Consider the following 57,671-nt stretch of genomic DNA (forward strand, 5'->3'; position numbering starts at 1 on the left):
GGCGGGGGGGGGGGGCGTTCGCCCCCCCCCCCCCCCGGGGGGGCGCGGGCCGCGGCGGGGCGCCCCCCGCCGCGGGGGGGGGGTGGGGGGGGGGGGCCCCCCCGTTCCGGGCGGAGCACTGCTTGGCAGCCCCTCTCCCCGACCCTCTCCCCGGAGGGGAGAGGGAGTTCGGTCGCCCTCATCGCGCCGCTCCTCACGCCAACGTCAGCCCACTGGTCCGCAGCGGCTCCGCACCCTGCAGGAAATACCGCCGCGCCAGCGCGTCCGACACCGCCCCCAAGCGCCGCTCGATATCTCCCAGCGTCTCCGCATCCAGCTCCGCGGCGGTCGCGGTCATCACGATCGCCTGCAACCCGGTCGCCTGCGCCTGTTGCGGCTCCGCCATCTCGTCGTCGCTCAGCACAGGCAGCTCCGCTAACCGCGCCGCGATCCGCTCCGCCGAAAACGCCAACGAACGCGGGTTGCCTGGATCGAGCGCCACGAGATCCATCACCGGCACGCGTGCGATCCCGGTCGGATAACGCTGCCGATAACTGATCTGGCTGTCGGCAAGGTCGAGCAGCACGGACAGGTCGTCCGGCGACGCCCCCGGCATTCCGAACAGCCGGATCGCTCGCGCCATCGCCATCGCCCGCTCGACCCGCCGCCCGAGATCATGAAACCGCCACGCCGCGGTCCGGCCCATATGCTCCGCCGACAGCCCCGCAATCGCAGCATAGCGCCGTTGCAGCGACCCGGCGCGCTCCAGCATCCCGCGGTGGGTCGGGAAGGGCGCTTCGAGCAATCGCACCATGTCCGCCGACAACCGATCGCGCGACCCTTCGCCGATCTCGCGTGCGTGGCGGTTGAGCGTCAGGATCGACTGCCACGCCCCGTCCTCCATCGCGGTGCGTGCGAACGCGGTCAGGTCGGCGCGGCGCAGCGACGGCGGATGCGGTGCGCTGCCGGCGCCGACGATCAGCCCGACCAGCTTGCCGACGGTGGTGGGCGACAGCACCGCGCCCCCATCGACGTCGATCGAGTTGCCGAGCATCACGCGGATCGCGCCGAGCAGAGCCTCGCCCCGCTCCAGATAGCGGCCGAGCCAGTAGAAATTGTCGGCCACCCGGCTCGGCAACGTCCCCGGATTGCGGCGTACGTGGAGAGAATCCGGCGCGGTCAGCAGCGAGACGGGCGCGACCGGCTCGGCGCCGTAGATGCACACGTCGGCGGACCAGATGCCTTCCCCCATCACCGCCGCGCGCGCGTCGGGGTGCTCGCCGATCCGCGCGAAACCGCCGGGAAGGACGGTCCATTCGCCGTCGCCGTTACGCGCCGCGAAGACGCGCAGGGTGAAGGGGCGGGGGACCAGCGCGTCGCCGACGACGACCGGCATCGTCGAGAGCTGGACGAGTTCCTGCCCGACATAATCCTGCGGCCTGTTCGCCATGTCGGCGAGCAGGCGCGTCCGGTCTTCGCCGGTGATGTCGACGCCAGCGACCGGCCCGCCGGTCATGCCGAGCGGTCGGGCATGGAACGCCGGGCCGATCAGCAGGCGATCGAAATTCGCCTCGACCTGCGCCCGTGCGCCGTTCTGCCCGCACCACCACGTCGCGATGTTGGGGAGGCGCAACTCCTCGCCGAGCAATGACCGCGCCAGCTGCGGCAGGAACGCCGAAAACGCAGGCGCCTCCAGCACCGCCGAGCCCGGCGCGTTCGACAGTACGACGTTGCCGGCGGCATAGGCGTCGATCAGCCCGGGCACGCCGATCTGCGAATGCGTATCGAACGCCAGCGGATCGAGCAGGCGCGGGTCGAGCCGCCGCCACAGCGCATCAATCCGCTTGAGGCCACCGATCGTGCGGACATACACCTTGTCCTCGAGCGCGGCGAGATCGGCGCCCTCGACGAGCAACAACCCCAGATAGCGCGCGAGGTGTGCCTGTTCGGGATAGCTTGGGTTGAACCGGCCGGGGGTAAGCAAGCCGATCCGCGGGTCGCTGCGCTTGCACAGCGCTGCGATTCCGGCGCGGAAGGCGGCAAAGAACGGCGCGTGCCGCTGGACGTTCAATCGATCCTGCAACCCGCCAAGGGTACGGCTGACCGCGATCCGGTTCTCCAGCGCGTAGCCGGCGCCGGCGGGTGCGCGCAGATGATCGGCGAGCACGCGCCACTCGCCGGTCGGCCCGCGGCCAAGGTCGATCGCGATGAAATCGAGATGGCGGCCGCCGGGCGGGGCGAGCCCGACCATCGGCCGCAGGAAGAACGGACTGCCGGTGACCAGCGCGGCGGGGATGTGGCCGTCGGCGACCAGCTTTCCCTCGCCGTACAGGTCGGCGATCACGGTCTCCATCAGCGTCGCGCGCTGGATCACGCCGCGCTCGATGTCCGCCCATTCGCCGGCTTCGATCAGCAAGGGCACGGGAGAGACGGGCCAGGGGCGCTCGTCGGGTTCGTCGGCGATGCGGAAGCCGGTGCCGATGTCGACCGCATGCCGCTGGACGCGTTCGCGCGCGTGGCCGAGGTCGTCGGACGCGACCGTCGCAAGCTCGGCGAACATCGCGGCCCAGGCGGGATCGGCACTGCCGTCCTCGGCCGGGCAGAGCACGTCGGCACTGGTGCTGCGCGCGCAATAGTCTGCGATCCAGCGCTCGGCATGGATCATCGCGTCGAAAAGGGGCGCGGTTTGCGTCGCCGTGTCCAATGCCTCAAGCCCCCGAATACAGGCCGCGGTGTTTCACCTTTCGACGCGGCGGTGCAACATAAATTGTCGTGTGTGCGCCGTGTTAGTGAGGGGGAACCGTCGCCTGCACAAAAAGCTCCACCCCGGCGAAGGCCGGGGCCCAATTGGGGGACGTTGCTGATTGAGGGCATCGCTACGTTACGACCACCTTTCCAATTGGGCCCCGGCCTTCGCCGGGGTGGTGGTGATTGGGGAGGGAGGGCAAGCTCACAAATCCGGCAGCACCTGATCCGCTACACCCCAACCCGCCAACGCTCGCGACCCGGCCCGCGCGATCAACTCGGGCCCGTCCTTCACACCCCAGCGCGCCGCCGTCTCGATATCCCGCAACTCGGTCCACGACACCGGTGCCGCCACCGGCGCCCCCGCTCTCGCGCGTGCCGAATACGGCATCACCGCGGTCGCGCCGCGCTGGTTGCGCAGCCAGTCGATGAAGATCCGCCCCTTGCGCTTGGCCTTCGCCATCGTCGCGACGAAGCGCTCGGGCTCCGCCCCCGCCATCGCCCGCGCGAACCGGTCCGCGAAGTCCTTCACCGCGGGCCATTCGGCGTCAGGCGTGAGCGGCACGACGACATGCACACCCTTGCCTCCCGACAGCATCGGGAAGCTGACCAGCCCGAGTTCGGCCAACTGGTTCTTCAGATGCTCGGCGGCCTTCTTGGTGTCGCTGAAGTCGAGCCCCTCGTCGGGGTCGAGATCGAACACCAGACGGTCGGGCTTTTCGAGCGTCGCGTTCGACGATCCCCAGCCGTGGAACTCGATCGTCCCCATCTGCACGCACGCGACCAGTCCGTCCGCGTCGTCGACATACAGATAGTCTTCGGTCGAGCCGTCCTTCTCGCGGATCGGCACCTGGTGGACCGCGTCGCCGAAGCTGCCGGCGTCGTGTTTCTGGAAGAAGCACGCGCGCGAGCGGCCCTGGGGGCAGCGGACGAGGCTGATCGGGCGGTCGGCGGCGAACGGCAACATGATGCCCGAGACCGCCACGTAATAATCGGCCAGATCGCCCTTGGTGACGTGCGATTTGTCGAAAATCACGCGGTCGCGGCTGCTGACCTTTATGCTTGTCGCGGGCGCTGCGCTCTCTTCCACGTCCGGCAGCGGGGCAGGGGTCTCGGCGACGACGTCCTTTGCCGCCTTGTCCTCGCGCAGGCCGATGAAGCTCGAATGGCGCAGCACGCCGTCGGGGGTGACTTCGGCGAACGCGACCTCGGCGACAAGTTTCGGCGTCACCCATTTCGCACCGCGGACCGCTGCCTTGGGCGCCTCGACCGTCGGCGTCTTGCGGTCGAGCGCGTCGAGTTTGTCGCGGATTTCGTCCATCAGCGCCTGGTCGAACCCGGTGCCGACTTTCCCCGCATACCTGAAGCCTTTGCCCTCGCGGACGCCGAGCAGCAGCGACTTGAACCCGCGCTTCTTGTCGGACGGCAGCCAGCCGACGATCACGAACTCCTGGCGGTGCGTGCATTTGACCTTGAGCCATGCCTTGGTCCGCTTGCCGGCATAGGGCGCGTCGGCGCGTTTCGAGACGATGCCTTCGAGGCCCTCGCGGCACATCGTCTCGAACAATTGCTCGCCCGCACCGATCACGTGGTCGGAATAGCGGAGGCGATCTTCGTCCTCGGGGATCAGCGGTTGCAGGCGTGCCTTGCGGTCGAGGTTGGAGAGTCCGGTCAGGTCTTCGCCGTCGAGGGCGAGCAGGTCGAACGCGAACAGCGTCATGTCGCCGCCAGTGGAGATGGCGTCCTTCAGGGTCGAAAAGTCGGGGTGGCCGTCCTTGAACGCGACGATCTCGCCGTCGATCAGCGCGGATTTTGCCGGGAGCTTGCCGGCGGCTTCGGCGATCCCGGCGAACTTGGTAGTCCAGTCGAGGCCGGTGCGGGTGAAGACTTTCGCCTTGCCGTTGGCGACGGAAATCAGCGCGCGGTAGCCGTCGTATTTTACTTCGTGGAGCCACGCGGAGCCGGTGGGTACGGCGTCGACGAGGGTGCAGAGTTGGAGGTCCGTGAATTCCTCCCCGGCACGGGGAGGGGGACCGCCGCGTGCTTGCGCGGTGGTGGAGGGGGGCTTGCCGCTGACGAGGCCTTTACGGCTAGCGGTACTTTTGCGGCCCGCCCCCTCCACCAGCTTCGCTGGTCCCCCTCCCCGTGCCGGGGAGGATTTTCCCTCTTCGATCTCGACCATCGTCCGACCCGTCGAGACGCTCGTCAGGGCTTTCTCGACCAGCGTATCCGTCCCGCCAGTCTCCGCATCGTCGATCTTGCGCAACAGCCAGTTTTCGCGCTTCTCCTTCGCGCGGGGTTTCAGGCGGATCAGCAGCCATTCGCCTTTCATCCGCTCGCCATCGAGGACGAAGTGGAGGTGGCCCTTGTCGAGATCCTTGGCGGACTTGCCCTTGATCGGCGACCATGTGCCACGGTCCCACAGCATCACCGTGCCGCCGCCATATTCTGACGGAGGGATCGTGCCTTCGAAGGTGGCGTAGCTGAGCGGGTGGTCCTCGGTGCGGACCGCGAGGCGTTTTTCGTTGGGGTCGAGGCTGGGGCCTCGGGTTACGGCCCAGCTTTTGAGGACGCCGTCGATCTCCAGGCGGAAGTCCCAGTGGAGGCGGGTGGCGTCATGCTTCTGAACCATGAACGAATTGCCGTTGCCCGGGGCTAAAGTGCCAGCGGGTTCGGCGGTCTTGGTGAAGTTCCGCTTGGAATTATAGAGGGCGAGGGGATCGTCGACCATCTTTCACCCCTCCCTGGAAGGGAGGGGCCGAGGGTGGGTCGGCCGGTTGGCGGGCGAGACGCTGGTCCGGTGGGCGACCCACCCCCAACCCCTCCCTTCCAGGAAGGGGAGTTTAGGCACGCTTCTTCGCCGGCGTGCGTTTCGCAGGCGCCTTCTTCGCCGGCGTTTTCTCCTCCGCAGCCTTGGCCGGCTCCTTCGCTGCCATCGACTTCTTCAACGCCGCCATCAGGTCGACGACGTTCGAGCCCGTCTTCGTCCCCGTGTCCTTGTCCTCGATGATCTTCTTCCCGTTCGCCTTGCGCTTGCGTTCGATCAGGTCCTTCAACGCATCGACGTAGCGATCGTGGAATTCCTGCGGGTGGAAGTCGGCGCTGCGCTTCTCGATCAGGGCTTCGGCGAGTTCGAGCAGTTCCTCCGACGGCTTGTCGTCGGGTATTTCGCGAAAATAGCCTTGCGCCTTGTGCACCTCGTCGGCGTAGCGGAGCGTCTCCAGCACCATGCCGCGCCCGCACGGCTTAAGGCTCACGACATATTCGCGGCCGCGCATCGCGAGCTGGCCCAAGCCGACCTTCTTCGTCCGCTTCAACGCCTCACGCAGCACGATGAACGCTTCCTCCGCGAGGTCGTCGGCGGGCACCACGAAGTATGGCTTCTCGTAATAGAGCACGTCGATCTCGCTCGCGTCGACGAACTGGGTCAGCTCCAGCGTCTTCTTCGATTCGAGCTTCACCGCATCGATCTCGTCCTGCTCCAGCAGCACGTATTCGCCCTTCGAGACCTCATAGCCCTTCATGATCTCGTCGGCATCGACCGGGCCCACGCCGGTGACGACCTTGTCGTAATGGATCGGCTGGCCGGACGGCTCGTGGATCTGTTTGAACGACACCGCCGCGCCGGACTTGGTCGCGGAATAAATCTCGACCGGGATCGAGACCAAGGCCAGCCGGATCTGCCCCTGCCAATACGCGCGCGCTGCCACCTTGCGTGTTCCTTCGTTGCGGAAACGATTCGATTACCTGGATCAATCCTCGGCGAGGTAGAGTCGTTCCAAAGTTTCGTTCCGGGCCAAATCCGGCTATGGCGCGCGGCATGTCAGACGATCCCTTCACGCTGTTCGATAGCTGGTACGCCGAAGCCAAGGAGTCCGAGCCGAACGACCCGAACGCGGTCGCGCTCGCGACGGCCGATGCCGAGGGGCGGCCTTCGGTTCGGATGGTGTTGTTGAAGGGCCATGGGCCGGACGGTTTCGTGATCTACACCAACCGCGAAAGCCGGAAGGCGGGCGATCTCGGCGCCAATCCGCACGGTGCGCTGCTGTTCCACTGGAAGTCGCTGCGTCGGCAGGTCCGGATCGAGGGTCCGGTGACGCTGGCCACCGATGCCGAGTCGGACGCCTATTTCGCCTCGCGCGGTCGTGATTCGCGGATCGGCGCCTGGGCGTCGGAACAGTCGCGCCCGCTCGACAGTCGAGAGACGTTCGAACGTCGCGTCGCAGAGATGACCGCGAAGTTCGAGGGTCAGGACGTGCCGCGCCCGCCGCATTGGGGTGGCTACCGGATCGTACCGACTCAAATCGAGTTCTGGCAGGATCGCGCGCATCGTCTCCACGAGCGTCGGCTGTTCACACGCCGGGACGGCGACTGGAGCGAGGGGCTGCTGTTCCCATGACGCAGGACGAACGCCGCAAGTTCATCCCGTTGGCGACGCGCGCGGCGCTCGCCAGCGTTGCGATGGCGTGTTTCCTGCTGTTGCTGAAGGGCTTTGCAGCATGGTCGACGGGTTCGGTGGCCATGCTCGGGTCGCTCGCCGATACCGCGCTCGACCTGCTCGCATCGCTGGTCACGCTGTACGGCGTGCGGCTGGCGGCGACGCCGGCGGATCACGACCACCGGTTCGGGCACGGCAAGGCGGAGGCGCTCGCCGCGTTGTTCCAGGTCATGCTCATCACCGCGTCGGCGGTGGGTATCGCTTGGCGCGCGATCCTGGCGTTCAGCGATCCGCAGCCGACCACCGGCGCGGAGTTCGGCATCGGCGTGTCGATCATCGCGATCGTCGCGACGGTGTTCCTGCTCGCCTATCAGCGCAATATCATCCGCCAGACGGGATCGGTCGCGATCCTCGCGGACAACGTCCATTATCAATCGGACGTGCTGCTCAACGGATCGGTGATCGTCGCGCTGGTGCTCGATCAATATGTCGGGTGGAGCGGCGCGGATCCGATCTTCGGCATCGTCATCGCGCTGTGGCTGGCATGGGGTGCCTTTCAGGCATCGTCGAACGCGATCGACCAGTTGATGGACAAGGAATGGCCGGAGGATCTGCGGTCGCAGTTCCTCGACGTCGCCGCGCGCCAGCCCGGCATCCGCGGCATCCACGATTTTCGCACGCGCCGTTCGGGCAGCCACGATTTTGCGCAGTTCCACATGGAGGTCGCGCGCGACCTGACGGTGGCCAACGCGCACGACATCGTCGAGGCGGTCGAGCGAAACTTGCGTACCGCGTTCCCCAAGGTCGAGGTGCTGATCCATCTCGATCCAGAAGGGCATGTCGACACCGACAATCCGCTGGTCGAGGCGGATGTGACGCCGCATTGGTTTGGGAAACGCATATGAGAATACCGTTCGCGCAGATCGATGCGTTCGCCGACACTCCGTTCGGCGGCAACCAGGCGGCGGTGATGCCGCTTTCGGCGTGGCTCGACGACGCGGTGCTGCTGAACATCGCCCAGGAGAACAACCTGAGCGAGACGGCGTTCATCGTCGCGTCCGATGAGGAAGGCGTGGATTTCGACCTGCGCTGGTTCACGCCGGGGGCGGAGGTTGCGCTGTGCGGCCATGCGACGCTGGCGAGCGGGCATTTCGTGCTGTCGTCGGACACCGCGCTCAACCGGGTGCGGTTCCGGACGCGGCAGGCGGGGATGCTGGAGGTCGCGCGGGCGGACAGCGGGTACACCCTCGAACTGCCGGCGTGGGGTCCGAGCCCGAAGGCGATGCCGGAGATCGTCGCGGCGTTGAACATCGCCGAGCCAGTCGAGACGTTGTGGCACGAGAAGGGCTATGCGCTGGTGGTCGTCGACGACGAGGCGATTGTCCGGGACCTGAAGCCAAACTTCGTCGCGCTGGCGAAATTCCCGATCGTGGCGATCGTCGCGGCGCGGGGGGCGGCTACGGATATCGTCAGCCGGGTGTTCACGCCCTATTATGCGATCGACGAGGATCCGGTGACGGGGTCGGCGCATGCTGTGATGGTGCCGTATTGGGCGCCGACCCTTGGGAGCAGCTTCACGGCGTATCAGGCGAGCGCGCGGGGCGGGAAACTGACGTGTCGTCTCGAGGGAGATCGAGTCGTGTTGGGGGGCGCGTGCGTGACGACAATCGAGGGGACTTTCCTGCTGCCTTGATTGGGAAGGGCAGCGCGCGGGGTGCTCGCGGGCCGATCCGTTACTCTCTTCACCCCTCCCTGGAAGGGAGGGGGGCTAAGAAGTGCTACCGCTTCCGCCCCTTGGTCATCGGATCGGGCTTTTTTGGCTTCACCCAGCCCGGTGGCGGGGTCATGCGTTGCTGGCTCGTCCCGAGGCCCATCGCGCCGGGCTGTTGCCGCGTTAATCCGGCTGTGTCCGCGACCTCGCCACCGCCTCGCAACACGCTGATTTGGTCGCGCAGTCGACCCGCGGTCTCGAAGTCCATCGCGGCGGCGGCGGCTTCCATCTGGCGGCGTAGGTCTTCGATATCCATGCCGCCCCAACGCACCAGACCCGCAAAGGGCACGCGTCAGGCGGCTACGAGTGCCGCCTCGGTGTCCGCGATCCAGCCGCCGCCGAGCACCCGCTCGCCCGCATACAGCACCGCCGCCTGGCCCGGCGCGACGCCATATTCGGGCGCATCGAACACCACGCGGTCGCCGACCAGACGGGCAGGGACTGGCTTGGCCATCGACCGAACCTTGGCCGTCAGCGGCCCGGTGAAATCGCCGCCGAGCCAGTTGATATCGGTCATCCGTGCCGCCTCGACCGCGAGCGCGCGGCGGGGGCCGACGACGACCCGCTTCGTCTCGGGTTCGACACGGACGACGTAGAGCGGCTCTGGGCTGCCCCCGATCTCCAGTCCGCGGCGCTGGCCGACGGTGAAGTGGATCAGTCCGCGGTGCTCGCCCAGCTTCGCGCCGCCGAGATCGACGATGTCGCCTGCCGTCTCCGCGGCCTCGGGGCGCAGTTTCTTGACGAGCCCTGCATAATCGCCATCGGGGACGAAACAGATGTCCTGGCTGTCCGGCTTGGCCGCGACGCCGAGCCCCAGTTCGGCGGCGATCTCCCGGACGCGGGCCTTCGGCAGGCCACCCAAGGGAAAGCGCAGGTAATCGAGTTGCGCCTGCGTGGTCGCGAACAGGAAATAGCTCTGGTCGCGTGCGGGATCGGCGCCGCGATGGAGTTCGGCACCGTTTGCACCCTCGACCCGGCGGACATAATGGCCGGTCGCGAGGCAATCCGCGCCGAGATCGCGCGCGAGCTTCAGCAGGTCGGTGAACTTCGGCCCCATGTTGCACTGGACGCAGGGGATCGGCGTGCGGCCGGCGAGATATTCGTCGGCGAACTTGTCGACGACCTGCTCGCGGAAGCTGGTCTCGTGGTCGAACACGTAATGCGCGATCCCGAGTCGGTCGCATACCGCGCGGGCGTCGCGGATGTCGCGACCGGCGCAGCACGAGCCTGCGCGGCCGACCGCCTCGCCGTGATCGTAGAGCTGCAACGTCACGCCGATCGTCTCGGCGCCGGTGGCATGCGCGAGCGCGGCGACGACCGAACTGTCGACTCCGCCCGACATCGCCACGACGATGCGCTTTCCGGCCATGCCCGTACCGGCGCTGGCCCCGAGCTGAAAATCGGTCTGATCCATGCGGCGCTACATAAGCGCGGAGGCACCACGTTGCAAAAAGATGCGTCGATTAACCTCGATCAGGCCAAAGCGAGTGAAAAACGCGACCGAGGCAGGCCGGAATGTCAGAAATCGGCTGCTTCGCGACGGTTGCTTTACGCGGTCTTCATCCCCTTGGCGTAGACGGGGGTTTCCGAGAACGAAGCGAGTATCCCGTTGGACCTGAGTTTTCCCCGTTTCGATCGCGACACAGAGGTCACCGTTCTGCCGGGGGACCTGGCCGTCCTGATCGTCGGTATCGCCGCCCGACAGGCGGCGAGCCCGACAGCGGCGGTGCAGGCGGGATTCGCGCGCAGCACGATCGATCCGAAGCTGTTCGCGCCGCTCCACGGTGCGTTCAACGGGACGATGGCCGCCGCGTTGACCCGTTGGAAGGAGGAATGAAGATGCTGTTTACCGCAGCGTTTCAGCCGATCTTCAGGACCTGCGATTATGGGTCGAACGCGCATATCGAGAGGGGGCCACTCGCCCCGATCAGAGGTTTCAAATGATCGAGAGCCAGAAAACGCATCCCGGCAAGGTCATCGGGCCCTTGGGCGAACAACTGACTCTGGACAGCCTACCACCGCCGAGCACCACGCGCTGGGTCGTGCGGCGCAAGGCCGAAGTCGTCGCCGCGGTGAATGGCGGATTGCTGAGCGTCGACGATGTCTGCGCACGCTATGGCCTGACGGTCGAGGAATTCGCCGGGTGGCAGCGCGCGATCGATCGGTCGGGCATGCCCGGACTGCGAGTTACGCGGATTCAGCACTACAAGTCGTTGTACGAGCGCCAACAAAAGTATTGATCGGCAAAACTCAAAACGCGAGCGGAACAAAAAACGTCGCTCGCACGTCTTTCCGCCATCGCCCGGATACGGGTTCAACGGAGGGAAAATATCATGGGTCTCATTCTTTGGCTGATCATCGGCGGCGTCATCGGCTGGATTGCTAGCATGATCATGCGCACCGACGCGCAGCAGGGCATCTTCCTGAACATCGTCGTCGGCATCATCGGCGCATTCATCGGTGGCCTGATCCTGTCGGGTGGCTCGATCAACAACGCACCGCTCACGTTGACCTCGTTCATCGTGTCGCTGCTGGGTGCGATCATCCTGCTCGCGATCGTGAACCTCGTGCGTCGCGGTAGCGTCCGCTAAGAGTTCGCTTCGTCACGCGAAGTCGAAGAAGGGCCGTCCGGGCAACCGGGCGGCCCTTTTTTTCGTGTGTAGGGTTTGAACGAAGCCCGAGGGTCCCCCCCTCCCTGGAAGGGAGGGGTCGGGGGTGGGTCGGGTTCCATGTGTTCAAACGGTCGCGGCATGAGCGAGCCTACCCACCCCCGGCCCCTCCCTTCCAGGGAGGGGAGCAGTCGGAGGTCAGTTCAGCAGGAAACGTACCGACAGCGTCACCGTCACGTCTTTCTCACCCGGTGCGATCTGCGTGCTGTCCTTGGCCATTGCCCCGCGCGCCATCATGAACATCGGCTGTGGCGAACCGCCCGCATCCTGGCCCGATTCGGCGATCGAGACGATCCGCGACACGCGCAGCCCCGCCGCCTTGGCGTAGAGATCCGCGCGACGCTTGGCCTGTGCGATCGCATCGGTCCGTGCCTCGTCGAGCGCCGCGTCGGGCTTGTCGAGCGACAGGTTCGGCCCGTCGATCTGGTTCGCACCCTGCGCCACCAGCGCATCCAGGATCGTCCCCGACTTCGCGACGTCGCGGAAGCGGATCGAGACGGTGTTGGTCGCCTGATAGCCGGTGATCACCGGTGGCTGGTTCTCGGCATAGCGATATTGCGGCGCAAGCTGGACGTTCGAGGTGGCGACGTCGCGCGGCGCGACGCCTGCACGCTTGAGCGCCGCGAGAACCTTCGCCATCCGCTGCGCATTTTCGGTGAGCGCGGCCGCGGCGGTCGGCGACTGCGACACGACACCAGCGCGAATCGTCGCGAGATCCGGAACGCGTGTCGTGCGCCCCTCCGCGGTCACGTCCAGTACGGTCCCGGCGGCGGGCACCATCGGCTCGACGGTCGTCGGCGCGGCCTGGGCGTTGGCAGCGACGGCGGGCAAGCCGATCGCCACGGTGGCGAGGGCGCTCAGGAACGATGCTGTCTTCATTGTTTGTCTCCGGTAGGTCACGGCCTGCCTTTCGTCCTGCACAGGTCAACGCAAGCTGAACGGCATTGCGGATAGATCGGAATCGAAGCATGTCTGCGCGCCGCAATGGCCAAAGGGCTTGAGCGCGGTGACCTATTCAGATAACACAGCGTGCGAATGGCGAAGCGGGTCGAGACAAGACCGGTCGGAATTGGGATTGTGACGCGCATGGATTACGAGACGAAGATGATCGGTAGCGAGAGCGAAGACCAGCTGGCGTTGCCGGACTATAGCGCGCCGTCACATCGCCGCCGCAATGTCATCATCGCCGTGATCCTGGTGCTGGCGATCGCGGTGGCGGTTTATGCCTTCCAGTCCGGCAAGAAGGACGTCGCGGCCGCGACGCCCGGCGCGCAATTGCCGACCGTGTCGGTGGTCGTGCCGGGCCGGCAGGCGGTCGACCGGACGATCTCCGCGACGGGCACGCTGGCGGCGCGACGCGAGATGCCGGTCGGCGTCGCGGGCGAGGGCGGGATGATCACGCGCGTGCTGGTCGAACCCGGCACTTGGGTTTCGGCGGGCCAGGTCCTCGCGACGGTCGATCGCTCGGTCCAGAACGAGACCGCGGCGTCGCTTGCCGCCTCGGTCAGCGTCGCGCGCTCGGACGAGACGATCGCGCAGGCCGAACTCGATCGTGCCAAGCAGCTCGTCGACCGCGGCTTCATCTCGAAGGCCGATCTGCAGCGCAAGGCGGCGACCCGCGATGCCGCGGCGGCGCGCGTGAAGGTGGCGCAGGCGACGCTCGGCGAGGCACGCGCACGCAACGGCCGGCTCGATATCCGCGCCCCTGCCGCCGGTCTGGTCCTGACCCGCGGCGTCGAGGCCGGACAGATCGTCGGGCCATCGGCGGGCGTGCTGTTCCGCATGGCGATGGGCGGCCAGATGGAGATGCGCGCGCAGTTGAGCGAAGCCGATCTCACCGGGCTTCACGTCGGCGCACGCGCGACCGTCGTGCCGGTCGGCACCACGCAGGGCTATCCCGGCGAAGTATGGCAGGTCTCGCCCGTGATCGATCCGCAGACCCGCCAGGGCATCGCGCGCATCGCGGTCAAATACGATCCCGCCCTGCGCCCCGGCGGGTTCGCCGCGGCGACCATCGTCGGCGGCGTGACGCAGGCGCCTTTGCTTCCCGACTCCGCGCTGCAGAGCGACGAGAAGGGCAATTACGTCTATATCGTCGGCCCGGGCGACAAGATCGTCCGGCGCAACGTGAAGATCGGCCAGGTCTCCGATGCAGGCGTGACGATCATCGGCGGCCTCGACGGTTCGGAGCGGGTCGTACAGTCCGCAGGCGGCTTCCTCGCCCCCGGGCAGACGGTCAAGCCGATCACCAAGAAGGCGAGCTGAGCCCATGAACTTCCGCAACATCTCGGCCTGGTCGATCCGCAACCCGGTTCCGCCGATCGTCCTGTTCCTGGCCCTGATGCTTGCGGGCGTCGTCAGCTTCATGCGGATGGACGTCAACCGCGATCCCGACATCGATTTCCCGATCGCGATCGTCGTCGTCAACCAGCCGGGCGCGGCGCCGACCGAGATGGAGACGCAGGTCACGCAGCGCGTCGAGGCGGCGGTGCGTTCGCTCCAGGGCATCGACGAGATCAACTCGACCGTCACCGAAGGCAATTCGGAAACGGTGATCCAGCTCACCATCGGTACCCCGATCGACCGCGCGGTGAACGACGTGCGCGATGCGATCGCGCAGATCCGCAGCGACCTGCCCGACGGCATCCTCGAGCCGCAGGTCTACCGCGCGAACACCAGCGGCAACGACGTCGCGAGCTTCGCGGCGATCACCACCGACATGACCGTCGAACAGCTTTCCTGGTACATCGACGACACCGTCACCAAGGAATTGCTGTCGATCCCCGGCATGGCGACGATCAGCCGCAACGGCGGCGTCAGCCGCGAGATTCGCGTCATCCTCGATCCGCTCAAGCTCCAGAGCCAGGGGCTGACCGCAAGCCAGGTCAATCTGCAGTTGCGTCAGGTCAATCTGAACGCGGCGGGCGGGCGCGCCGAAATCGCCGGGTCCGAGCAGTCGATCCGCGTGCTCGGCAACGCGCGCAACGCGAGCGATCTCGGCCAGACGCAGATCAACGTGGGCAATGGCCGCACCGTGCGCTTGGCGGACATCGCGCAGGTTCGCGATCTCTATGCCGAGCAGCGCAGCCGTGCGACGGTCGATGGTCGCCAGGCGATCACCTTCGATTTCCAGCGTGCCAAGGGCGCGTCCGACGTCACAGTCTATCATCAGGCCGTCGACAAGCTGCGCGCGCTCGAAAAGCGCAATCCGTCGGTCAAGTTCGTCCAGCGCTACACCACCACCGAGTATACCGAAGCGCAGTATGAAAGCGCGATCCATGCGATGATCGAGGGCGCGATCCTCGCCGTCATCGTCGTCTTCATCTTCCTGCGCGACTGGCGTGCGACCGCAATTTCCGCGCTGGCGATCCCGCTGTCGGCGATCCCCGCCTTCTGGTTCATGGACCTGCTCGGCTTCGACCTGAACGGTATGACTTTGCTCGCGCTCAGCCTGGTCGCGGGTGTGCTGGTCGATGACGCGATCGTCGAGATCGAGAACATCGTCCGACACATGCGCATGGGCAAGTCCGCCTATCAGGCATCGATCGACGCCGCGGACGAGATCGGTCTCGCCGTGCTGGCGACGACGATGGCGATCGTCGCGGTGTTCATGCCGGTCGCGCTGATGCCGGGTATCGCAGGGCAGTTCTTCAAGAACTTCGGCCTGACGGTGGTCGCGGCCGTGCTGATGAGCCTCGCGGTCGCGCGGCTCGTGACGCCGATGATCGCGGCGTATTTCCTCAAGTCGTTCGGTCATGCCAGCCACGGCGAGGGCAAGATCATGGACTGGTACGTCCGCACGCTCCACTGGACGCTCGACAGCCGCAAGGCCGCGGCATGGCGCGCGCGCGGCGGCATCCGCAAGATGTTCAACCGCGTGATGGATCACCGGATGTGGGCGATCGGCGCGGGCGTGGTCGCCTTCGCGCTGACGCTGTTCATGTTCACCGTCATCCCCTCGCAGTTCCAGCCGACCCGCGACGAGGATGATTCGACCGCACAGATCGAGATGGTGCCCGGCACCACGCTGGCGCAGACCGATGCGGTGGTGGCGCGGGTCGGCGAGATCCTCAGCCAGCAACCCGAAGTCGCCACCGTCTATGCCCGCACGCGGGTCGGCAGCGGGATCGTGACCGCGAACCTGCGTCCCGATCGCAAGGAGAAGTCGGTCGATTTCGAGCGCCGGCTCGCACCGCAGATGACCGCGATCCCCGATGCCCGCGTGTCGTTCCGCTCGCAGTCGGGCTGGGGCGGCAGCGGGCGCGACGTGACGATCGTCCTCGGCGGCAGCGATCCCGCCAAGCTGCAAGAGGCGGCGGACAAGATCGTCGCCGAGATGGGTTCGCTCAAGTCGCTGACGGCACCGCGCGTTTCGGGCGGCATGCAGCGCCCGGAAATCGTCATCCGTCCCCGCTTCGATCTCGCCGCCAATCTCGGCGTGACCACCCAAGCGCTGTCGTCGGCGATCCGGATCGCGACGCTTGGCGATATCGACCAGAACTCGGCGCGCTTCTCGCTGTCCGATCGCCAGATCCCAATCCGCGTCGCGCTCGATCAGTCGGCGCGGACCAGCCTGTCGACGATCCAGAACCTGCCCGTGTCGACCGCGTCGGGCGGCTCGGTGCCGCTCAATCTGGTCGCGGATATCGGTCTCGGCTCGGGTCCGACCAAGATCGACCGGGTCAACCAGCAGCGCCAGATCACGCTCGGCGCCGATCTCGCGCCCGGCGTCGTGATCTCGAACGCGATGAAGCAGGTCCACGCGCTGCCCGCGATGAAAAACCTGCCGGTCGGCGTCAGCGAACTCACGCTCGGCCAGAGCAAGTGGCAGGCGGAGATGATCACCAACTTCATCACCGCGGTGATCGCGGGCACGTTCCTCGTGTTCGCGGTGCTGGTGCTGCTGTACCGCCGCGTGCTGCCGCCGTTCGTCAACATGGGGTCGTTGCTGCTCGCGCCGCTCGGCGGTCTGCTCGCGTTGTGGGCGACCGGACAGCCGCTGTCGCTGCCGGTGTATATCGGCCTGCTGATGCTGCTCGGCATCGTCGCCAAGAACTCGATCCTACTGATCGACTTTGCGCTGGACGAGATGAGCAAGGGCGTCGACGCCTTCACCGCGATCATCGATGCCGGGCACAAGCGCGCGCAGCCGATCGTGATGACCACGGTCGCGATGGTCGCCGGCATGGTGCCGACCGCGATGTCGCTCAGCGGCGATTCGTCGTCGCGCGCGCCGATGGGCACGGTCGTGATCGGCGGTCTCGCGCTGTCGACGCTGCTGACCCTGCTGATCATCCCCGCGGCGTTCAGCCTGGCGGTCGGGATCGAGCGCTATGTCGGGCCACGGCTGAGCCGCCGCCTGCTCACCTATCGTCCGGGCGACAATGGCGACGACGTGATCGGTATCGCCGGGCCCAATCCGGGGCCGTTGCTCGGCCCGGCGACGGGCAAGCTCGGCCACGGTCGCGATCACGGTGACGGCACGCAACCCGCCGAGTGATCGACCTACGACACGCCCCTCTGCTCCCGGGCACCCGAACCGCCGCAACGGCGTGAACATTCGGGGCGCCCGGGGATTGTTACGGGCATGACGCTTTTACCCCGTATGCGCCCGGCCGGCGAAGCACCTCCACCGGCGCTCGTCCGCATGCGGATCGTCGCCACCGGCCTTCTCGTGCTCATGGCCGCGACGTTCTTCGCCAGCCGCGCGCTCGTTCCCGTCCACCCGGCGTTCGGGTTCGTCCGCGCGTTTGCCGAGGCGGCGATGGTCGGCGGTCTGGCGGACTGGTTCGCGGTCACTGCCTTGTTTCGCCATCCGCTCGGCCTGCCGATCCCCCACACTGCGATCGTGCCGCGCAACAAGGATCGGATCGGCGACACGCTCGCGCAGTTCCTCCGCGCCAACTTCCTGATTCCCGTCGTGATCGCGCGCCGCACGCGGCGGCTCGACGTGGCGGGGGCGATCGCCCGCTGGCTCACCGATCCGCCAGAGGGGGCAGGGGGCCGCTTCCGGCAGGGCGCGTCGAAGCTGGTCGCGCAAGTCCTGGAGGGGCTCGACCCGGCGCGGCTGGGCGGCATGGTCAAGGCCGGGATCGGTGCGCGCCTGCGGGAAACCGAAGTCTCGCCGATCCTGGGTCAGTTGCTCAAGGCGGCAATCGCCGAGCGCCGCCACGCGCCCCTGCTCGAAAGCGCGATCCGCTGGGCGGCCAAGACGCTGGCGGCGAACGATCATCTCGTCCGCGCGATGGTCCACGACAAGGCGGGCTCGATCCTGCGCTGGACCGGGCTCGACACCACCGTCGCGGACAAGCTCATCAGCGGCTTCGACAAGCTGCTCGCCGAGATGGCCGAGGACCCCGAGCATCCTTTGCGCCTGAAGGCGGAGGAGGGGCTCGATCGCCTCGCCTGGGATCTCCAATACGACCGCCGCATGCGCGAGCGGGTCGAGACGATGAAGAACGACCTGCTCGACAATCCGGCGATGCAGCGCTGGCTGGACGGTTTGTGGGAACAGGCGCGCGGAGCCCTGTTGGCGATCGCCCGCGACCCCGAGCGCGCGATGGCCGGCAAGCTCGGCGACATCCTCCGCCAGCTCGGCGAGACGTTGCAGCACGATCCGCGCATGTCGCGCACGATCAACCGCTTCGTGCGGAGGGCTGCAGTCGGTGCGGCGGCGGATTACGGCGACGGTATCGTCAAGCTGGTGTCCGAAACCGTGCGTAGCTGGGACGCGGACACGATCACCAGCCGCCTGGAAAACGCGGTCGGGCGGGACTTGCAGTATATCCGGGTGAACGGGACGATCGTCGGGGGACTCGTCGGGCTGGTGATCCACAGCGTGGACGTGCTGCTGTAGGATCGCGGCGGGGAGAGACGGTCGCGCTGCCTCCCTCTCCCACCGGGGAGAGGGAAGGAGGAGCCGTAGGCGACGGGAGGGTGAGGGGTGGTTGGAACGGGTGTTCCGTGCCTCACGCCCCTCACCCTCCCCCACGCAAGCGCGCGCGGGCCCCTCCCTCTCCCCGGAGGGGCGAGGGTAATTTTGGATTGTTTTGCCAGAAGATACCGTTACGGAGTTGTCTTGTGCGATCATCACGTCGCGACTGTCACCAGCGCCGGCGCTCTTCTCTCGGCCGAGCCCTACCGCTCCCAATCCGGCATGGGCCACTTCTTCGCCGTCGCCAGCAACCGCAGCGGCCCATGCGCATTCACCGCGAACGGCTCGTCCGCCCAGTCGAAGGTCGGCGCGTCCGATACATGGTCCGAATAGAAGCGGACATGCGCGTCCTCCCGCGCGATTCCCTCGCGGTCCATCCAGGCCTCGATCATCCGCAGTTTGGCCGGGCCGTAGCAATTCTCGCCTTCGATGCCGGCTAGCAGTACGCCGTCGCCGTCGCGCAGGCTCTCCGTTCCGATCACCGCGTCGAAGTCGAGCCGTCGCGCGATCGCCTCGACGTAGAAGCGGTAGGACGCGGTCGCCATCACGAGGCGGTAGCCGGCCGCACGGTCTGCTTCGATCTGGGCTCGGGCGCTGGCAAAAACGCCGTCGCGCAGGACTCGGTCGGCAAAGGCGTCGGCGGCGCGCCGTTCGTCGGCGGCAGACATGCGCTTGCCCAGCAACATGCGCTGCATCACGTATTTCAGCCGTCCCCGGCTGATCAGCTTGCCGACATAGCCGAGCGCGGCGACCCCTGCGAACGGGACCAATGCCAGGCGCCACGGGGAACCACCCCGGCGCGCGGTGTGGAGCAGAAACGGCGTCCAGGTCGGCGCGTGCGTGATGGTCTTGTCCATGTCGTAGATCGCGAGACGGACGGAGGGGGTGGCGCCGGTGGTGGGGGAAGCCGGTGAAGAAAGAGTCATCGTCGTGGCTTACGCCGCATTCATCTTGCCGATCCAGTCACTTTGCCGCAAAGGTGCCCCCGATGAGCGCGATGGCCGATTTCCAGCAGGACGGTGCCGATACCGGCACGCTTCGCTTTACCGGCGATCTGTCGCTCGCAAAGATCGGCAATTTGCCCGATCGGCTTGAGGCGATCGACGCGGCTTCGGTGAAGCGTGTCGACCTGAGTGGCGTCGACCGGATCGACACGATCGGCGCATGGGTCGTCCACCGGTTCGCGGCGCGCAACGACGCGACGATCGAGGGGCTCGACGAGAACGACCAGGCGCTGTTCGACCAGGTCGTCGCGTCCGATCAGCCGATCGCCGCCCGGCCTGTAAAGGTCAGCGCGCTCTCCCGCGTGGTCGGTGAGATCGGCGACGCGGTCGTGCTGTCGGGCAAGACGATGCTCGGCCTGCTCGGGTTTCTCGGCGCGACTACGATCGCGTTCGGCAGCGTCATCCGTCACCCGCAGCGCTTCCGGTTCAACGCCGTGGTCCAGCGGTTCGAGGTCGTCGGCGTCGCCGCGCTCGGCATCGTCGGGCTGATGAGCTTCCTGATCGGCATGGTCATCGCGCAGCAGGGCGCGGTCCAACTGCGTCAGTTCGGTGCCGAGGTCTTCACGATCAACCTCGTCGGCCGCCTGACGATCCGCGAGCTTGGCCTGCTGATGACCGCGATCATGGTCGCCGGTCGTTCGGGTTCGGCCTTCGCGGCACAGCTCGGCACGATGAAGCTCACCGAAGAGATCGACGCGATGCGGACGATCGGCGTCTCGCCGATGGAGGCGCTGGTGCTGCCCCGCGTGCTCGCCGCGATCGTGATGATGCCGCTGCTCGGCTTCTACGCGTCGATCATCGCGATCATCGGTGGCGGACTGCTATGCTGGGTCCAGTTGGGTATCCCGCCGGTGACGTTCATCGCGCGTATCCGCGAAGTCGTACCGATCACCGACCTGTATATCTCGTTGATCAAGGCGCCGGTGTTCGGCGCGATCATTGCGATCGCGGGCTGTTTCCAGGGCATGCAAGTCGAATCGGACGCGGAGCAGGTCGGCCTGCGCACCACCTCCGCGGTCGTCCAGGGCATCTTCCTGGTGATCGTCCTCGACGCATTCTTTGCGGTGTTCTTTACCTGGCTGGGTTGGGATTGATGGCCCGCAAGACGAACAACAAGACCGACGACTTCATCATCTCCGTGAAGGGGCTGAAGAACGCGTTCGGCGATTCGGTGGTGCACGAGGGGCTCGATCTCGACGTACGGCGCGGCGAGATCCTTGGCGTGGTCGGCGGCTCGGGGACGGGCAAGTCGGTGCTGATGCGCTCGATCATCGGCCTCCAGACGCCGGTCGCGGGCGAGGTCACGGTCTTCGGCGAGCCCAATATCGGCCGTGAAGAAACCGAGGCGACCGAGATCCGCAAGCGCTGGGGCGTGTTGTTCCAGGGCGGTGCGCTGTTCTCTACGCTGACGGTGGCCGAGAACGTCGAAGTGCCGTTGCGCGAGTTCTATCCGGATTTGTCGCCGGCGCTGCTCGCGGAGATCGCGTCGTACAAGGTGGTGATGACGGGCCTGCCTGCCGATGCCGCGAACAAGTTTCCCGCCGAGCTGTCGGGCGGCATGAAGAAGCGCGCCGGCTTGGCGCGGGCGCTGGCGCTCGATCCCGAACTGCTGTTCCTCGACGAGCCGACTGCCGGCCTCGATCCGATCGGTGCCGCCGCGTTCGACGGGCTGACCCAGTCGTTGCAGAAGACGCTCGGGCTGACGGTGTTTCTGATCACGCACGATCTCGATACACTGTATGCGATCTGCGACCGGGTTGCGGTGCTGGCCGACAAGAAGGTCATCGCGGTCGGTACGATCGACGAGCTGATCGCGCTCGATCACCCGTGGATCGAAGAATATTTCAAGGGGCCACGCGGCCGTGCCGCGGTCGCGACTCAGGAGGCGCACGAGCGCGCCGACGAGGAAGCAGCCCGACACCCTACTGAAGTCCAGTCCAAGCAGTCCGCGCCGGACGACGCCGACGCGACATACGCCGAGAAAGAAGCAAGGACGCGCTGATGGAAACCCGTTCGAACCACGTCCTAGTCGGCGCCGTCGTGCTGATCCTGCTGGCCCTGCTGGCGCTGTTCACCGTGTGGATCGCGCGGATCGGCGGCAAGGAAGAGAAGGAATACGACATCTTCTTCCGCCAGTCGGTCGACGGGCTCGCGCGGGGCTCTGCCGTGGTGTTCTCGGGCGTCCCGTCGGGTCAGGTGAAGACGATTTCGCTGTGGAAGAACGATCCGCAGTTCGTCCGCGTGCGGATCAGCGTCAACGACGAGACGCCGGTGCTGCAGGGTACGACCGCGTCGATCTCGGGCGTCGGCTTCACGGGCGTCAGCCAGATTTCGCTCGATGGCGCACGCAAGGGCGCGCCGGCGATCGGCTGCCCGGAGACGAAGACGCCGACCGAGTGCCCGTACGGCGTGCCGGTGATCCCGACCAAGCTTGGTGGCCTGGGCGCGATCCTGAACTCGGCGCCGCAGTTGCTTGAGCGCTTGTCGACGTTGACCGAGCGCCTGACCGGCTTGCTGACCGATCGTAACCAGGCATCGATCGCGGGTATTCTCGAGAACACCAACCGCCTGACCGACGCGCTTGCCGATCGTGGGCCCGAGATTGCCGCGACGCTCGCGCAGACGCGGGTTGCTATCCAGCAGGCGGGCGATGCCGCACAACAGTTCGGCGTACTGGCTCAGACGACCAACGGTGTCCTGTCCGAGGAGGTGAAGCCGGCGATGGCGAACCTGAACAAGGCGATCGTGTCGGCGCAGACCAGCGCGGAGACGCTCAACGCTGCGATCGGCGACGCGCGGCCGGGCTTGCAGGCATTCTCCAAGACGACGATCCCCGAGGCCAACCGCCTGGTCCGCGACCTTCGGACGACTGCGGCAGCGCTGTCGTCGGTCGCCGAGAAGGTCGACCAGCAGGGTGCGAGTTCGCTGATCGGGCAGCAGAAGCTCCCGGATTACAAGGGTAAGTGAGGCACGCCATGAAGACACCGCTCATCCTGATCGCGATGCTGCCACTTGCCGGGTGCATCAGCTTCGGCGCGAAACCGCCCCCCACGCTGCTGACGTTGACGAGTGCATCGTCGGTGCCGGTCGGCCAGAACCAGGATTCGGCGACCGCAAAGTCGATCACGATCCAGGTCCCGGTCGTGCCGCAGTCGCTGGCGACCGCGCGCGTGCCGGTGCAGGCGACGCCGACCTCGATCGCGTACGTGACCGACGCGCAGTGGGCCGAGCCCCCGGCGCGGCTGTTCTCGCGGCTGGTGTCGGATACCGTTGCGGCGCGCACCGGGCTGGTCGTGCTGTCGACGGCGCAGTCGGTCGGCGATCCGGGTGGGTTGCTGGGCGGCGAGTTGCGATCGTTCGGGCTCGACGCGACGACTCGCGAGGCCGTGGTGACGTTCGATGCGTCGCTGACGCGCGTGGGCAAGACGACGGTCGAGAAGCATCGTTTCGAGGCACGCGTGCCGGTGTCGGCGATCGACGCACCGTCCGCTGCGGCTGGGATCAATCAGGCGGCGAATACCGTCGCGACGCAGGTGGCGGACTGGATCGGTCGGTGAACGCTGTCCTTGGTTGAGCGTTGACGCTTTCTGACGAGGAGAGCGGCGATGCCACAAGGCGACAAGAGCGCGTATACCGACAAGCAGAAGCGCAAAGCCGCGCATATCGCGAACGGCTATGAGGAGCGCGGCGTTCCTGGGAAGGAGTCCGAGGCGCGGGCTTGGGCTAGCGTGAACAAGGATTCGGGCGGGGGCAACAAGTCCGGCTCGGGTCGCGGCAAGGCCGATACGCATGCGGCATCGCACGAGGGCGGAAAGCGGGCGGCTGGGCGTAGCGATGCTGCGAAGTCGGCGGCTGCGAAGAAGGGTTGGGAGACTCGACGGAAGAACGCTGGATGAAGCTGGAGCGCATTATCGAAGCGATCCGTCATCCTGACAAAAGTCGAGATCAAAAGTAACGCATGGTGCACTTCATGGCTCTGGACCCTGACTTTCGTCAGGATGACGGAAGGTATCCCTGCGCCGCGCTCGTCGATGCTTCAGCGTGCGAGCGTCGCTTCAGCCTCGGCAAGATGCAGGCGTTCCACCATCTGACCGCCTAACCGGATCGCACCCTTGTCGGCATTCTCGGGCTCGGAAAAGGCGGCAACGATCGTGCGCGCCCAAGCCAACTCGTCTTCGCTCGGTCCAAACCCCGCGTTCGCGGCGACGATCTGACTGGGGTGGATCAGCGTCTTTCCGTCGAATCCGAGCATCGCGCCTTGCAAGCACTCGGTGGTAAAGCGGGCCGGGTCGTCGAGGGCGTTGCATACACCGTCTAGCGCCACGATGCCGGCGGCGCGGGCGGCCATGATCGTCGTGGTGAGCGCCGGGATCAGCGGCTTGCGGTCGGCGCCGAGGCGGCAGCGCATCTCCTTGGCGAGGTCGTTGGTGCCGGCGACCAGCGCGGTGAGGCGCGTTTCAGCCGCCGCTGCCGAGAGGGCGGGTAGCGCAAGGATGGCGGCGCAGGTCTCGATCATTGCCCAGATTGGCGGGCCATCTTCGCCGAGCGATGCGCAGACTGCGATCAGGTCCGCGACCGACGACACCTTGGGGACGAGCACCGCGTCCACGCCTATTGAGCAGAGCGCGGTGATATCGTCGGCATACCAGGGGGTATCGAGGCCGTTGACCCGTACGACCAGTTCGCGCTCGCCGAAGCCGCCTTCGCGGACCGCCTCGACCACGCAGTCCCGCGCCGCGGCCTTTTCGTCGGGCGCGACGGCATCCTCGAGGTCGAGGATGACGACATCGCAATCGAGCGTCCGCGCTTTCACGATCGCACGGGCGTTCGAGGCGGGCATGTAGAGCGCGCTGCGGCGGCGTCTGATCGTCATGCTATCGGCCGTCGCGGATCAGGTGATGACGTCGGGCGCGGTGCGGCCAGTGTGCTGCGCGATTCCCGCAATCGACTCTGCGGCGGCGACGATGCTGGCGAGCATCTCGCCGGTATCGCGGTCGAGATCGCCACCGACCGGTTCGTAGCGTTCGAGGTACACGCGCAGGGTCGCGCCGGTGGTGCCGGTGCCCGACAGGCGGAACACCACGCGGCTGCCGCCCGCGAACAGGATGCGGACGCCCTGGTTGCGGCTGATCGAGCCGTCGGTCGGGTCAGTATAGGCGAACTCGTCCGCGGTCTCGACGGTGAGGTCGCCGAACTGCTGGCCGGGGAGGGTGGCGAGGCTGGCACGCAGGGCGGCCATCAACGCGTCGGCACGCGGGGTCTCGACGCCCTCGTAATCGTGGCGGGCGTAATAGTTGCGGCCGAACTTTGCCCAGTGATCGCGGGCGATCGTGTCGACGCTTTCACCGCGCACCGCGAGGATGTTGAGCCACAGGAGGACTGCCCACAGCCCGTCCTTCTCGCGGACATGGTCGGAGCCGGTACCGGCGCTTTCCTCGCCGCAGATCGTCGCCATGCCGGCGTCGAGCAGGTTGCCGAAGAACTTCCACCCGGTCGGCGTCTCGTAGGCGGGGATGCCGAGCGCTTCGGCCACGCGGTCGGCGGCGGCGCTGGTCGGCATCGAGCGGGCGATGCCCTTCAGGCCGCCTGCGTAACCGGGCGCGAGGTGCGCGTTCGCCGCCAGCATCGCGAGGCTGTCCGAGGGGGTGACGAAGCGGTGCTTGCCGATGATGAGGTTGCGATCACCGTCGCCGTCCGATGCTGCGCCGAAATCTGGCGCGTCGGGGGCCATCATCGTCTCGTAGAGTTCGTGCGCGTGGACGAGATTGGGGTCAGGGTGGTGGCCGCCGAAATCGGGGAGGGGCTCGCCGTTGCGGACCGTGCCGGGCGCGAAGCCGAGGCGACGTTCGAGGATCTCGGTCGCGTACGGCCCGGTGACCGCGCTCATCGCGTCGAACGCCATCGTCAGTTTTGCGGCGCGGATCGCGTCGAAATCGAACAGCGTCTCCATGAGCGCGGCGTAATCCTCGACGGGATCGACGACCTCGACGGGCATGTCGCCAACCGTGACTTCGCCGTCGCTGTCGAGGTCGATGTCGTTGGCGTCGACGGTCAGCCAGCGATCGATCTCGAGCGTCCGCGCGTTGATCGCGTCGGTGACGCCCTCGGGCGCGGGGCCGCCATTGGCGATGTTGTACTTGATCCCGAAATCTTCGTCGGGACCACCAGGGTTGTGGCTTGCCGAGAGGACGAGCCCGCCGATCGCGCCACGCTTGCGGATCATGTGGCTGGCGGCGGGCGTCGACAGGATGCCGCCGCGGCCGACGATCACGCGGGCGAAGCCGTTCGCCGCGGCCATGCGGATCGCAACCTGGATGACTTCGCGGTTGAGGAAGCGGCCGTCACCGCCGATCACCAGCGTCGCGCCTGCCTTGTCCTCCACGACGTCGAACACGCTCTGGACGAAATTCTCGGCATAATTGGCCTGCTGGAAGACCTTCACCTTCTTGCGCAGGCCCGACGTGCCGGGCTTCTGATCGGTGTAGGGCGTGGTCGAAACGGTGCGGATCATGCGGGCTCCAGAAGGCTTGCGTAGAGGTTTGCGTAGCGGCGGCCGCTCTCGTCCCAGGAGAAGTCCGCGCGCATCGCATTGCGTTGCAACATGGCCCAGCGATCGGGGCGTGCATAGAGGGCCAGCGTTCGGCGCAGCGCGTGGCTGAGCGCTTCGGGCGTGACGCCGTCGTGCTGGATTCCGGTGGCGACGCCGGCTGCGATCGCGGCTTCGTTGGCGTCGATCACCGTATCGGCAAGACCGCCGGTGCGCGCGACGACGGGGATGCAACCGTAAGCGAGGCCGTAAAGTTGGGTCAGGCCGCAGGGTTCGAACCGCGACGGGATCAGGATCACGTCGGCGCCACCTTGGAGCAGGTGCGAGACGGGTTCGTCATAGCCGATGCGGACGCCGATCCGGCCGGGGTGGCGCTCGGCGGCGGCTAGGAAGGCGAGTTCGAGGTCCGCGTCGCCGGAGCCTAGCAAGGCGAGCCGGCCGCCGAGCGCGACGAGTTCGTCGAGCGCGCCGGCGAGCACGTCCATGCCCTTCTGCCCGGTGAGGCGGCTGACGACGGTGAAAAGCGGACCGTCTTCGGTATCGAGACCGAACAGCGTCTCGATCGCGCGCTTGTTGGTGCGGCGGCGCGCGAGTGTGCGTACGGTGTAGCGGGCGCGGAGGGCCGCGTCGGTTTCGGGGTTCCAGACGGCGGGGTCGATGCCGTTGACGATCCCCGTCACGCGGCTGGCGCGGTCATTGATCAGGCCTTCGAGGCCCATGCCGAATTCGGCGCGGCGGATTTCGGCAGCATAGGTCGGGCTGACGGTGGTGATCGCGTCGGCGGCTTCGAGTCCCGCTTTAAGATAGCCGACGCCGCCATAATATTCGACGCCGTCGAGCGCGAAGGCGATGTCGGGCAGCGCGATGTCGGCGAAGATGTCGTAGCCGTAACGCCCCTGGAACGCGATGTTGTGGATCGTCACGACCGTCTTGGCGGGCTTGGCAGGACCGGGGGCGTAGCGGAGATAGGCGGGGGCCATCGCCGCCTGCCAGTCGTGCGCGTGGAGGATGTCGAATTCGTAGCCGGGGACTGCGCCCGAGGCGAGATCGGCGGCGGCGCGGCTGAACGCGGCGAACCGGCGCCAGTTGTCGGGCCAGTCCGCGCCGGTCGCGTCGCCGTAGGGACCGCCGCCTCGGGCGAACAGCGCGGGGGCGTCGAGGACGAGGAGCGGGTGGTCGCCGATCTTCGCTTTCAGGATGCGCGCTTCGGTGCCGAGCAGGTCGGTGTAGCGGTGGACGACTTTTGCGCGCTTGGTGACCGCAGCGAGCGCGGGGTAGCCTGGGAGAAAGGTGGTCAGGGCGACGTTGTGCGGCGCCAGCGCAGACGGAAGCGCGCCGACGACGTCCGCGAGACCGCCGGTTTTTATGAGGGGATAGGCTTCGGAGGCTACCGAGAGGACGCGCATTATCGAGGCGCTCCGGTTGGTATGAGGCGGCTGCACCCCTCCCTGAAAGGGAGGGGCCGGGGGTGGGTCGGTATGGGGCGGGCGGAACGGTAGCCAATAGGCCGACCCACCCCCAACCCCTCCCTTCCAGAGAGGGGAGCAGGCAGCGCCAGATTGCTCACGCGATCAGCCGGTCGATCATCGATTTGGTCACGAGCGTCACACCGCTGTCGGTACGGCGAAAGCGTTGTGCGTCCGCCTCCGCATCTTCGCCTACGATCAGGCCGTCGGGAATTTCCACACCGCGATCGACCACCACCTTCGACAATCGCGCACCGCGACCGATCACGCAGTGGGGCAGGATTACGGCTTGATCGAGCATCGAATAGCTATGCGCTCGCGTACCGGTGAAGATCAGGCTCCGGTGGATCGACGAGCCGGAGATGATGCAATCGCCCGACACGAGCGACGACACTGCCTCTCCGCGGCGGCCGTCGTCGGCGTGGACGAATTTGGCGGGTGGCGTGACCTCCGAATAAGTCCAGAGCGGCCAGCTGCGGTCGTAGAGGTCGAGCTTCGGCACGGGGTCGGTGAGGTCGATATTGGCCTCCCAATAGGCGTCTACCGTGCCGACGTCGCGCCAATACGCCTCGACCTCCAGCCCGGAACGGATGCAGCTGTCGGAGAAACGGTGCGCGACCGCCTTGCCGTTCTTGACGAGGTACGGGATGATGTCCTTGCCGAAATCGCGCGCGGAACCAGGTGTCGCGGCATCGCGGCGCAATTCTTCGAACAGCAGCTTGGTCGTGAAGACGTAGATCCCCATCGATGCCAGCGCGATGTCCGGATTGCCGGGTACGGCGGGCGGATCGGCGGGTTTCTCGACGAAATCGGTCACGTTGTCGTGCTCGTCGACCGCCATCACGCCGAACGCGACCGCCTCCATCCGCGGCACCTCGAGGCAGGCGATGGTGACGTCCGCGCCGGTCTCGCAATGCTGCTGAAGGATCAGCTCGTAATCCATCTTGTAGATGTGATCGCCGGCCAGGATGACCATGTATTCGGGCGCGTGGCTCTCGATGATGTCGATGTTCTGGTAGACCGCGTCGGCGGTGCCTTCATACCATTGGAATTCGCTGATGCGCTGTGACGCAGGCAGGATGTCGAAGCTCTCGTTGCGTTCGGAGCGCAGGAAGTTCCACCCGCTCTGGAGATGGCGAATCAGCGAATGCGCCTTGTACTGCGTCGCGACCCCGATCCGGCGGATGCCCGAGTTGATCGCGTTCGACAGCGCGAAGTCGATGATGCGCGCCTTGCCGCCGAAATACACCGCGGGTTTCGCGCGCGTATCGGTCAGCTCCATCAGGCGACTGCCGCGGCCGCCGGCCAGCACATACGCCATCGCGTCGCGCGCCAATGGCTGTCCCCGCCGTTCCACCATGTCGTCTCTCCCGCCTTCGTTACCAGTTCGTTAGTACAACGCCTCGTGACCCCGAACCGGTTCCGGTCCTATTGGTCGAGCTTATTCCTCGAACTCCAGCATGATCGTCGCGAGCGGGGGCAAGGTGACCCAGGCCGCGCCGTCCTTCGCGACGACGCCGCCGAGATTGCCGAGGCCGCTGCCCCAATATTCATGCGCGTCGCTGTTGATGATCTCGCACCAGCGGCCGTCGAGCGGCAGCGGTATGCGGTAGGGGGCTCGCGCGATCGGCGTCATGTTAGCGATGATCGCGACCGGCTTTGCGCCCGGGGCCTTGCGCAGCCAAGCGAATACCGAGTTGGCGGCATCGTCGGCTATCAGCCATTCGAAGCCTTCGCCCTCGCAATCGCGCGCGTGTAGAGCCGGCTTCTCGCGGTAGACGGTGTTCAGGTCGCGGACGAGGTTGCGGACGCCCTCATGGCTGCGACTGTTGCGCAGGCACCAATCGAGCGCGCGCGCTTCCGACCATTCGCGGCGTTGCGCGAATTCCTGCCCCATGAAGAGCAGCTTCTTGCCCGGATAGCCCCACATGAACGCATAATAGGCGCGCAGGTTTGCAAATTGCTGCCAGTCGTCGCCCGGCATCTTGGTCAGCAGCGAGCCCTTGCCGTGGACGACTTCGTCATGGCTGAGCGGCAGGACGAAATTCTCGCTGAACGCGTAGACGAGCCCGAAATTGATCTCGCCGTGGTGGTGCTTCCGGTGCAGCGGATCGCGCGCCATGTACTGGAGCGTGTCGTGCATGAAACCCATGTTCCACTTGAACCCAAACCCCAAGCCGCCGCTCTTGCCGTCGTCGCTGACGGGCGCGGAGACGCCCGGCCACGAAGTCGATTCCTCGGCGATCGTGAAGACGCCCGGGTGCTGGCCGTAGATCTCGCGGTTCATGTCGCGGAGGAACGCGACGGCCTCCCAGTTCTCGCGGCCGCCTTGCTCGTTGGGTATCCATTCGCCAGCCTTGCGCGAATAATCGCGGTACAGCATCGATGCGACCGCGTCCACGCGGATGCCGTCGATGTGATAGCGCTCGGCCCAGAACAGTGCGTTGTTGACCAAGAACGACGCAACTTCGCGCCGCCCGAAATTATAGATCGCGGTGTTCCAGTCGGGGTGGAAGCCGAGCCGTGGGTCCTCGTGCTCGTACAGCGCGGTGCCGTCGAAATGCGCCAGTCCGAACGCGTCGGTCGGGAAATGCGCGGGCACCCAGTCGAGCAGCACGCCGATCCCAGCGAGATGCGCGCCGTCGACGAACCGCGCGAACCCTTCGACGTCGCCGAACCGCGCGGAGGGCGCGTAGAGGCCGGTGGTCTGGTAGCCCCAACTCGGGTCGTACGGGTGTTCGCTGATCGGCAGGAATTCGATGTGCGTAAAGCCCATCTCGACGACGTACGGGATCAGACGGTCGGCAAGCGCGTCCCAGGTGAGGAACCAGTCATTCTCGTCGCGGTCCCAGGAGCCTGCGTGGACTTCGTAGATGCTGATCGGCACGCGACGGGGATCAACCGAGGACCAGTGCTTGCGGTGATCGGTGTCGGCCCACTTATGCGCGAGTTTTCGCGTGATCGAGGCGTTGGCGGGGCGTAGTTCGGACGCGAAGGCGAACGGGTCGGCCTTGAGCGGTTGCACCCGCCCGTCGGGCCCGACGATCTCGTATTTGTAGGCGCGATATTCGGCGATGTCGGGGATGAAGATCTCCCACACGCCGACGTCGCCGCGCTTGCGCATCGCGTGGCGGCGGCCGTCCCAGTCGTTGAAGTCGCCGACCACCGACACGCGCTGCGCATTGGGGGCCCAGAGCGCGAAGTGGACGCCGTGTGCGCCTTCGTGCTCGATCAGGTGCGCGCCCATCTTGTCGTGGAGACGTCGGTGCGTGCCCTCCGCCATGAGCAGGTCGTCGATCGGGCCGAGTACGGGGCCGAAGCTATAGGGGTCGGTGACCCACCACGACGTTTCGCCCGCCTCCGCATGGTATTTCACGGGCTGCGGATCGCCCTCAATAGGCCCCTCGAACAGGCCACGATCGTCGATGCGAGGCAGGGTGCCGAGTGCGGTGCCGTCGAGCGCGTGCGCCTCCGCCTTGTCCGCGCCGGGCAGCCAGACGCGCGCGAACACGCCGGTCGGCCCGTTGTGGACGCCGAGCAACGAGAAGGGATCGTCGTGACGCCCTTCGAGGAGGGCAACAATGGCGCCTTCGGGTGGCTTCACATTACCGTCCAGATTTCGCGCGCATATTCGCGGATCGTGCGGTCGGACGAGAACCAGCCGACACGCGCGACGTTGCGGACGGTCGAGGCGACCCATGCATCGCGGTCGTTCCAGCGCGTGTCGACCGCGCGCTGGGCAGTGGCATAGCTGTCGAAATCGGCGGCGAGCATGAACCAGTCGCCCTCGTACAGCCCGCCCATCAGCCCGGCGTAGCGTGTCTTGTCGTCGGGCGAGAACACGCCGGACGCGATCGCGGACACCGCTTGGCGGAGTTCGTTCGAGCCGTCGATGATGCTGCGCGGATCATAGCCGTTGGCGCGCTTCGCCTCGACCTCGTCCGCGGTCATGCCGAAGATGAAGATGTTGTCGTCGCCGACGCGGTCCTTGATCTCGATATTCGCGCCGTCGAGTGTGCCGATCGTCAGCGCGCCGTTCATCGCGAACTTCATGTTGCCGGTGCCCGACGCCTCCAGTCCGGCGGTCGAGATCTGTTCGCTGAGGTCGGCGGCTGGGATGATCTTCTCGGCCAGCGACACGTTGTAATTGGACAGGAACGCGACCTTGAGCAGGCCACCGACCGACGGGTCGGCGTTGATCCTGCGGGCGACGTCGTTGGCCAGTTTGATGACGAGCTTCGCGTTGTGATAGCTCGATGCGGCCTTCCCCGCGAACAGCTTCACGCGCGGCGTCCAGTTGCGTTCGGGATGGCTGCGAATCTGGTCGTACAGCGCGACCGTCTCGATGATGTTGAGCAACTGGCGCTTATATTCGTGGATGCGCTTGATCTGCACGTCGAACATCGCGTCCGGATCAACGCGGAGCCCCATGCTCTCCTTGATGTGATTTGCCAGTGCCACCTTGTTCGAACGCTTAACCGCCGAAAAGCGCTCCCTGAAACCGGCATCGTCGGCAAAAACATCGAGATCGACCAGCTTTTCGGCATCGTCGAGGAAGCCGTCACCGATCGCATCGCGGATCAGCGCGGTCAGGCCGGGGTTGCACTGCTGGAGCCAGCGGCGCGGGGTGATGCCGTTGGTCTTGTTGTTGATTCGCGTCGGGTAGAGCTTGTGGAGGTCGGCGAAGACCGTCTTCTTCATCAGCTGCGTGTGCAGCGCGGCCACGCCGTTGACGCTGTGCGAGCCCGCAAAGGCGAGGTTCGCCATCCGCACGCGCCGCTCGCCACCCTCGTCGATCAGGCTGATCGCGGATATCGCGCGGTCGTCTATGCCATCTGTGCCGCGCGCTTCCCGCAGTAGCTTGGCGTTGATCGCGTAGACGATCTGCATGTGTCGCGGGAGCAGGCGCTCGAACAGCGGTAGCGGCCAGCTCTCCAACGCCTCGGGCAGCAGCGTGTGGTTGGTGTAGCCGAAGGTCGCGCGCGTGATCTTCCACGCTTCGTCGAACGCGAATTCGTGATGGTCGATCAGCAGCCGCATGAGCTCTGCGACCGATACCGCGGGGTGCGTATCGTTGAGCTGGATCGCGGCCTTGTCGGGCAAGGTGCGGATGTCGCCGAAATACTGGACGTGGCGGCGGACGATGTCCTGGATCGACGCGGACGAGAAGAAGTACTCCTGGCGCAGGCGGAGTTCCTGCCCGGCGGCGGTGGAGTCGTTGGGGTAGAGGACACGGGTCAGCGTTTCTGCGCGCGTCTGATCGGCAAGGGCACCTGAGAAATCGCCGGCGTTGAACCGGTCGAGCTTGATCGGATCGAATGCGCGGGCGGTCCACAGCCGGAGCGTATTGACGTGCTTGCCGCGCCAGCCGACCACGGGGCTGTCGACCGCGGTCGCCTCTACCGCCTCGGACGGACTCCAATGGACCTGGCCGGTGTCGGATGCCGTGACTTCGCCGCCGAAGCCGACGAAATAGGCGCTCTCGCGACGTTCGAACTCCCAGGGGTTGCCGTGCGCGAGCCAGTTCTCGGGCATCTCGACCTGCCACCCATCGTCGATCCGCTGGCGGAACATGCCGTTCACATAGCGGATGCCGTAGCCGTAGGCGGGCAATGCGAGACTCGCCATGCTTTCCATGAAGCACGCGGCAAGACGACCGAGCCCGCCATTGCCAAGCGCTGCATCGGGTTCGATCTCCTCCAGCTCGGCGAGGTCGACGCCGTGCAGCGCCAGCGCCCGCGTGACTTCGTCGTTGCGCTGGAGGTTGGTCACCGCGTCGCGCAGCAACCGGCCGATCAGGAATTCGAGACTGAGATAATAGACGCGCTTGGCACCCGCCGCATGTGCCGTCTTGGTCGAGGCCATCCAGCGCTCGACGATATCGTTGCGGACCGTCAGGATCGTCGCGGCCAGCCAGTCGTGCGGCCGCGCGGCCTGCGCATCCTTGCCGATGCGGTGTACGAGCGTGTCGAGGATCGAATCGGCGAGATCTTGGGCGGGCTGCTGTACGGCGGTGTCTGAGGTCACGCGGCTTCCGAAATCGTTACGGTCGCCGTGATCCTAACCCTCCACGAGCCGATGTCACGCGCACTTCCTTCCGGGGGCGGAAGAACTTGCTGTCGAAAGTTTTGGGATCGTGTGCATCACCGCTCTGGGGCGGTGGTGGACAGGGTAGGGTTCGAACCTACGTAGGAGAAACTCCGGCAGATTTACAGTCTGCTGCCTTTAACCACTCGGCCACCTGTCCAGGCCGCTCTTGCGAACGTCGCTCTCTCAAGCGAGGCGGCTCAATGGCGAAGCGCGCCCGGTGTGTCAACGCAGCTTTTGCGAAGTTTCGTGGTTCATAGTTGCCGCGGGAGCGGAATGCCGACAAGGACGCCCCATACACAGACACGATAGAGAGCGAATATGGCACGCAAGGGACACAGGCCGAGCAAGGCACCGGCAGGCCGCCCCCGCTTCTGGGGCAAGCACGCGGTGGGCGCTGCGCTCGCCAATCCAGAGCGCACGGTGCGGAAAATCCTCGGCACGCGCGAGGCGCTGGCCGGGTTCGACCTGCCTGCCGACGTGCCGGTGACTTATGCCGAGGCGATGGATCTGGCGCGGCTGGTGCCGGGCGATGCGCCGCACCAGGGCGTGGTGATCGAGGTCGAGCCGCTCGAGGACATGTGGCTCGCCGATCTGCTGGAGCACGGCAAGGACGACAATCGCCCGCTGGTGATCCTCGACGGGGTGACCGACCCGCACAATGTCGGCGCGATCATGCGCTCGGCGGCGGCATTCGATGCGCTGGGGATCATCACGCCGGATCGTAATGCGCCGCCGGAATCGGGGACGATCGCTCGGGCTGCTTCGGGTGCGTTGGAGTCGGTGCCGTGGATTCGGGTGGTGAACCTTGCGCGCGCTCTGGAAGAGATCGCGGCGGCGGGGTTCTGGCGGATCGGGCTCACGGGCCACGCGACGCAGACGCTGTCGGAAGCCATGGGCACGCAGCGCGTCGCGATCGTGCTCGGCGCGGAAGGTGAGGGCATGCGTCAGAATACCGAGCAGCATTGCGACGAACTGGCGAAACTGCCGATCTCGGACAAGGTCGAGAGCCTGAACGTCTCGAACGCGGCGGCGATCGCGCTGTACGCGATTACGACTAGGTGACCCAAACTCCCTCGCCTCTGCGGGGAGAGGGAAGGGGCCCGCCGCACTTGCGGTGGGAAGGGAGAGGGGAGTGAGGCTCGGGACGATTCATCCCAAAGCCCCTCTCCCTTCCGGCGCAAGCGCGCCTCCCTCCCTCTCCCCGGAGGGGCGAGGGACAAGGGAATTAATCTTCCGCTGCAATCTTTACCTTCAACCCATCCAGCCCGTCGGTCAGCTCGATCTGGCACGACAATCGCGAAAACTCGTCGCGATCACTCGTCGAATCGAGCAGGTCATCCTCGTCCGGCCCCATCGGCTTCAGTTTGGCCGCAAAGTCCGGGTCGACATGGACGTGGCAGGTGGCGCACGAGCAACAGCCGCCGCACAGCGCCAGGATCTCGTCGATCCCGGCGTCGCGAATGACTTCCATCACCGATAGGCCCGCCTCGCCGATGATCTCGCGTTCTTCCCCTTCGCGCGTCACGACGATAAGCTTGGGCATGTCATTCTCCGAAAAATCTTCTTGCGTTCATGCCGTTGCGCGGGCCCGGGATCAAGCATCATGGAGCCGAGTCTTATGGGCCTGAGCGCAGACCAACTCGAAACCGCGATGGCAGCGTTGTGCGCCATCGAGCCGGCGTTCGCGGTCGCGGTCGGCAATGCCGGCCACCCGGCGCCGCGGATCAGCGAACGCGGCTTCGCGACGCTGCTGCGCACGATCGTAGGCCAACAGGTTAGCGTCGCCTCGGCGGCGGCGGTGTGGAACAAGCTCGACGCGGTGGTCGGCGGCGCGGGTGACCCATTGAAAATCGCCGCCGCCAGCGACGAGACGCTCCGCAGCGCGGGCCTCTCGCGCCAGAAGCTCGGCTACGCACGGAGTCTGGCCGACGAAGTGACGAGCGGCCGGCTCGATCTCACCAACCTGCCTGAGGACGACGAGGAGGCGATCGCCGCGCTGGTCCGCGTCAAGGGCATCGGCCGCTGGTCCGCGGAAATCTACCTGCTGTTCGCGGAAGGCCGTACCGACATCTGGCCGGCGGGCGACCTCGCGATCCAGATCGAGGTCGGGCGCATCCTCGGCCACGAAACCCGTCCAAGCGAGAAACTGACGCGCGAAGTGGCGGAAGCCTGGCGCCCACACCGCGGCGCGGCGGCGATCTTCGCATGGCATCATTACCAGGCGGACATGAAGGTGATCTGACCTCCTTCTCCCCTCCCTGGAAGGGAGGGGCGGGGGTGGGTCGGGTTCCGCATGATCGGACGGTGGTGGCTTGATCGGGCCGACCCACCCCCAGCCCCTCCCTTTCAGGGAGGGGAGTAGTTTGGCTGCTCTTCCTTTCACACCTGCCCGCCCGTCATCCAGCGAAAGCCGGGATCTCCACGATCGGGTAGCGATACCTGCCAACCGGGATACCCTCGCTTTCGCTGGGGTCACGGATAGGGGGCGAGTGCATTTGGCGCCCGACGTGCCAGCCACGCCTTGTCCCACCCCGTCCGTTCCGGCAAAGCACCCCCCGATGTCAGCCCCCAATCTTCCCGCATCCGGCTTCGCCAACTCGCTCGCCGAGAGTCACCGCACCGTCGTCATTCCGGAAGGTGCGTCCTTCTGGCGCCGCCTGTTCGCGTTCGTCGGCCCGGGCTATCTCGTCGCGGTCGGCTATATGGACCCTGGCAACTGGGCGACCGACATCGCCGGTGGCTCCGCATTCGGCTACACGCTGTTGTCGGTCGTATTGCTGTCGAACCTCATGGCGATGGTCCTGCAAGCCCTCTCCGCCCGCCTCGGCATCGTCGCCGGCCTCGACCTCGCCCAGGCCTGCCGCGCGCATTACTCGAAGCCGGTCTCGGTCGTGCTCTGGTTCCTCTGCGAGATCGCGATCATCGCCTGCGACCTCGCCGAAGTGCTCGGCACGGCGATCGCGCTGAAGCTGCTGTTCGGCCTGCCGCTCGTCTACGGCGTCGTCCTCACCGCGCTCGACGTGTTCCTGATCCTCGCGCTGCAACGTTTCGGCTTCCGCAAGCTGGAGGCCTTCGTCGTCGCGCTGCTGGTGATCATCGCCGGCTGCTTCATCTTCGAGCTGTTCCTCGCGCAGCCCGAATGGGCGGGCGTGCTCGGCGGGCTGGTGCCCACCACCGAGATCGTGACCAACCCGGCGATGCTCTACATCGCGATCGGCATCCTCGGCGCGACCGTTATGCCGCACAACCTCTACCTCCACTCGTCGATCGTCCAGACCCGCGCGTTCGCCAAGGACGCAGCGGGCAAGCGCGACGCGATCACGATGGCGACGATCGACGGCACCGTCGCGCTGGGCCTCGCCTTCTTCATTAATGCCTCGATCCTGATCCTCGCCGCCGCGACCTTCCACGTCGCTGGCCGCACCGACATCGCCGAGATCGACCAGGCCTATGAACTGCTGGCCCCGATGCTCGGCATGGGCGCGGCAAGCGTGCTGTTCGCGGTCGCGCTGCTCGCGTCGGGCCAGAACTCGACGGTGACCGGCACGCTCGCCGGCCAGATCGTGATGGAGGGATTCCTCAACCTGCGCATGCCGGTCTGGGCTCGGCGGCTGGTTACGCGGTTGCTCGCGATCGTTCCCGCCGTGTTCGTCGTCGGAGCGACCGGCGATTCGGGCGCGACCAAGCTGCTCGTGCTGAGCCAGGTCGTACTCAGCCTCCAGCTCCCGTTCGCCGTCGTACCGCTCGTCAAGTTCACCGGTGACCGCACGATCATGGGCGAACTGGTCAGCCCCGCGTGGCTGAAGATCCTCGCCTGGGTGATCGCCGCAGTGATCATCGGCCTGAACGGCACGCTGCTCTACGGCATGCTCTGAATACGAAAGCGGCGGCCGATCGCTCGGCCGCCGCTTCGTCATTCGCTCAAGCTTCCGTCGAAGCTCAGCGGCACTTCACGTTGCCGCGGTCGACCGACCGGCCGAGCAACGCACCGCCACCGGCACCCGCCAGCGTGCCGAGCGTGCCGCCACCGATCAGGTTCGCCAGCGCGCCGCCGCCGAGCGCACCGATCACCAGACCGGTCGTGCCGTCGTTGCGCTTGCAGTATGCGCGGCCATCCTTGCCACGATAGATCCGATCGTTGCGACCCAGGCGGCGCTCACGATAGTTACCGTTCTGATAGCTACGCGACGGATCCCAGTTGCGGTCGTCGCCACGCCAGTTCCGATCGTTTCCACGACGGTCGTTGTTGAAACGACGGTCGTTATTGTCGCGACGATCGTCGTAACGCTGCGCAGTCGCGGCGGTCGGCAGCATTGCCGGCGTCGCAACTGCGACCGACATCAACGCTGCGATAAGATGCTTCTTCATGAACTTTGCTCCTGATGCGTGACACGGTAACCCATGCAGCACCGGAAAAGTTCAAACGGCCAAGTTCAGACGGGCAAGTTCAGACGGTCGCCGAGTCCGCCATCGAGCAGTCATGGTCATTGCCCGTCTCGACCTGCAACGTCGCGTGGCCGATGCCGAATTTCTCGTGAAGCATCGTCCTGGCGTCGCTCAGGAAGCGATCGCCGGGGTGACCGGCGGGCATCACCAGATGCGCCGTCAGGACGGGTTCGGTGGTACTCATCGGCCAGATGTGGAGATCGTGGATCTCGGAGACACCAGGCAGACCGCACAATGCGTCGTCGACATGGTCGAACTGGATCCCGCGGGGGACGGCGGACAGAGACATCTCGACGGTCTCGCGGAGCAGGCCCCAGGTCTGCCAGAAAATGAGGATGGCGATGATGATGCTCACGGCCGGGTCGATCCAGGTCAGGCCGGTGCGCCAGATCACGAGGCCGGCGATCACCACGCCGGCCGAGACGAGCGCGTCGGCGGCCATGTGGAGATACGCGCCGCGGATGTTGACGTCGCCCTTGCGGCCGCGTGCGAACATCCATGCGGTGATCGCGTTGACGGCGATGCCGACGCCCGCAACCATCGAGACGGTGAGGCCGGCGGTCGGGGCCGGGTCCGAGAACCGCTGCGACGCTTCCAGCACGATCGCGCCGAGTGCGACCAGCAGCAGCAACGCGTTGGTCAGCGCGGCGAGGATCGTCGAGCCCTTCAGCCCGTAGGTGAAGCGCTTGGTCGGCGCGGTGCGCGCGAGCATCGTCCCGCCCCAGGCGACGACCAGCCCCAGCACGTCGGACAGATTATGGCCTGCATCCGCAAGCAGCGCGACCGAGTCGATCCGCAAGCCGACGATCGCCTCGACCGCGACGAAGACGATGTTGAGGCCGATCCCGATCGCGAACGCGCGGTCGAACGAGGCTGGGGCGTGGCTGTGGCCTGCGTGCGAATGGCCGCCGCCGTGGCTCGCGTGCGCGTGGCCATGTGAATGCCCGTGATGATGTCCGCCCAAAGCCCGCGCTCCGCTAATCCGGCCGCCGCCTAGCATCAGCGTATCGTGAGATACTAGGACGCGAACGCGATTACGAGGACGCAACGGACTCCCCTCCCTGGAAGGGAGGGGCAGGGGGTGGGTCGGCCTGCTCGAGCCACACCGGCAAGGATATGCGGAACCCGACCCACCCCCAACCCCTCCCTTCCAGGGAGGGGAGCGGTCACCCCTCGTTCGCCAGCGCCTTCAACCGGTACAGCGCGTCGAGCGCCTCCCGCGGGCTCATCGCATCGATGTCGAGCTTGGCCAGATCCTCGCGCAGCACGTCGCACGCCACCTCTTCCACCTGCGCCGCCGCCGCAAACAACGGCAGGTCGTCCAACCCGGCCGCCAACCCGCCGGTCTTCGCGCGCCCGGCCTCGAGCTTCGCCAGCACCGCCTTCGCGCGCGCCACCGTTACCGGCGACATCCCCGCCAACCGCGCGACCGCCAGCCCGTAGCTCCGATCCGCCGGCCCATCGGCGAGCTCGTGAAGTAGCACCAGCTCCCCCTTCCACTCGCGCGCACGGACGTGGTGCAGCGACAGCGCCTCGCAGCGTTCGGCAAGCCGGGTCAGCTCGTGATAATGTGTCGCGAACAGGCAGCGGCAGCGATTGTCCTCGTGGATCGCCTCGACCACCGCCCACGCGATCGCAAGGCCGTCATAGGTCGACGTGCCCCGCCCGACCTCGTCGAGGATCACGAACGACCGCGGCGTCGCTTGCGCGAGGATTGCCGCGGTCTCGACCATCTCGACCATGAAGGTGGAGCGGCCACGCGCCAAGTTGTCAGAGGCACCGACGCGGCTGAACAGGCGATCGACTAGCCCGAGCGTCGCCTTGGTTGCGGGCACGTACGACCCGGCCTGCGCGAGGACCGCGATAAGCGCGTTCTGGCGGAGGAAGGTGGATTTACCGCCCATGTTCGGCCCGGTGACGAGCCACAGTCGCGAGCTTTCCGACAAATTGCAGTCGTTCGCGACGAACCGGTCGCCCGATTTCGCCACCGCCGCCTCGACCACCGGATGCCGCCCGCCCTCGATCTCGAAACACGCGTGATCGACCAGCGACGGCCGCGCCCAAGCCCCTTCCGCCGCGCGTTCCGCCAGCCCGGCGGCCACGTCCAACCGCGCGAGCGCATCCGCCGTTGCCGCAATCGCGTCGCGTCCTGCCAAAGCCTGCGCAGTCAATTCCTCAAGATGCGCCGCCTCCGCCGCCAGCGCATGCGCGCCCGACTGCGACACCTTCGCCGCGACCTCGTGCAACGCAGGCGTATTGAACCGCACCACGCCCGCCAGCGTCTGGCGATGCGTGAAGCCGCTCTCGGGCTTCATCAGAGGATCGGCGGCGCGCGCGGGCACCTCGACATGATAGCCGAGCACGCCGTTGTGGCGGATCTTCAGCGCGGTGACGCCGGTCGAGGCCCGAAACTCCGCCTCCAGCGCCGCGATAGCCCGCCGTCCACCAGCGCCCGCATCGCGCAGGTCGTCGAGCGCGGCGTCATAGCCCGCCGCGATGTACCCGCCATCGGACGCCTCGATCGGCGGCGACGGCACCAGCGCGCGTTTCAAAAGGTCGATCAGCGCGCCGTGTCCGCGCAATCTTGGCGCGATCTCCCGCAACAGCACCGGCGGATCGACGATCGCGTCCATCCGCTCGCCAAGGCTCCACGCGCCGTCGAGCCCATCGCGCAACTGCCCCAGATCGCGCGGACCACCACGCCCAGCCGCCAGCCGCCCGAGCGCCCGCCCGATGTCCGGCAAAGCGCGCAACGTCGACCGCAACTTCTCCCGCGCGGCCTGGTCGTCATGGAACAACCGGACCAGATCGAGCCGCGCATCGATCGCAGCCTTATCCATCAACGGCGCGCCGAGATCGGCACCCAGCAGCCGCGCCCCGGCCCCCGTCACGGTCCGGTCGACCGCATCGAGCAGGCTCCCTTTACGCTGGCCGCCGGTGGTGCAGGTCAGCTCCAGGCTCTCGCGCGTCGCCGCGTCGATCGCCATCGTCTCCGCCGCCCGCCCGATCCGCGGCGGCCGCAGGAAGGGCATCGCGCCCTTCGCATTGTGCTCCAGATACGCGATCAGCCCGCCCGCCGCGGCCAGCCCCGCGCGCCCGAACTGCCCGAACCCGTCGAGCGTCGCCACGCCGTACAATCGCTTCAGCCGTGCCTCGCCCGCGCCACTGTCGAAGTCGATCTTCGGCCGCAGCGTCGTCGCCGCCTCTTCGAAAGCGCTCGCCTCCGAAGCGACAACCTCGGCCGCGGCAAACCGCGCCAGTTCCGCCTCGACCGCATCGCCCGCAACCTCGACGATCTCGAACCGCCCCGTCGACACGTCCGCCGCGGCAATGGCGACGGACCCGCCAGCCTCGCCAATCGCCACGCACCAATTGTCCGACCGCGCGTCGAGCAACGCCTCCTCGGTCAGCGTCCCCGCGGTCACCACGCGGACGATCGCCCGCGCCACCAGCGCCTTCGAGCCGCCGCGCGCCTTCGCCTCCGCCGGGCTCTCGACCTGCTCGGCGATCGCCACCCGGTGCCCCGCCTTGATCAGCCGTTGCAAATACACCGTCGCCGCATGCACCGGCACGCCGCACATCGGGATCGGTTTGCCCTCATGCTCGCCACGCGCGGTCAGCGCGATGTCGAGCACCCCCGCCGCGATCCGCGCATCGTCCATAAACAATTCGAAGAAATCGCCCATCCGGTAGAACAGCAAGCAATCCTGCGCCTCCGCCTTCAGGCCGAGATACTGCGTCATCATGGGGGTAGGGGCGGGGTTCGACATGAGCGGCGGGTAGCGAAAACCCGCCGCCCATAAAACCCCTCTCCCCCCGGGGGAGAGGGAGGGGCCCGCGCGAAGCGTGGGAGGGTGAGGGGAGTGAGGCTCGGGCGCGCACCCCAACCGCCCCTCATCCGGCGCATGCGCGCCACCTTCTCCCCGAGGGGGAGAAGGAGTTCCAATCGCCGGCGCCCCTGCGTAAAGACACAGGCCAAAGAGAGAGGTCCCCGCCCATGTCCGACGAAACGCTGCAATTCTCCGAACGCGAAGCCTTGCTCTTCCACTCGGAAGGCCGTCCGGGGAAGATCGAGATCATCGCGTCGAAGCCGATGGCGACGCAGCGTGATCTCGCGCTCGCCTATTCGCCCGGCGTCGCGGTGCCGGTGCAGGCGATCTACGACGATCCCGCCACCGTCTACGACTATACCGCCAAGGGAAACCTCGTCGCGGTGATCTCGAACGGCACCGCGATCCTCGGCATGGGCAATCTCGGACCGCTCGCCAGCAAGCCGGTGATGGAAGGCAAGGCGGTGCTCTTCAAGCGCTTCGCCGACGTCGACGCGATCGACATCGAGCTGAAGACCGAGGACGTGAACCGCTTCATCGACGCGGTCGAACTGATGGAGCCGACCTTCGGCGGCATCAACCTCGAGGACATCAAGGCGCCCGAATGCTTCATCATCGAGCAGGCGTTGCGCGAGCGGATGAACATCCCGGTCTTCCATGACGACCAGCACGGCACCGCGATCATCACCGCCGCCGGCCTGATCAACGCGTGTTTGCTCACGGGGCGGAAGCTTTCCGAGGTCAAGATTGTCGTCAACGGCGCCGGTGCCGCGGCGATCGCCTGCACCGAACTCGTCAAGGCGATGGGCGTGCGCGGTGACAACGTCATCCTGTGCGACCGCAAGGGGGTGATCTACCAGGGCCGCGAGGGCGTCGACCAGTGGAAGTCCGCGCACGCCGCCGTCACCGAGACGCGCACGCTGACCGAGGCGCTGGTCGGCGCCGACGTGTTCCTGGGGCTCTCCGCGGCGGGTTCGCTGACGCCCGAGATGGTCAAGGACATGGCCCCCGCGCCGATCATCTTCGCGATGGCCAATCCCGAGCCGGAGATCCGCCCAGAGCTGGCGATGGCCGCGCGCCCGGATGCGATCGTCGCCACCGGGCGTTCGGATTATCCGAACCAGGTCAACAACGTGCTCGGCTTCCCGTTCATCTTCCGCGGTGCGCTCGACGTCCGCGCGACCGGGATCAACGACGCGATGAAGATCGCCGCCGCCAACGCGATCGCCGAGCTCGCGCGCGAACGCGTGCCCGAAGAAGTCGCTGCCGCGTATGGCGTCAGCCACAGCTTCGGCCCCACCTACATCATCCCGGCCCCCTTCGATCCGCGCCTGATGGAAGTCGTCCCCGTCGCGGTCGCCAAGGCGGCAATGGCGTCGGGCGTCGCGACCAAGCCGATCCTCGACATCGAAGCGTATCGCCATTCGCTGCGCGCGCGCCTCAACCCGACCACCTCGGTGCTGTCGATGGCCTATGAAGGCGCACGCGCGCACCCGAAGCGCGTGATCTTCGCGGAAGGCGAGGAGGAGGTCGTCCTCCGCGCCGCGATCGCCTTCAAGGAAGGCGGCTACGGCACGCCGGTGCTGGTCGGCCGCGACGACGTGCCCGAGCGGTTGCGCGCGCTGGGCGTCGCCGATCCCGAGAGCTTCGAACTGCACAACAGCCGCGTCTCGCCGCTGGTGCCCAGGATGGTCGACTTCCTGTATTCGCGGCTCCAGCGGCGCGGGTATCTGCGCCGCGATTGCGAGCGGATGGTCAATCAGGACCGCAACATCTTCGGCGCGCTGCTGCTTCAGCTCGGCGAGGGCGATGCGATGATCACCGGCATCACGCGAACGTACGGCGAGACGATGCGCCAGATCCGGCGCGTGATCGATCCCGTCGCGGGGAAAACGCCGTTCGGCATCCACCTGCTGGTCGGGCAGAGCCACACGGTGTTCATCGCCGACACCACGGTCAACGAGAGGCCCACCGCCGAGCAACTGGCGGACTTCGCGGAACAGACCGCGGCGGTTGCGCGGCGGATGGGGCATGAGCCCCGCGTGGCGTTCCTGAGCTATTCGAACTTCGGTAATCCGAAGGGCGAATGGCTCGACAACATTCGCGATGCGGTGACGGTGCTGGATGGTCGGCAGGTCGGGTTCGAGTATGAGGGCGAGATGGCGCCGGACGTCGCGCTGAACCCGAAGCAGCTTGCGAACTATCCTTTTGCGCGGCTGTCTGGCCCGGCGAATGTGCTGATCATGCCTGGCCTGCAATCCGCGCATATCTCCGCGAAACTGCTCCGCGAACTAGGCGGGGACTCAGTCATCGGCCCCATGCTCATTGGCATGGAAAAGCCCGTCCAGGTCGCCCCGATGACCTCGACAGCGAGTGAGCTAGTCACTCTGGCCGTACTCGCCGCCGGCGGGATAGCGCGGTAACTCCCTCGCCCCTACGGGGAGAGGGAAGGGGCCCGCGGCGCTTGCCGTGGGAAGGGAGAGGGGAGTGAGGCTCGGGACGGTTCATCCCAACCACCCCTCTCCCTTCCGCAGCCAAGCGGCTGCTCCCTCCCTCTCCCCGGAGGGGCGAGGGAAGCGAAGCTCAGGCGTCGATGCTCGTCCCCAGCGACGCGTGCACCAGGCCACCATCCACCGTAATCGTCTCCCCGATCACATAATCCCCAGCCCGGCTCGCGAGATAGATCGCAGCGCCCGCCATATCCTCGTCGACCCCGACGCGCTTCGCCGGGATCCCCTGCGCGACCGCATCCCCATGATCCCGCGCCGCCTTGTTCATGTCGCTAGCAAACGCCCCCGGCGCGATCGACGTCACGTTGATCGAGTCCGTCACCAGCCGCGCCGCCATCCGCTTCGTCAGATAGATCAGCGCCGATTTCGACGCATGATAGCTGTACGTCTCCCACGGATTGAGCCGCTGGCCGTCGATCGACGTGATGTTGATCACTTTCGCCGGCCGCGCCCGCGATCCCGAAGCCTTCAACGCAGTATGCAAAGCCTGCGTCAGGAAGAACGGCGACTTGACGTTCAGGTCCATGACCTTGTCCCAGCCGATCTCCGAAAATTCCTCGAACGGTACGCCCCACGCCGCCCCCGCATTGTTCACCAGGATATCGAGCTGAGTCTCATGCTCGGCGAACTGCGCTGCCAGCGCCTTGCAACCCGCCACCGTCGAGACGTCCTGCGGCAACGCGATGCAGTTCGGCCCGAGTTCCGCGGCCGCCGCCTCGCAGACATCGGCCTTGCGCGACGAGATATACACTTTCGCCCCCTGCGCGATGAAGCCGGCGGCGATCATCTTGCCGATCCCGCGGCTGCCGCCGGTGATCAGCGCGACGCGGCCGTCGAGCCGGAACAGGTTGGTCGTATCCATCACGCATCCTCCGAATGTTTGGCCGCTTGGTATCGCCGAGCGGCGTCCGCCGCAAACCCGTTTTTCGAACGCGCCGTCATTGACGAGTGTAGAAGCCATACTATGCTCGCAAAAAAGAGCAGGAGAGTGCGTGTGAGGTTTTCAGGCAAGCGTGCCGTCGTGACCGGCGGCGCGTCCGGCATCGGCCGAGCGACCGTGCTCCGACTCGCTGACGAAGGCGCCACCGTCCTGATCGGCGACATCGACGAAGCCGGTGGCCACGCGCTCGCCGACGCATCCGGCGGCCGCATCATCTTCCAGCGCACCGACGTGCTCCAGGCCGGCGACATCGAAGCGCTGATGCAGACCGCCGACGACGCAGGCGGGCTCGACATCCTGTTCAACAACGCCGGCGCCGGCGGTTCGCGCGACCCGATCGGCGAGATCTCCCCCGAGGACTGGGACCGTACCCAGGCGCTCCTCCTCCGCTCGGTCGCGCTCGGCATTCGCTACGCAGCACCGCTCATGGCCAAGCGCGGCGGCGGAGCGATCGTCAACACCTCGTCGGTGTCCGCGCTCGGCACAGGCTACGCGCCGACAGCCTATTCCACCGCCAAGGCCGGCGTCCTCCACCTCACCAAGCAGGCAGCCGCCGATCTCGCGCAGCACAGGATCCGGGTGAATGCCGTCGTCCCCGGCTTCATCGTCACCAACATCTTCACGCGCACGCTTGAACTCGATGAGGACAAGACGACCAAAGCGGATGCAATGATCGCGCATATCGCCGCCGACGCGCAGCCGATCCGCCGCCCCGGTACGGGTGCAGACATCGCCGCCGCGGTCGCGTTCCTCGCCAGCGACGACGCCAGCTTCATCACCGGCACGCACATCCTGGTCGACGGCGGCATGACGATCGGCACGCGCCCAAGCTGGGACCCCGCGCAACCCTCGCTGTTCGCAATTCTCGACAAACTGAAATGACCGCCGCGTCATGAGCGCTCAGGGCCGCCGCCTCTCGAACGGCACGATGGCGAGCTACGGCTTCGGCGCGGTAGCTTACGGGGTGAAGGACGCCGGGTTCGGCACGTTCCTGCTGCTGTTCTACAACCAGGTCGTCGGGCTGCCTTCCGCCACCGTCGGTCTCGTCATCATGATGGCGCTGCTGATCGATGCGTTCGTCGATCCCGCGGTCGGGTTCTTCTCCGATCGCACGCGAACCAGATGGGGCAGGCGGCATCCCTGGATGTACGCCTCCGCGCTGCCGATCATGGTCGGCTGGCTGCTGCTGTGGAATCCGCCGTCGGTGATGTCGGAGCCGCAGACGCTGGTCTGGCTGTTCGCGATGGCGGTGCTCGTGCGCAGCGCGGTGAGTTGCTACGAGGTCCCGTCGGTCGCGCTGACCCCCGAACTCACGTCCGGCTATGACGAGCGCACGCGGATCATGGCGTATCGTTATCTGTTCGGCTGGGTCGGCGGGCTGCTGATGCTGCTGTCCGCGTACCAGTATTTCCTCGCGCCGACGGCGGCGTTCCCGAACGGCCTGCTCAATCGCACAGGCTACAGCGGCTTCGCGCTGGCGGGCGCGCTGTTCATCGGCGTCGCAATCCTGGTCTCCGCACTCGGCACGCACCACGAGATCAAGCACCTCCCCAACCCGCCAATTGCCAAACAGACGTTGCGCGAATCCTTCGCCGAACTCCGCCAAACCGTGAAGAACCGCGCGTTCGCGATCCTCATGGCGGCGGGCGTCTGCGCGTACACGATCCAGGGCATCAGCTATGCGATGTCGAACTACCTCTACACCTATGTGTGGGGCTTCAAGGGGCCGGTGTTCGTCTACCTGACGATCGCGTTGTTCTCTGGCGTGTTCCTCGCCTTCCTCGCCGCGCCCCGGCTCGGCAAGACCGGGAGTAAGCCCAAGGCTGCGATGGGCGCGGTACTATGCGGTGCGGCGCTCAATACCACGCCCTATTGGCTGCGCATGCTCGGCGTGTTTCCGGAGGTAGGCGATCCCTCGCTGCTGCCGATGCTGTTCGGGTTCTTCATCCTCGGCACCGCGTCGAACGTCACCGGGTTCATCCTCGGCGCGTCGATGATGGCCGACGTGGTCGAGGATTCGGAGGCGAAGACGGGACGAAGGTCGGAGGGCGTGTTCTTCGCGGGCTCGTTCTTCGTCCAGAAATGCACGAGCGGGATCGGGATATTCTTCGCCGGCATGATCCTCGCGGTGGCGGGCTTCCCGGCCAAGGCTACGCCGGGGACGGTTCCGGTGGGGACGATCGACCGACTGACGCTGATCTACGCGGGGCTCTACATCGCGCTGGCCTGCGTCTCTGCGTTCTTCTTCTCGCGTTTCCCGTTCGGGCGGGTGGAGCATGAGGCTCGGTTGGCGAGACTGGCCGGCGCGCCCAGCCTCGACGCAGCCCCACGAGAACCCTGACTTCCCCCCTCCCTGAAAGGGAGGGGCCGGGGGTGGGTCGGCCGCTGGGGAAGCGCTTCGTCAGCCAACAGACCGACCCACCCCCAACCCTCCCTTCCAGGGAGGGGAGCAGGACGGTGACAGTTACCCTTCCAGCAAGCGGACCCGCACGGTAGGACCGAGGCTTGGCCGCCCCAATCGCCGGGCAACGGCACCATCGGAGTTCCCATGCGCATCCCCGCACTAGCCACCGCCCTCGGTCTCGTTCTCGCATCCCCCGCCGTCGCACAGACGATAGCCCCGATCCTCACCACCCCCGACGCGCGCGACCCGCACAGCTATGCCCGCCCTACCGAGGCCCGCGTCACGCACGTCGCGCTGGATCTCGCCGCCGATTTCGACACCCACGTCATCCGTGGCATCGCCACCCTGTACATCCTCGCGGCCCCCGGCGCCAAGCAGGTCGTGCTCGACGACAACGGCCTGAAGATCGTCAACATCACCGACATGGCCGGCAAGCCGCTCCCCTACTCGGTCGGCGCGGTCGACAAGATCCACGGCGCACCGCTGACCGTCACGCTGAACGGCGCGAAGAAGATCCGCATCGCCTACGCCTCGTCGCCCGACGCGAAGGCGCTGCAATGGCTCACCCCCGCGCAGACCGCCGGCAAGAAACAGCCCTTCCTGTTCAGCCAGGGCGAGGCGATCCTCAACCGCAGCTGGATCCCGACGCAGGACTCCCCCGGCATCCGTCAGACCTGGGAAGCCAAGATCGCCGTCCCCAAGCAGCTGACCGCGGTGATGAGCGGGGACCGTGTCGCCGATGCGGCGGGTAAAACCTGCACCGCCGATCGCTGCACCTTTGAATACAAGATGGACAAGCCCGTCGCGCCGTACCTGATCGCGCTCGCGGTCGGCGACATCGCGTTCAAGTCCACCGGCCCGCGCACCGGCATCTGGGCCGAACCCGCGACGCTCGCCAAGGCCGCTTACGAGTTCGGCGAGCTCGAGAAGTTCGTCGCCGCCGCCGAGGGGCTGTACGGCCCGTATCGCTGGGGCCGCTACGACGTGCTGGTCCTGCCGCCGTCGTTCCCGTTCGGCGGCATGGAGAATCCGACGCTCACCTTCGCCACGCCGACCGCGATCGCCGGCGACCGCAGCCTCGTCTCGCTGATCGCGCACGAACTCGCGCACAGCTGGTCGGGCAATCTCGTGACCAACGCGACCTGGGACGATTTCTGGCTCAACGAAGGCTTCACCAGCTATTTCGAGAACCGGATCATGGAGGCGCTGTACGGCAAGCGCCGCGCCGACATGGAGGCCGATCTCGCCTGGACCGACATGCTCGCCGCGGTGAAGGAGGCCGGGGGCCCCGCCGCGAAGGACACGCAACTCCACCTCGAGCTAGACGCCTCGCGCGATCCCGACGACGGCATGACGCAGATCGCCTATGACAAGGGCGCGGCCTTCCTCCGCACGATCGAGAAACAGGTCGGTCGCGCACGGTGGGATGCCTATCTCCGCAGCTATTTCGACCGCCACGCCTTCCAGCCGCAGACCAGCGCCGGCTTCCTCGCCGACCTGAAATCGAAGCTGCTGACCCCCGCCGAGGCAAAGACGATCGGCGTCGACACGTGGGTCTACAGCCCCGGCATCCCGGCGAACGCGGTGCACGTGACGTCCGCCGCGTTCCCCGCGGTCGATGCGGCGGCGAAGGCGTACGCGGCCGGTGGATCGGTGTCGGGCGTTCCCGGCAAGGCGACCACGCAGGAGATCACGCGCTTCATCACGCAGTTGCCGCGCAAACTCCCGACCGAGCGGCTGAAGACGCTCGACGACGCGTTCGGCTGGAACACAACGGGCAATTCGGAAATCCGCTTCGCCTGGCTGCAACTCGCGCTCGCCAATCACTATGCGCCCGCCGACGCCTCGGCTGAGCAGTTCCTGACCTCGCAGGGGAGGCGCAAGTTCGTCGCGCCGCTGTTCCAGCAGATGATGGACTCGGGCGACTGGGGTCACAAGCTGGCGATGGACATCTACGGCAAGGCGCGGCCGGGCTATCATGCGGTCACGCAGGTCACCGTGGATCGCATAATCGGCTGGAAACTGATGAACTGAGCCTGACGGGGCCGTATTTCGGGCGTTGGTCGGCGCGGTAACACGCTTCGTCGGATATGGTTCCGCCGTGTATTTCAATTAAATCGAACCTCCCGTAGCCAGACTGTGACGAACGGGTTTTGGCCGGGGGGTCTCGATGAATTTCAAGGCGTTAGCAGCGCGTTTTGCGCTGGTGGTATCGTGCGGCCTGATGACGGCCACACCGGCAGCAGCCCAGTTCTGGCAGTGTGTGACGTTTGCGCGCTCGGTTTCGGGGATCGAAATCCGCGGCAACGCAAACACCTGGTGGGATCAGGCCGCTGGCCGCTACGAGCGCGGCCACAGCCCTAAGGCCGGTTCGGTCCTCGCTTTCTCGCCGACCTCGCGGATGCGCGTCGGCCATGTCGCGATGGTCTCGAAGGTCGTCAGCGACCGCGAAGTCCTCCTCACCCACGCCAACTGGTCGCGCCCCGGCGCCGTCGAGACCAACGTCCGCGCGATCGACGTTTCGGACGCCGGCGACTGGAGCAAGGTCAAGGTCTGGTACGGTCCGCAGGGCGACCTCGGCACCTCGGTCTACCCGACCAAGGGCTTCATCTACTCGGGCCACGCGCCCGCCGGCGACACGCTCGATGCGCAGCCCTCGTACCAGATGGCCAGCGCCACCCGCACCATCACCGCAACGCAGCGCGCCAACGCCGCACAGCTCGCCACGATCCAGCACGGCCCGACCGACCCCCGCGGCATCTTCACGCTGGTGAACGAGGCGAACTGAGCCTTACGGGCCCTTCTGCCCGACCGGTTCCGGTAGTGATAATCGCTCCGTTTTACTGCCTGAATTCACCTTGCACCCCAACCAAGGCGGTCGGCCCCCACTCAGATATACCACCCCGGCGAAGGCCGGGGCCCAATTGGTAAGGTCGACGTAACATCGGACTACCGGTAGTTACATCGGTCCCCCAATTGGGCCCCGGCCTTCGCCGGGGTGGTGCTTTTGCTGAATTTAATACAGTCCATGGTAGCCCAGACTAGGCCGTCCCCCCGCGAAGGCGGGGGCCCAGGATCAAGCAGCGCTGCCCTAAGTAATCCTGGACCCCCGCCTCCGCGGGGGAACCGGCAGAGCGAGGGGTGCCTTCAAACAGCAATCCTCTATTCGCCCTCTACCGCGCCTCAAGCCGCCTTGAACGTCAGCGCATCGCCATTCATGCAATACCGCTTGCCCGTAGGCTTTGGCCCATCATCGAACACATGCCCAAGATGCCCCCTGCACCGCCGGCAATGCACCTCGGTCCGCGCCATCCCAAGCGTCGAATCCACCCGCGTCCGCACGGCATTCGGCAAGGGTTGCCAGAAGCTCGGCCACCCCGTCCCGCTCTCGAACTTGGTCTTCGACGAAAACGCCGGCAACGCACACCCGCCGCACGAGAAAATCCCCGCGCGATGCTCGCCATTCAGCGGGCTGGAGTAAGGCCGCTCGGTACCCTCCTTGCGCAGCGTGTTGTACGCATCCGGCGACAGCTTCTTCCGCCACTGCGCGTCGGTCAGCGTCACCTCGAACCGCTCGGCCGCTTGCGCAGGCTGCGACGAGCACCCCCACAAGGCAAAGCCAGCGGCACCCGCCCCGGCAAGCGTAAGGAAAGCGCGGCGATCTGGGGACGTGTTGGTCATGGACATGATATAAGAACGATTCCGTCCGCGAACAGGATGCGACACAGACCCCGTCATCCTGACAAAAGTCAGGATCCAGAGTATCAGGCGCGCCATGCGTGGCTCTGTATCCTTGGTCGAGCCCAGGATGACGGGGGCGGCCGTCAGTATTTGCTGATCTCGACCGGCAGCGTCCGATACCCGTGCACGAAGCACGCGGCGACCCGCGTAGGTTCGGCCAGCACGTTGATCCGCATCCGCCGCGCCGCCATTTCCTCCAGCAAAATCGCGATTTGCATTTCCGCCAGCCGTGCGCCGACGCAGCGATGGATGCCGTGCCCGAATGCCAGATGCCGCCGCGCGTTGGGCCGATCCACCACGATCGCATCCGCATCGTTCCCGAACACGCTCTCGTCGCGATTCGCCGAGATGTACCAGAGCGCAAGCTTGTCGCCCGCCTTGATCTGCTGCCCCATCAGTTCCGCATCGGCGGTCGCGGTCCGCCGCATGTGCGCCAACGGTGTCTGCCAGCGCAGGATCTCACTGACGGCGTTGGGGATCAGCGTCGAGTCCGCCTCCAGTTTCGCACGTGATTCCGGAAATTTGTCCAGACCGTACGCCAGCGCGGACATCGAATTGCGCGTCGTGTCGTTGCCGCCGACGATCAGCAGGATGAGATTACCGATAAATTCGTTGTGATCCATGTGGCTCATCGCGTCCGAGTGGATCATCATCGAGATCAGGTCGGGCGTCGGCTCCTTGTCGATCTTCGCATCCCAGAGGTTTTTGAAATACGAGCCGCATTCGAACATGTGCGCAAGCCGCTGACCGCGCAGTTCCTCGTTCTTCACGATCTCGATATCGCCCGCCCAGTCCGACCACAAAGTCAGCTTCCGTCGATCCGCCCACGGAAAATCGAACAGGATCGCCAGCATTTGCGTGGTCAGTTCGATCGCGACGGTATCGACCCAGTCGAACGGCGTATTCCACGGCAGGCTGTCGAGCATGTACGCCGTCCGCCGCCGTATATCGCCCGACATCCGCGTCATCTCGCTGGGCGTGAACGCAGGCGCGACGGTGCGGCGCTGACCTGTATGCACTGGCCGGTCCCGCGCGATGAACATCGGCATGCGAACGTCGCGCTCGGCGACGAAATCGGCAATCGTGATTCCGCCCGCTTCGGAGGAATAGAGATCGGGGAGCGACTCGACCTCGACGATGCCCTTGTAGGTCGAGACGGACCAGTACGGCCCGTAGTCGGAATGCTCGACATAGTGGACCGGCGCCTCGGCGCGCAAAGTCTTGAACGGCGCTTGCCAGAGGTCGTCGCGGTACAGCTCGGCACGGCTCACATCGAGCGGATCGACCGCGTGTTGCGCCACGTCTCTCACCAGAGTCGCCATCGTCTCTCTCCCGTGTTTTGCCACAGGAGAGGCTTTGCTGACACTTATGTCAATAGGGTCCTAACTTCCGTTCGTGCTGAGCGAAGTCGAAGCATCTGCGCTTGGGGCGTACCCTTCGACTTCGCTCAGGGCGAACGGGAGAGGGGCGGGGGAAGTTTGTAGGACCCTACGCCGCTCCCTTCGCCTTGCGCCGCCAGAACGGCCGCGCGCTCCCCGATTGCAACACCCCCCGCCGGAACAGCCGCGCCCCGACCGTGATGAAGATCGTCACCCACAACGCCTGCCACGCCAGCGCCGCGACATGCGGCCACAGCTCGGCCGAGTTCGCCGCACGCCCGGCCATCGCGAACGGCGACGACAGCGGGAACAGTTCGGCAAACGTCGCGATCCAGCTTCCCGGCCGCGAGACCGCCGCCGACGACAGCCCGAACATCGCCACCTGCAGGATCGTGATCGGCAACGACAGCATCTGGATCTCGCGCATCGTCGACGCCTGCGCGCCGACGCCGAGGAACACCGACCCCAACAGCAGGTACGCCATGCTGAAATAGCCTGCGAACAGCAGCGCGAACATCGGACCCCCGACCGCGGGCGTCAGGTCGCCCAGCGCGACCGCCGCGGCGGCGGGCATCAGCGACGTGATCTGCGTGACCACCGTGCCCCAGAACGCGACGAACAGCACCGCCACGCCGAACATCCCGATCAGCTTGCCGAAGAAAACGGACTCCAACGGCACCGCGGCGGCGAGCACCTCGATTACCTTGTTGTTGCGCTCCTCGGCCATCGTGCCGACGACTTGTCCCGACAGGAACAGCGTCAGGAAGAAGATCCCGAACACCGCGAAGAAGGCGGATTGATGCTGGCCCCCGACCGAGGTGGTCGAGCGCGTGACCTGCGTCTTGGTCGCGGCGATCGTCGGCAGCGTGCCACCCAGCTTCTCCGCCGCCAGCGTCGTCTGCGCCAGCAACCCGAGATAGTCCGCAGAGCGCTTTCCGCGCGGGCCATACAGGATCTGTGGGGCATCCAGCGGACCATAGATCACCGCCGACGCATCGATATCCTTCGTCTCGAACGCCGCACGCGCCTGCGCCGCCGGATCGGCCAACGGCGCGACGGTCGCCAGTTCAGGCGGAGCTTCCTCGTCGCGGAACATGCCACGCAGCCGGGCGTCGGCCTCGTCGATCGGTCGCGCGGTGGAGGCGGGGACGATCGCGATGATCCGCGTCTTGTCCTGCGCGCCGCCGCTGACGCTCGCCGCGCCCAGCCCACCGATCGCGCCGAACGATCCCATGATGACCGGCGCGAACAGGAACAGCAGGAAGATCGGCGTGAAGACGGTAGCGATGAAGTCGCGCCGCGCGATCGTGAAGGTCTGGCGGAGCGTCCGACGGAAGCGGCTCATGCCGCATCCTCCTTCGCGACGGGGGCATGCTGACCGACGATCCGGACGAACGCCTCGTGCAAACCCGGCCGCTCGATCGACAGCCCCGAAATCCCGTATCCCGCGTCGATCAACCTCACGAGCAAACTCTCGATCCCCTCGTTCGGTAGCTCGAACCGCCAGCTATCCCCGTCCGCCACGGCATCCGCCGGCAGCACGCCCCGGATCGCCGGATCGGGACGATGCGGCGTATAATGCACCCGCTGCGGCAGGATCCCGCGCGCGTCCGCCACGGTCCCCTCGAACCGCCGTTTGCCGCCGGCGATGATCGCCAGCCGGTCGCACAGTCGCTCCGCATGGCTCATGATATGCGTCGAGAACAGGATCGTCGCGCCGCGATCCCGCTCGGCGAGGATCAGCGCCTCGAGCCGCTCTTGGTTGACCGGATCGAGCCCCGAAAACGGCTCGTCGAGCACGAGTAGATCGGGCTGGTGCACCACCGAGCCGAGCAACTGCACTAGCTGCGCCATGCCCTTCGACAGCTTCCGGATCTTCTCGTCGACCGCATGGCCGAGCCCGGCGGCTTCCATCAGCACCACCGCACGCTCGCGGCCCGTCTTCCAGTCGAGCCCACGAAGAGCCCCCAGGAACGCGATCGCCTCGCGCGCCTTCATCGCCGGATACAGCCCGCGCTCCTCGGGCAGGTAGCCGACCCGGTCGCTCGCATCGCGCGGATTGTCATAGCCAAGCAGCGTGCGCGATCCCTCGTCGGGCTCGATGATCCCGAGCAGCATCCGCAGCGTTGTCGTCTTGCCCGCGCCATTGGGCCCGAGCACGCCGTACACCGAGCCGCGCGGCACCATGATATCCACCCCATCGACCACGCGCCGATCGTCGAACCGCTTCACGATCCCGCTCGCAGTGACCGCCCATTCATCGTTCACGCGCAATCTTCCTCCCGAGGGTGACGTCGTGGTAGCGGTCGGACGTGGCGCAAGACAAGCTGGAACACCGACTTAAGGCCAAAGCGGCCGAATTGGGTTTTGCCGCTTGCGGAATCGCGCATGCCGATGCCGCGCCGCGCGCCGGCGAGCGCCTCCACCAATGGCTCGCGGATGGCCGTCACGGCGACATGATCTGGATGGAGGAGCGCAAGCACCACCGCGAAAGCCCCGCCGGCCTCTGGCCCGAGGTCCGCAGCGTGATCGCGCTCGGCATGAGCTACGCGCCGAAGGACGATCCGCTGCGGCTCGCGGACGAGGGCGGGGTAGGGCGCATTTCGGTCTACGCGCAGGGCCCGGACTATCACGACGTCGTGAAGCGCCAGTTGAAGGCGCTCGGTCGCTGGCTGGCGCAGGAAGCCGGGCGCGATTTGCCGCCGTTCGACCTGAAGGTGTTCGTCGACACCGCACCGGTGATGGAAAAGCCACTCGCCGAAGCCGCCGGGCTGGGCTGGCAGGGCAAGCACACCAATCTCGTCAGCCGAGAGCATGGCAGCTGGCTGTTCCTCGGCGCGATCTACACCACGCTCGACCTGGAACCGGACCGCGGCGGCGTCGACACCTGCGGCAGTTGCGACGCGTGCCAGACCGCCTGCCCGACCGACGCGTTCCCGCGGCCATACCAGCTCGACGCCCGTCGCTGCATTTCCTACCTCACGATCGAGCATGCCGGCCCGATCCCGCACGAGTTCCGCGCCGCGATCGGCAACCGCATCTACGGCTGCGACGATTGCCTGGCGGTGTGCCCTTGGAACAAGTTCGCCGCCGCCGCCAACGCGAACCTCGCCTTCCACCCCCGCGCGGAACTGGTCGCCCCCGAACTCGCCGACATCCTCGCGCTGGACGACGCCACCTTCCGCACGGTCTTCGCCGGCTCCCCGATCAAGCGCATCGGCCGCACCAAGATGATCCGCAACGCCCTGATCGCGGCGGGCAACAGCGGCGATCCGGCGCTGGTCGACGCGGTCGCCGCGTTGCTCGACGACCCTGCCCCCTCGATCCGAGGCGCTGCGATATGGGCGCTGGCCCGGCTCGACGACCTACGCTGTCGGACCGAGCGCCGCCGCCGTCTACCCCAGGAAGCCGACGACTCCGTCATCGCCGAATGGACCTGCGCGGCGTAGACGCGTGACGATCAAGCGACGTCCGGGATGGGAGGTTGGCGGAAGAGCTGTTTCGAGAAGGCAGGTGGCAATAACCGACATTGCGGGGCTACCGTTTTGACTGGTATGATTGAGAGCTTGGGAATGGCAGGGTTTGGGCATAACGTTCCTCGCCTGTCGCAACCAATCTCAGTTCTAGTGATTTTAGGACTAAGGTTATTTGATACGGTCCATCTAGGAAGGGCGCTCACAATGAGGACTCTGATTGGCTTAGCTTTTGTGTTGGTAACAGTCCCGGCTTCCGCACAGATTACGGGCCCCGCCATGAGCATGAACGGTCCTAATTACAGCATGTTGCTTCCTAGCACGACTGGTAGACTTGGTCTTTCAGAGACACCGACTATGCGAGCAAACAAGCTGGAACGTGCTATTGCCTTACGTGCTGAAGCAGACTCCCTGTTAGAACAAGATGGTGGCAAGCTCACCGCTACCCACGAAGCTTATGTGCGTCGAAAGGCTTGCGCTATTCTTGGCGACTCGCGCTTGCCGGCAGGATCACTCGTTCCCGAACGGCGCTGTACCTAACTCGCCTACAGTACGTGCGCTAGATATCCTCTCATTGGCGCAATTGCCAAGGCAGGCGCGGTAATTAGCTCCCCGACTGGTTGCCTGCGTCAGGCCGCCTTCGCAGGCAATTAATGGTTATCTGAATGAACGACCGCTTGTGAGAATATCCTGAGGCGCTTGAATGTCGGGACTTTGGGCGATGCCTGCGCTACTTGCCCCCTTCGCGCCTGGTCAGCGCGGCGACACAACTCGCGCGGTCGATCGTGCTGCCGTCGGGTTCGCGCGCGTCGAGATAGGTGACTCGGGGGGCGTCGGATCCCTTGGGATACAAATACGCGTCGAGGACGCAGATCCCGCTCTGGAACTGGAGTTTCCGTGCCGAGCCCTCACGTACGTCCGCATCGGGTTGGCCGAACAGCTTGGTCAGGCCGGCGGCGTCCTGGCCCAGCACGCGTTCGAGGCCGACGCTGGTATAGGGGATCGCGGGGCGTCCGATGGCGGGCTTGGCGACCGGCGCCGCGCAGCCCGCCAGTCCGCCGCCGAGCGCTACCGCGACGGCTATAGTGGTCAATCGCGTCATGGCCGGCCTTTGCGAGAATATCGGGCGTGGAAGTAATGCGTCGCCATCGCCGCGCCGAGAACCGGCGCGGCGATGTTAAGGACCGGAACCACGAACAGCCCGGTGTTCGCAAGCCCCAGCACGAACCGCCCGCTCTTGGTCGTCGCACGCCAGCCCCGCATCGCCGCCGCATCCATATGCCGTGCCGCCACCATGTCGCCGAG

General features: G+C 66.4%; 47 protein-coding genes and 1 tRNA gene (1 of these 48 running past the window's edge). 23 read left to right on the plus strand and 25 right to left on the minus strand.

The window, feature by feature from the left end:
- Positions 1-193 precede the first annotated feature (193 nt).
- The 3 genes from U1708_RS02075 to ku all read right to left on the minus strand — a co-directional run bounded on the left by U1708_RS02075 (position 194) and on the right by ku (position 6,434).
- Positions 194-2,644, minus strand: a complete 2,451-nt coding sequence (locus U1708_RS02075; protein WP_332742219.1) for a circularly permuted type 2 ATP-grasp protein — start codon at positions 2,642-2,644, stop codon at positions 194-196.
- Positions 2,645-2,929: 285 nt separating this feature from the next.
- Complete coding sequence (ligD, locus tag U1708_RS02080; RefSeq protein WP_332742221.1) at positions 2,930-5,455, minus strand: DNA ligase D; 2,526 nt, start codon at positions 5,453-5,455, stop codon at positions 2,930-2,932.
- A 112-nt stretch (positions 5,456-5,567) separates the two neighbouring features.
- Complete coding sequence (ku, locus tag U1708_RS02085; RefSeq protein ID WP_332742223.1) at positions 5,568-6,434, minus strand: non-homologous end joining protein Ku; 867 nt, start codon at positions 6,432-6,434, stop codon at positions 5,568-5,570.
- A 110-nt stretch (positions 6,435-6,544) separates the two neighbouring features.
- Here ku and pdxH point away from each other — a divergent pair, with 110 nt between their 5' ends.
- The 3 genes from pdxH to U1708_RS02100 are packed head-to-tail and all read left to right on the plus strand — an operon-like array spanning position 6,545 to position 8,855.
- Positions 6,545-7,123, plus strand: coding sequence for a pyridoxamine 5'-phosphate oxidase (pdxH, locus tag U1708_RS02090; RefSeq protein ID WP_332742225.1), 579 nt, complete (start codon positions 6,545-6,547; stop codon positions 7,121-7,123).
- The gene (locus U1708_RS02095) at positions 7,120-8,067 is read left to right on the plus strand and encodes a cation diffusion facilitator family transporter (protein WP_332742227.1); all 948 of its coding nucleotides are present in this window, start codon (positions 7,120-7,122) and stop codon (positions 8,065-8,067) included. Before pdxH ends, U1708_RS02095 begins: the two co-directional genes overlap by 4 nt.
- Positions 8,064-8,855, plus strand: a complete 792-nt coding sequence (locus U1708_RS02100) for a PhzF family phenazine biosynthesis protein (RefSeq protein ID WP_332742229.1) — start codon at positions 8,064-8,066, stop codon at positions 8,853-8,855. Before U1708_RS02095 ends, U1708_RS02100 begins: the two co-directional genes overlap by 4 nt.
- An 85-nt stretch (positions 8,856-8,940) precedes the next feature.
- On the opposite strand, the gene U1708_RS02105 is transcribed toward U1708_RS02100, so the two are convergent.
- A complete protein-coding gene (locus tag U1708_RS02105; protein ID WP_055881551.1) occupies positions 8,941-9,189 on the minus strand; it encodes a UvrB/UvrC motif-containing protein in 249 nt (82 codons plus the stop codon).
- Between the two features lie 36 nt (positions 9,190-9,225).
- Positions 9,226-10,347 (minus strand): tRNA 2-thiouridine(34) synthase MnmA, encoded by a 1,122-nt coding sequence (gene mnmA / locus U1708_RS02110; RefSeq protein WP_332742231.1) that lies wholly within the window; start codon positions 10,345-10,347, stop codon positions 9,226-9,228.
- 195 nt (positions 10,348-10,542) lie between these two features.
- On the opposite strand from mnmA, the gene U1708_RS02115 reads away from it, so the two are divergent.
- The 3 genes from U1708_RS02115 (at position 10,543) to U1708_RS02125 (ending at position 11,524) form a co-directional block, all read left to right on the plus strand.
- Positions 10,543-10,770, plus strand: coding sequence for a hypothetical protein (locus U1708_RS02115; protein ID WP_332742233.1), 228 nt, complete (start codon positions 10,543-10,545; stop codon positions 10,768-10,770).
- Positions 10,771-10,873: 103 nt separating this feature from the next.
- Positions 10,874-11,173: a CtrA inhibitor SciP gene (gene sciP / locus U1708_RS02120; RefSeq protein ID WP_332742235.1), complete on the plus strand. Its 300-nt coding sequence runs from the start codon at positions 10,874-10,876 to the stop codon at positions 11,171-11,173.
- A 93-nt stretch (positions 11,174-11,266) separates the two neighbouring features.
- Positions 11,267-11,524: a GlsB/YeaQ/YmgE family stress response membrane protein gene (locus U1708_RS02125; RefSeq protein WP_332742237.1), complete on the plus strand. Its 258-nt coding sequence runs from the start codon at positions 11,267-11,269 to the stop codon at positions 11,522-11,524.
- Between the two features lie 216 nt (positions 11,525-11,740).
- Here the strand turns inward: U1708_RS02125 and U1708_RS02130 are convergent, their stop codons facing one another.
- The gene (locus tag U1708_RS02130) at positions 11,741-12,481 is read right to left on the minus strand and encodes an SIMPL domain-containing protein (protein WP_332742239.1); all 741 of its coding nucleotides are present in this window, start codon (positions 12,479-12,481) and stop codon (positions 11,741-11,743) included.
- 207 nt (positions 12,482-12,688) lie between these two features.
- Here U1708_RS02130 and U1708_RS02135 point away from each other — a divergent pair, with 207 nt between their 5' ends.
- The 3 genes from U1708_RS02135 (at position 12,689) to U1708_RS02145 (ending at position 18,458) form a co-directional block, all read left to right on the plus strand.
- Entirely contained in the window at positions 12,689-13,867 is a 1,179-nt protein-coding gene (locus tag U1708_RS02135) for an efflux RND transporter periplasmic adaptor subunit (RefSeq protein WP_443029907.1), read from the plus strand.
- Between the two features lie 4 nt (positions 13,868-13,871).
- Positions 13,872-17,102 carry an efflux RND transporter permease subunit gene (locus tag U1708_RS02140; RefSeq protein ID WP_332742241.1) on the plus strand — a complete coding sequence of 1,077 codons (3,231 nt, stop codon included), beginning with the start codon at positions 13,872-13,874 and terminating at the stop codon, positions 17,100-17,102.
- Positions 17,103-17,189: 87 nt separating this feature from the next.
- The gene (locus tag U1708_RS02145; protein ID WP_187504565.1) at positions 17,190-18,458 is read left to right on the plus strand and encodes a DUF445 domain-containing protein; all 1,269 of its coding nucleotides are present in this window, start codon (positions 17,190-17,192) and stop codon (positions 18,456-18,458) included.
- 281 nt (positions 18,459-18,739) lie between these two features.
- On the opposite strand, the gene U1708_RS02150 is transcribed toward U1708_RS02145, so the two are convergent.
- Positions 18,740-19,462 carry an HAD family hydrolase gene (locus tag U1708_RS02150; RefSeq protein WP_332742246.1) on the minus strand — a complete coding sequence of 241 codons (723 nt, stop codon included), beginning with the start codon at positions 19,460-19,462 and terminating at the stop codon, positions 18,740-18,742.
- Positions 19,463-19,524: 62 nt separating this feature from the next.
- Between U1708_RS02150 and U1708_RS02155 the strand changes: the two genes are divergently transcribed.
- From U1708_RS02155 to U1708_RS02175, 5 genes are read left to right on the plus strand one after another with little or no spacing between them, the layout of a single operon-like run.
- Complete coding sequence (locus U1708_RS02155) at positions 19,525-20,634, plus strand: ABC transporter permease (protein WP_332742248.1); 1,110 nt, start codon at positions 19,525-19,527, stop codon at positions 20,632-20,634.
- Positions 20,634-21,542, plus strand: coding sequence for an ABC transporter ATP-binding protein (locus tag U1708_RS02160; protein WP_332742250.1), 909 nt, complete (start codon positions 20,634-20,636; stop codon positions 21,540-21,542). The genes U1708_RS02155 and U1708_RS02160 overlap by 1 nt, the downstream gene beginning before the upstream one ends.
- Positions 21,542-22,507: an MlaD family protein gene (locus tag U1708_RS02165; RefSeq protein ID WP_332742253.1), complete on the plus strand. Its 966-nt coding sequence runs from the start codon at positions 21,542-21,544 to the stop codon at positions 22,505-22,507. The genes U1708_RS02160 and U1708_RS02165 overlap by 1 nt, the downstream gene beginning before the upstream one ends.
- 8 nt (positions 22,508-22,515) lie before the next feature.
- Entirely contained in the window at positions 22,516-23,097 is a 582-nt protein-coding gene (locus U1708_RS02170) for an ABC-type transport auxiliary lipoprotein family protein (RefSeq protein WP_307087033.1), read from the plus strand.
- A 48-nt stretch (positions 23,098-23,145) separates the two neighbouring features.
- Positions 23,146-23,436 carry a plasmid stabilization protein gene (locus U1708_RS02175; protein ID WP_332742256.1) on the plus strand — a complete coding sequence of 97 codons (291 nt, stop codon included), beginning with the start codon at positions 23,146-23,148 and terminating at the stop codon, positions 23,434-23,436.
- A 140-nt stretch (positions 23,437-23,576) separates the two neighbouring features.
- On the opposite strand, the gene U1708_RS02180 is transcribed toward U1708_RS02175, so the two are convergent.
- From U1708_RS02180 to U1708_RS02210, 7 genes are all read right to left on the minus strand, one after another.
- Positions 23,577-24,413: an HpcH/HpaI aldolase/citrate lyase family protein gene (locus U1708_RS02180; RefSeq protein WP_332742257.1), complete on the minus strand. Its 837-nt coding sequence runs from the start codon at positions 24,411-24,413 to the stop codon at positions 23,577-23,579.
- Positions 24,414-24,431: 18 nt separating this feature from the next.
- Entirely contained in the window at positions 24,432-26,051 is a 1,620-nt protein-coding gene (locus tag U1708_RS02185; RefSeq protein ID WP_332742259.1) for an alpha-D-glucose phosphate-specific phosphoglucomutase, read from the minus strand.
- Positions 26,048-27,493, minus strand: coding sequence for a glycogen synthase GlgA (gene glgA, locus U1708_RS02190; protein WP_332742261.1), 1,446 nt, complete (start codon positions 27,491-27,493; stop codon positions 26,048-26,050). Before glgA ends, U1708_RS02185 begins: the two co-directional genes overlap by 4 nt.
- Before the next feature lie 157 nt (positions 27,494-27,650).
- A complete protein-coding gene (gene glgC, locus U1708_RS02195) occupies positions 27,651-28,910 on the minus strand; it encodes a glucose-1-phosphate adenylyltransferase (protein WP_443029917.1) in 1,260 nt (419 codons plus the stop codon).
- An 84-nt stretch (positions 28,911-28,994) separates the two neighbouring features.
- Positions 28,995-31,157 (minus strand): 1,4-alpha-glucan branching protein GlgB, encoded by a 2,163-nt coding sequence (gene glgB, locus U1708_RS02200; RefSeq protein ID WP_332742265.1) that lies wholly within the window; start codon positions 31,155-31,157, stop codon positions 28,995-28,997.
- Positions 31,154-33,580 carry a glycogen/starch/alpha-glucan phosphorylase gene (locus tag U1708_RS02205; RefSeq protein ID WP_332742267.1) on the minus strand — a complete coding sequence of 809 codons (2,427 nt, stop codon included), beginning with the start codon at positions 33,578-33,580 and terminating at the stop codon, positions 31,154-31,156. Before U1708_RS02205 ends, glgB begins: the two co-directional genes overlap by 4 nt.
- A 133-nt stretch (positions 33,581-33,713) precedes the next feature.
- Positions 33,714-33,800 (minus strand) — tRNA-Tyr (locus tag U1708_RS02210).
- Positions 33,801-33,961: 161 nt separating this feature from the next.
- Here U1708_RS02210 and rlmB point away from each other — a divergent pair.
- Positions 33,962-34,705, plus strand: coding sequence for a 23S rRNA (guanosine(2251)-2'-O)-methyltransferase RlmB (gene rlmB / locus U1708_RS02215; protein WP_332742269.1), 744 nt, complete (start codon positions 33,962-33,964; stop codon positions 34,703-34,705).
- A gap of 163 nt (positions 34,706-34,868) precedes the next feature.
- Here rlmB and U1708_RS02220 read toward each other — a convergent pair whose 3' ends face one another.
- The gene (locus tag U1708_RS02220; protein ID WP_107963842.1) at positions 34,869-35,186 is read right to left on the minus strand and encodes a 2Fe-2S iron-sulfur cluster-binding protein; all 318 of its coding nucleotides are present in this window, start codon (positions 35,184-35,186) and stop codon (positions 34,869-34,871) included.
- A gap of 75 nt (positions 35,187-35,261) precedes the next feature.
- On the opposite strand from U1708_RS02220, the gene U1708_RS02225 reads away from it, so the two are divergent.
- Together U1708_RS02225 and U1708_RS02230 are read left to right on the plus strand one after the other, a co-directional pair.
- Positions 35,262-35,885, plus strand: coding sequence for a DNA-3-methyladenine glycosylase family protein (locus U1708_RS02225; RefSeq protein WP_332742606.1), 624 nt, complete (start codon positions 35,262-35,264; stop codon positions 35,883-35,885).
- Positions 35,886-36,201: 316 nt separating this feature from the next.
- Entirely contained in the window at positions 36,202-37,518 is a 1,317-nt protein-coding gene (locus U1708_RS02230) for an Nramp family divalent metal transporter (RefSeq protein WP_332742275.1), read from the plus strand.
- Positions 37,519-37,582: 64 nt separating this feature from the next.
- Here U1708_RS02230 and U1708_RS02235 read toward each other — a convergent pair whose 3' ends face one another.
- The 3 genes from U1708_RS02235 to mutS form a co-directional block, all read right to left on the minus strand.
- Entirely contained in the window at positions 37,583-38,011 is a 429-nt protein-coding gene (locus U1708_RS02235; RefSeq protein ID WP_332742277.1) for a glycine zipper 2TM domain-containing protein, read from the minus strand.
- Positions 38,012-38,090: 79 nt separating this feature from the next.
- Positions 38,091-39,053, minus strand: a complete 963-nt coding sequence (locus U1708_RS02240; RefSeq protein WP_332742279.1) for a cation diffusion facilitator family transporter — start codon at positions 39,051-39,053, stop codon at positions 38,091-38,093.
- A 202-nt stretch (positions 39,054-39,255) separates the two neighbouring features.
- Positions 39,256-41,835 (minus strand): DNA mismatch repair protein MutS, encoded by a 2,580-nt coding sequence (gene mutS, locus U1708_RS02245; protein WP_332742281.1) that lies wholly within the window; start codon positions 41,833-41,835, stop codon positions 39,256-39,258.
- 251 nt (positions 41,836-42,086) lie between these two features.
- Between mutS and U1708_RS02250 the strand changes: the two genes are divergently transcribed.
- On the plus strand, positions 42,087-44,342 hold the full coding sequence (locus U1708_RS02250) for an NADP-dependent malic enzyme (protein WP_332742283.1): 2,256 nt from the start codon (positions 42,087-42,089) through the stop codon (positions 44,340-44,342).
- A gap of 160 nt (positions 44,343-44,502) precedes the next feature.
- Here the strand turns inward: U1708_RS02250 and U1708_RS02255 are convergent, their stop codons facing one another.
- Positions 44,503-45,291: an SDR family oxidoreductase gene (locus U1708_RS02255; protein WP_332742285.1), complete on the minus strand. Its 789-nt coding sequence runs from the start codon at positions 45,289-45,291 to the stop codon at positions 44,503-44,505.
- Between the two features lie 132 nt (positions 45,292-45,423).
- Between U1708_RS02255 and U1708_RS02260 the strand changes: the two genes are divergently transcribed.
- From U1708_RS02260 to U1708_RS02275, 4 genes are all read left to right on the plus strand, one after another.
- Entirely contained in the window at positions 45,424-46,251 is an 828-nt protein-coding gene (locus U1708_RS02260) for an SDR family NAD(P)-dependent oxidoreductase (protein ID WP_332742287.1), read from the plus strand.
- Positions 46,252-46,261: 10 nt separating this feature from the next.
- The gene (locus U1708_RS02265; protein WP_332742289.1) at positions 46,262-47,710 is read left to right on the plus strand and encodes an MFS transporter; all 1,449 of its coding nucleotides are present in this window, start codon (positions 46,262-46,264) and stop codon (positions 47,708-47,710) included.
- Between the two features lie 207 nt (positions 47,711-47,917).
- Positions 47,918-49,807, plus strand: a complete 1,890-nt coding sequence (locus U1708_RS02270) for a M1 family metallopeptidase (RefSeq protein ID WP_332742290.1) — start codon at positions 47,918-47,920, stop codon at positions 49,805-49,807.
- 136 nt (positions 49,808-49,943) lie between these two features.
- Positions 49,944-50,561, plus strand: a complete 618-nt coding sequence (locus U1708_RS02275) for a CHAP domain-containing protein (RefSeq protein WP_332742292.1) — start codon at positions 49,944-49,946, stop codon at positions 50,559-50,561.
- Between the two features lie 395 nt (positions 50,562-50,956).
- Here the strand turns inward: U1708_RS02275 and msrB are convergent, their stop codons facing one another.
- The 4 genes from msrB to U1708_RS02295 form a co-directional block, all read right to left on the minus strand.
- Positions 50,957-51,454 carry a peptide-methionine (R)-S-oxide reductase MsrB gene (gene msrB / locus U1708_RS02280; RefSeq protein WP_332742608.1) on the minus strand — a complete coding sequence of 166 codons (498 nt, stop codon included), beginning with the start codon at positions 51,452-51,454 and terminating at the stop codon, positions 50,957-50,959.
- Positions 51,455-51,597: 143 nt separating this feature from the next.
- On the minus strand, positions 51,598-52,836 hold the full coding sequence (locus U1708_RS02285; RefSeq protein ID WP_332742294.1) for a cytochrome P450: 1,239 nt from the start codon (positions 52,834-52,836) through the stop codon (positions 51,598-51,600).
- Between the two features lie 166 nt (positions 52,837-53,002).
- Entirely contained in the window at positions 53,003-54,238 is a 1,236-nt protein-coding gene (locus U1708_RS02290) for an ABC transporter permease (protein WP_332742296.1), read from the minus strand.
- Positions 54,235-55,161 carry an ABC transporter ATP-binding protein gene (locus U1708_RS02295; protein ID WP_332742298.1) on the minus strand — a complete coding sequence of 309 codons (927 nt, stop codon included), beginning with the start codon at positions 55,159-55,161 and terminating at the stop codon, positions 54,235-54,237. The genes U1708_RS02290 and U1708_RS02295 overlap by 4 nt, the downstream gene beginning before the upstream one ends.
- Positions 55,162-55,205: 44 nt before the next feature.
- Here U1708_RS02295 and queG point away from each other — a divergent pair, with 44 nt between their 5' ends.
- On the plus strand, positions 55,206-56,342 hold the full coding sequence (queG, locus tag U1708_RS02300) for a tRNA epoxyqueuosine(34) reductase QueG (protein ID WP_332742300.1): 1,137 nt from the start codon (positions 55,206-55,208) through the stop codon (positions 56,340-56,342).
- Between the two features lie 754 nt (positions 56,343-57,096).
- Here queG and U1708_RS02305 read toward each other — a convergent pair.
- Both U1708_RS02305 and U1708_RS02310 read right to left on the minus strand, forming a co-directional pair.
- On the minus strand, positions 57,097-57,468 hold the full coding sequence (locus U1708_RS02305; RefSeq protein WP_332742302.1) for a hypothetical protein: 372 nt from the start codon (positions 57,466-57,468) through the stop codon (positions 57,097-57,099).
- Positions 57,465-57,671, minus strand: partial view of an EI24 domain-containing protein gene (locus U1708_RS02310; protein ID WP_332742304.1) — the 3' portion only. Its footprint extends 483 nt past the window's final position; the window shows 207 of its 690 coding nt (coding positions 484-690); the start codon falls outside the window, past its right edge — the gene reads right to left on this strand; its stop codon occupies positions 57,465-57,467. The genes U1708_RS02305 and U1708_RS02310 overlap by 4 nt, the downstream gene beginning before the upstream one ends.

It is taken from the genome of Sphingomonas arabinosi (assembly GCF_036663715.1).
In the GTDB taxonomy this organism is placed as follows: Bacteria; Pseudomonadota; Alphaproteobacteria; order Sphingomonadales; family Sphingomonadaceae; genus Sphingomonas.

What these genes read in the sequence shown, in the direction of transcription:
- U1708_RS02075 (WP_332742219.1), bottom strand. Translation starts at nt 2,644, where the DNA reads ATGATCCATGCCGAGCGCTGGATCGCAGACTATTGCGCGCGCAGCACC.
- ligD (WP_332742221.1), bottom strand. Translation starts at nt 5,455, where the DNA reads ATGGTCGACGATCCCCTCGCCCTCTATAATTCCAAGCGGAACTTCACC.
- pdxH (WP_332742225.1), top strand. Translation starts at nt 6,545, where the DNA reads ATGTCAGACGATCCCTTCACGCTGTTCGATAGCTGGTACGCCGAAGCC.
- U1708_RS02095 (WP_332742227.1), top strand. Translation starts at nt 7,120, where the DNA reads ATGACGCAGGACGAACGCCGCAAGTTCATCCCGTTGGCGACGCGCGCG.
- U1708_RS02100 (WP_332742229.1), top strand. Translation starts at nt 8,064, where the DNA reads ATGAGAATACCGTTCGCGCAGATCGATGCGTTCGCCGACACTCCGTTC.
- U1708_RS02105 (WP_055881551.1), bottom strand. Translation starts at nt 9,189, where the DNA reads ATGGATATCGAAGACCTACGCCGCCAGATGGAAGCCGCCGCCGCCGCG.
- mnmA (WP_332742231.1), bottom strand. Translation starts at nt 10,347, where the DNA reads ATGGATCAGACCGATTTTCAGCTCGGGGCCAGCGCCGGTACGGGCATG.
- sciP (WP_332742235.1), top strand. Translation starts at nt 10,874, where the DNA reads ATGATCGAGAGCCAGAAAACGCATCCCGGCAAGGTCATCGGGCCCTTG.
- U1708_RS02125 (WP_332742237.1), top strand. Translation starts at nt 11,267, where the DNA reads ATGGGTCTCATTCTTTGGCTGATCATCGGCGGCGTCATCGGCTGGATT.
- U1708_RS02130 (WP_332742239.1), bottom strand. Translation starts at nt 12,481, where the DNA reads ATGAAGACAGCATCGTTCCTGAGCGCCCTCGCCACCGTGGCGATCGGC.
- U1708_RS02135 (WP_443029907.1), top strand. Translation starts at nt 12,689, where the DNA reads ATGGATTACGAGACGAAGATGATCGGTAGCGAGAGCGAAGACCAGCTG.
- U1708_RS02140 (WP_332742241.1), top strand. Translation starts at nt 13,872, where the DNA reads ATGAACTTCCGCAACATCTCGGCCTGGTCGATCCGCAACCCGGTTCCG.
- U1708_RS02145 (WP_187504565.1), top strand. Translation starts at nt 17,190, where the DNA reads ATGACGCTTTTACCCCGTATGCGCCCGGCCGGCGAAGCACCTCCACCG.
- U1708_RS02150 (WP_332742246.1), bottom strand. Translation starts at nt 19,462, where the DNA reads ATGACTCTTTCTTCACCGGCTTCCCCCACCACCGGCGCCACCCCCTCC.
- U1708_RS02155 (WP_332742248.1), top strand. Translation starts at nt 19,525, where the DNA reads ATGAGCGCGATGGCCGATTTCCAGCAGGACGGTGCCGATACCGGCACG.
- U1708_RS02160 (WP_332742250.1), top strand. Translation starts at nt 20,634, where the DNA reads ATGGCCCGCAAGACGAACAACAAGACCGACGACTTCATCATCTCCGTG.
- U1708_RS02165 (WP_332742253.1), top strand. Translation starts at nt 21,542, where the DNA reads ATGGAAACCCGTTCGAACCACGTCCTAGTCGGCGCCGTCGTGCTGATC.
- U1708_RS02170 (WP_307087033.1), top strand. Translation starts at nt 22,516, where the DNA reads ATGAAGACACCGCTCATCCTGATCGCGATGCTGCCACTTGCCGGGTGC.
- U1708_RS02175 (WP_332742256.1), top strand. Translation starts at nt 23,146, where the DNA reads ATGCCACAAGGCGACAAGAGCGCGTATACCGACAAGCAGAAGCGCAAA.
- U1708_RS02180 (WP_332742257.1), bottom strand. Translation starts at nt 24,413, where the DNA reads ATGACGATCAGACGCCGCCGCAGCGCGCTCTACATGCCCGCCTCGAAC.
- U1708_RS02185 (WP_332742259.1), bottom strand. Translation starts at nt 26,051, where the DNA reads ATGATCCGCACCGTTTCGACCACGCCCTACACCGATCAGAAGCCCGGC.
- glgA (WP_332742261.1), bottom strand. Translation starts at nt 27,493, where the DNA reads ATGCGCGTCCTCTCGGTAGCCTCCGAAGCCTATCCCCTCATAAAAACC.
- rlmB (WP_332742269.1), top strand. Translation starts at nt 33,962, where the DNA reads ATGGCACGCAAGGGACACAGGCCGAGCAAGGCACCGGCAGGCCGCCCC.
- U1708_RS02220 (WP_107963842.1), bottom strand. Translation starts at nt 35,186, where the DNA reads ATGCCCAAGCTTATCGTCGTGACGCGCGAAGGGGAAGAACGCGAGATC.
- U1708_RS02225 (WP_332742606.1), top strand. Translation starts at nt 35,262, where the DNA reads ATGGGCCTGAGCGCAGACCAACTCGAAACCGCGATGGCAGCGTTGTGC.
- U1708_RS02230 (WP_332742275.1), top strand. Translation starts at nt 36,202, where the DNA reads ATGTCAGCCCCCAATCTTCCCGCATCCGGCTTCGCCAACTCGCTCGCC.
- U1708_RS02235 (WP_332742277.1), bottom strand. Translation starts at nt 38,011, where the DNA reads ATGAAGAAGCATCTTATCGCAGCGTTGATGTCGGTCGCAGTTGCGACG.
- mutS (WP_332742281.1), bottom strand. Translation starts at nt 41,835, where the DNA reads ATGATGACGCAGTATCTCGGCCTGAAGGCGGAGGCGCAGGATTGCTTG.
- U1708_RS02250 (WP_332742283.1), top strand. Translation starts at nt 42,087, where the DNA reads ATGTCCGACGAAACGCTGCAATTCTCCGAACGCGAAGCCTTGCTCTTC.
- U1708_RS02255 (WP_332742285.1), bottom strand. Translation starts at nt 45,291, where the DNA reads ATGGATACGACCAACCTGTTCCGGCTCGACGGCCGCGTCGCGCTGATC.
- U1708_RS02265 (WP_332742289.1), top strand. Translation starts at nt 46,262, where the DNA reads ATGAGCGCTCAGGGCCGCCGCCTCTCGAACGGCACGATGGCGAGCTAC.
- U1708_RS02270 (WP_332742290.1), top strand. Translation starts at nt 47,918, where the DNA reads ATGCGCATCCCCGCACTAGCCACCGCCCTCGGTCTCGTTCTCGCATCC.
- U1708_RS02275 (WP_332742292.1), top strand. Translation starts at nt 49,944, where the DNA reads ATGAATTTCAAGGCGTTAGCAGCGCGTTTTGCGCTGGTGGTATCGTGC.
- msrB (WP_332742608.1), bottom strand. Translation starts at nt 51,454, where the DNA reads ATGACCAACACGTCCCCAGATCGCCGCGCTTTCCTTACGCTTGCCGGG.
- U1708_RS02285 (WP_332742294.1), bottom strand. Translation starts at nt 52,836, where the DNA reads ATGGCGACTCTGGTGAGAGACGTGGCGCAACACGCGGTCGATCCGCTC.
- U1708_RS02290 (WP_332742296.1), bottom strand. Translation starts at nt 54,238, where the DNA reads ATGAGCCGCTTCCGTCGGACGCTCCGCCAGACCTTCACGATCGCGCGG.
- U1708_RS02305 (WP_332742302.1), bottom strand. Translation starts at nt 57,468, where the DNA reads ATGACGCGATTGACCACTATAGCCGTCGCGGTAGCGCTCGGCGGCGGA.